Annotated in this window: 37 protein-coding genes (1 of these 37 only partly in view); 7 read left to right on the forward strand and 30 right to left on the reverse strand. The window is 28.2% G+C overall.

Going from position 1 to position 44542, the window contains the following annotated elements; translation table 11 throughout:
• On the reverse strand, positions 1-271 hold the beginning of the coding sequence (locus tag RSF37_RS01390; protein WP_332562585.1) for a hypothetical protein. It extends 308 nt beyond the left edge of the window; the window shows 271 of its 579 coding nt (coding positions 1-271); the start codon lies at positions 269-271; its stop codon lies off the left edge, out of view.
• A gap of 458 nt (positions 272-729) precedes the next feature.
• On the opposite strand from RSF37_RS01390, the gene RSF37_RS01395 reads away from it, so the two are divergent.
• A complete protein-coding gene (locus RSF37_RS01395) occupies positions 730-1920 on the forward strand; it encodes a cyclopropane-fatty-acyl-phospholipid synthase family protein (protein ID WP_332562586.1) in 1191 nt (396 codons plus the stop codon).
• 71 nt (positions 1921-1991) lie between these two features.
• On the opposite strand, the gene truA is transcribed toward RSF37_RS01395, so the two are convergent.
• Complete coding sequence (truA, locus tag RSF37_RS01400) at positions 1992-2744, reverse strand: tRNA pseudouridine(38-40) synthase TruA (RefSeq protein WP_332562587.1); 753 nt, start codon at positions 2742-2744, stop codon at positions 1992-1994.
• Positions 2745-2901: 157 nt separating this feature from the next.
• Between truA and RSF37_RS01405 the strand changes: the two genes are divergently transcribed.
• Both RSF37_RS01405 and RSF37_RS01410 read left to right on the forward strand, forming a co-directional pair.
• Positions 2902-3147, forward strand: a complete 246-nt coding sequence (locus RSF37_RS01405; protein WP_332562588.1) for a hypothetical protein — start codon at positions 2902-2904, stop codon at positions 3145-3147.
• Between the two features lie 122 nt (positions 3148-3269).
• Positions 3270-3884 (forward strand): hypothetical protein, encoded by a 615-nt coding sequence (locus RSF37_RS01410; protein ID WP_332562589.1) that lies wholly within the window; start codon positions 3270-3272, stop codon positions 3882-3884.
• Between the two features lie 64 nt (positions 3885-3948).
• Here the strand turns inward: RSF37_RS01410 and bioD are convergent, their stop codons facing one another.
• Together bioD and RSF37_RS01420 are read right to left on the reverse strand one after the other, a co-directional pair.
• Entirely contained in the window at positions 3949-4653 is a 705-nt protein-coding gene (bioD, locus tag RSF37_RS01415) for a dethiobiotin synthase (protein WP_332562590.1), read from the reverse strand.
• A gap of 199 nt (positions 4654-4852) precedes the next feature.
• Entirely contained in the window at positions 4853-5353 is a 501-nt protein-coding gene (locus RSF37_RS01420) for a hypothetical protein (protein WP_332562591.1), read from the reverse strand.
• A gap of 210 nt (positions 5354-5563) precedes the next feature.
• Between RSF37_RS01420 and RSF37_RS01425 the strand changes: the two genes are divergently transcribed.
• A complete protein-coding gene (locus RSF37_RS01425; protein WP_332562592.1) occupies positions 5564-5839 on the forward strand; it encodes a hypothetical protein in 276 nt (91 codons plus the stop codon).
• A gap of 45 nt (positions 5840-5884) precedes the next feature.
• On the opposite strand, the gene RSF37_RS01430 is transcribed toward RSF37_RS01425, so the two are convergent.
• The 4 genes from RSF37_RS01430 to RSF37_RS01445 form a co-directional block, all read right to left on the reverse strand.
• On the reverse strand, positions 5885-6700 hold the full coding sequence (locus RSF37_RS01430; RefSeq protein ID WP_332562593.1) for a hypothetical protein: 816 nt from the start codon (positions 6698-6700) through the stop codon (positions 5885-5887).
• A 97-nt stretch (positions 6701-6797) separates the two neighbouring features.
• Positions 6798-8879 (reverse strand): YgiQ family radical SAM protein, encoded by a 2082-nt coding sequence (locus tag RSF37_RS01435; RefSeq protein ID WP_332562594.1) that lies wholly within the window; start codon positions 8877-8879, stop codon positions 6798-6800.
• Between the two features lie 225 nt (positions 8880-9104).
• Positions 9105-10769 carry an acyl-CoA dehydratase activase gene (locus RSF37_RS01440; protein WP_332562595.1) on the reverse strand — a complete coding sequence of 555 codons (1665 nt, stop codon included), beginning with the start codon at positions 10767-10769 and terminating at the stop codon, positions 9105-9107.
• A gap of 15 nt (positions 10770-10784) precedes the next feature.
• A complete protein-coding gene (locus RSF37_RS01445; RefSeq protein WP_332562596.1) occupies positions 10785-12044 on the reverse strand; it encodes a 2-hydroxyacyl-CoA dehydratase subunit D in 1260 nt (419 codons plus the stop codon).
• Positions 12045-12259: 215 nt separating this feature from the next.
• Between RSF37_RS01445 and RSF37_RS01450 the strand changes: the two genes are divergently transcribed.
• From RSF37_RS01450 to RSF37_RS01460, 3 genes are all read left to right on the forward strand, one after another.
• Positions 12260-13894 (forward strand): NAD-dependent malic enzyme, encoded by a 1635-nt coding sequence (locus RSF37_RS01450; RefSeq protein ID WP_332562597.1) that lies wholly within the window; start codon positions 12260-12262, stop codon positions 13892-13894.
• Positions 13895-13999: 105 nt separating this feature from the next.
• Complete coding sequence (locus tag RSF37_RS01455) at positions 14000-14875, forward strand: LysR family transcriptional regulator (RefSeq protein WP_332562598.1); 876 nt, start codon at positions 14000-14002, stop codon at positions 14873-14875.
• 369 nt (positions 14876-15244) lie between these two features.
• A complete protein-coding gene (locus RSF37_RS01460) occupies positions 15245-15925 on the forward strand; it encodes a YczE/YyaS/YitT family protein (RefSeq protein WP_332562599.1) in 681 nt (226 codons plus the stop codon).
• A gap of 41 nt (positions 15926-15966) precedes the next feature.
• Here RSF37_RS01460 and RSF37_RS01465 read toward each other — a convergent pair whose 3' ends face one another.
• The 22 genes from RSF37_RS01465 to RSF37_RS01570 form a co-directional block, all read right to left on the reverse strand.
• Positions 15967-16578, reverse strand: a complete 612-nt coding sequence (locus RSF37_RS01465; protein WP_332562600.1) for a DUF445 domain-containing protein — start codon at positions 16576-16578, stop codon at positions 15967-15969.
• Positions 16579-16654: 76 nt separating this feature from the next.
• Positions 16655-17521, reverse strand: coding sequence for a radical SAM protein (locus RSF37_RS01470; protein ID WP_332562601.1), 867 nt, complete (start codon positions 17519-17521; stop codon positions 16655-16657).
• A 28-nt stretch (positions 17522-17549) separates the two neighbouring features.
• Positions 17550-18182, reverse strand: a complete 633-nt coding sequence (locus RSF37_RS01475) for a TIGR01906 family membrane protein (protein WP_332562602.1) — start codon at positions 18180-18182, stop codon at positions 17550-17552.
• Between the two features lie 146 nt (positions 18183-18328).
• A complete protein-coding gene (locus RSF37_RS01480; protein ID WP_442878696.1) occupies positions 18329-20971 on the reverse strand; it encodes a calcium-translocating P-type ATPase, PMCA-type in 2643 nt (880 codons plus the stop codon).
• Between the two features lie 85 nt (positions 20972-21056).
• Positions 21057-21674, reverse strand: a complete 618-nt coding sequence (locus RSF37_RS01485) for a TerD family protein (protein ID WP_332562604.1) — start codon at positions 21672-21674, stop codon at positions 21057-21059.
• 19 nt (positions 21675-21693) lie between these two features.
• Positions 21694-22341 carry a TerD family protein gene (locus RSF37_RS01490; protein ID WP_332562605.1) on the reverse strand — a complete coding sequence of 216 codons (648 nt, stop codon included), beginning with the start codon at positions 22339-22341 and terminating at the stop codon, positions 21694-21696.
• Between the two features lie 26 nt (positions 22342-22367).
• Complete coding sequence (locus tag RSF37_RS01495) at positions 22368-22994, reverse strand: TerD family protein (protein WP_332562606.1); 627 nt, start codon at positions 22992-22994, stop codon at positions 22368-22370.
• Between the two features lie 239 nt (positions 22995-23233).
• Positions 23234-24382, reverse strand: coding sequence for a toxic anion resistance protein (locus tag RSF37_RS01500; RefSeq protein ID WP_332562607.1), 1149 nt, complete (start codon positions 24380-24382; stop codon positions 23234-23236).
• Between the two features lie 23 nt (positions 24383-24405).
• Positions 24406-25947 (reverse strand): YceG family protein, encoded by a 1542-nt coding sequence (locus RSF37_RS01505; protein WP_332562608.1) that lies wholly within the window; start codon positions 25945-25947, stop codon positions 24406-24408.
• 75 nt (positions 25948-26022) lie between these two features.
• Complete coding sequence (locus RSF37_RS01510; protein ID WP_332562609.1) at positions 26023-26769, reverse strand: HAD family hydrolase; 747 nt, start codon at positions 26767-26769, stop codon at positions 26023-26025.
• 2 nt (positions 26770-26771) lie between these two features.
• Entirely contained in the window at positions 26772-27827 is a 1056-nt protein-coding gene (locus RSF37_RS01515) for a cysteine protease StiP domain-containing protein (protein WP_332562610.1), read from the reverse strand.
• 14 nt (positions 27828-27841) lie between these two features.
• Positions 27842-29074 carry a phosphoribosyltransferase domain-containing protein gene (locus RSF37_RS01520; protein ID WP_332562611.1) on the reverse strand — a complete coding sequence of 411 codons (1233 nt, stop codon included), beginning with the start codon at positions 29072-29074 and terminating at the stop codon, positions 27842-27844.
• Positions 29075-29087: 13 nt separating this feature from the next.
• Positions 29088-30164, reverse strand: coding sequence for an HpcH/HpaI aldolase/citrate lyase family protein (locus RSF37_RS01525; RefSeq protein WP_332562612.1), 1077 nt, complete (start codon positions 30162-30164; stop codon positions 29088-29090).
• Positions 30165-30255: 91 nt separating this feature from the next.
• On the reverse strand, positions 30256-30810 hold the full coding sequence (locus RSF37_RS01530) for a hypothetical protein (RefSeq protein WP_332562613.1): 555 nt from the start codon (positions 30808-30810) through the stop codon (positions 30256-30258).
• Between the two features lie 202 nt (positions 30811-31012).
• Positions 31013-32884, reverse strand: a complete 1872-nt coding sequence (tdc, locus tag RSF37_RS01535; protein ID WP_332562614.1) for a tyrosine decarboxylase — start codon at positions 32882-32884, stop codon at positions 31013-31015.
• A gap of 33 nt (positions 32885-32917) precedes the next feature.
• Positions 32918-34780 carry a pyridoxal phosphate-dependent decarboxylase family protein gene (locus RSF37_RS01540; RefSeq protein ID WP_332562615.1) on the reverse strand — a complete coding sequence of 621 codons (1863 nt, stop codon included), beginning with the start codon at positions 34778-34780 and terminating at the stop codon, positions 32918-32920.
• A 12-nt stretch (positions 34781-34792) separates the two neighbouring features.
• Positions 34793-36250 carry a tyrosine-tyramine antiporter gene (gene tyrP / locus RSF37_RS01545; protein WP_332562616.1) on the reverse strand — a complete coding sequence of 486 codons (1458 nt, stop codon included), beginning with the start codon at positions 36248-36250 and terminating at the stop codon, positions 34793-34795.
• Between the two features lie 405 nt (positions 36251-36655).
• On the reverse strand, positions 36656-39898 hold the full coding sequence (gene pulA, locus RSF37_RS01550) for a type I pullulanase (RefSeq protein ID WP_332562617.1): 3243 nt from the start codon (positions 39896-39898) through the stop codon (positions 36656-36658).
• A gap of 130 nt (positions 39899-40028) precedes the next feature.
• A complete protein-coding gene (locus RSF37_RS01555) occupies positions 40029-40487 on the reverse strand; it encodes a 4Fe-4S cluster-binding domain-containing protein (protein ID WP_332562618.1) in 459 nt (152 codons plus the stop codon).
• Positions 40484-42244 (reverse strand): ribonucleoside triphosphate reductase, encoded by a 1761-nt coding sequence (locus RSF37_RS01560; protein ID WP_442878697.1) that lies wholly within the window; start codon positions 42242-42244, stop codon positions 40484-40486. Before RSF37_RS01560 ends, RSF37_RS01555 begins: the two co-directional genes overlap by 4 nt.
• Before the next feature lie 122 nt (positions 42245-42366).
• Positions 42367-42990: an alpha/beta hydrolase gene (locus tag RSF37_RS01565; protein ID WP_332562619.1), complete on the reverse strand. Its 624-nt coding sequence runs from the start codon at positions 42988-42990 to the stop codon at positions 42367-42369.
• A gap of 517 nt (positions 42991-43507) precedes the next feature.
• The coding region (locus RSF37_RS01570; protein ID WP_332562620.1) for a DUF726 domain-containing protein at positions 43508-44542 on the reverse strand (1035 nt) is incomplete at its 5' end.

Raw genomic sequence — 44542 nt, forward strand, 5'->3', positions numbered from 1 at the left:
TTGCGTTGTCTCCATCAATTTTTGTATCAACTACTTTTGCATCAACAGATTTACATGCATTTTTAACGGCATTCACTTCTTCTTCTGTTGTTTTATTACTTGCTTTTTCCTCGCTATTACTTTCTTCAACAGCAGTTTTAATTTCTTCTATATTATATTCTTTTAATGACTTGTAGAAACTATTTACTACTTCTTCTGGTTTTTCAGCTCCACATGCTACTAAAGTAACAAGCGTAAGTGATGCCATAATTACTGATAATATCTTTTTCATTTAATTTCCCCCTAAAATTTAGTATACCTACATATATTAATACATTTACCAAAGTTTATGAGTAAATAAACTGTTTTATTAACTAATTATTTGTTTTATTCATTATTTTTTCATAAAAAAATCTTTTACATTTATTTTATTTTACTATATATGTAATTTAAGTAAATATATTTATTTAAAATTTTTCCTAATATTAATATAAAATTATTATATGTATTTTTTAAAAATACATATTTTACAATACTCTTTTAAATGTACTCAGGTACTTGTATCACCTCCGTTAAAATATTATTCAAATTTAGTAAACTAGAGTAATACTAAGATATCGTAAGCTTTTATCAACTTAAACTAATTAGATACAATTATATAAAGCCACTAGCATAATTATGCGAATTAAGAGAAAAACAGTTACCGTATATAATTCTAATAGTATTGCATAAACAAATGAGGTGTAAATTATGGAAATGAATAAAAGTATAGTGAAAGCTTTTGCTAATCACTTATCAGACGAAACATTTAACTTAAAATTATGGGACGGAGAAATTATAAAAATTGGAGACGGAGACCCTAGATTCACTCTTATAATTAATAAGTTCCCAAATAAAAAAGACTTATTGTCTGATGCAAGCGTAGCTTTAGGTGAAGCTTACATGGATGGAGATATAGACTTTGAAGGAGATCCACAAGAAATATTTGAAAGCATGATGAGAAATAAAGATAGTTTCTTAAATGACAGTATTCTTTTAAAACTTGCTGGAAAAATTAAAGCTCCTTCACTTTTAAAATCAAAGAAAGATATTGCTCATCACTATGACATAGGAAATGATTTTTATAGCCTATGGCTTGATAAAACAATGAGTTATTCATGTGGATATTTTAAAGATGAAAATGATACGCTTTATGATGCTCAGATGAATAAAATCACACACATACTAAAAAAATTAAACTTAAAAGAAGGTCAAACACTTCTTGATATCGGATGTGGATGGGGCTATTTAATAATCGAAGCTGCTAAGCTTTATAAAGTAAAAGCTATGGGAATCACACTAAGTGAAGAACAATTTGCTAAAGCTAATGAAAGAATTAAAGAAGAAGGTTTAGAAGATTTAGTTACAGTTAAATTAATGGATTACAGAGATCTACAAAAATCAGGTTTAAAATTTGATAGAGTTGTAAGTGTTGGTATGATTGAACATGTTGGTCATGCAAATATCCCTCTATTCTACAAAAATGTAGATGCTGTTCTTGAAGAAGGTGGCTTATTCTTACTTCATAACATTACAAATTTAGTTGAAACTGAAGGTAATAAGTGGATTACAACTTACATCTTCCCAGGTGGATACTTACCAACTTTAAGAGAAGAAATCAATATTGCAAGCGAACTTAACTTCCACGTTTTAGATGTTGAAAGTTTAAGACTTCATTACATGAAAACATTACAAGAATGGGTTAAAAACTTTGAAGAACATTTAGCTGAAGAAAGAGAAATGTTCGATGAAAGATTTTTAAGAATGTGGCATATATATTTATGTTCATGTGCTGCCGCTTTCCATTATTGGACAATCGATATTCATCAAACTTTATATTCAAAAGGAATAAACAATACTTTACCTTTAACTAGAGAGTATTTATATAGAGATGATAAATAATATTTTATAAAAATTAGGACTTGTAAGTTTAATCTTACAAGTCCTTTTTTTAGTATTTTAATTATTTGTTTTTAATATTTAAGTTCTTTTAAGCATAGTCCATTAGCTGGTGCTCTATGACCTGCAAGACTTCTATCTTTAGATTCTAGTATTCCATTTATTTGACTTACTTTAATTTTTGAAAGTCCAACATCAATTAAAGTTCCAACTATTATTCTAACCATATTAAGCATGAAACTATTTCCGTTTACAGCTATTTTGATTATATTAGATTCTTCTTTAATATCTATTGCATTTATAGTTCTTATTGTTGATTTTTTCTTTTTCCCTTTAAGGCTAGTGAAACTTTCAAAATCATGTGTACCAACAAGTAACTTTGCAGCTTTTCTCATATTCTCAACATCAAGTTTTCTTTCTACATGATATGCATATCTTTTTTCGAATACATCTTTATAACTATTGTTATCTATTGTATAAACATATGTTTTAGATAAAACATTATATCTTGCATGGAATCTTTCATTTACATCTTTTACTTCTTTAACAACTATATCTTCTGGTAGATATTCATTTAAATAGTCTAAAATTTGTTCCTTAGTTAAAGTACTTTCTGTTTGGAAGTTTGCTACATAATTATCAGCATGAACTCCGCTATCAGTTCTTCCGCATCCAATTACTTGTAATTCTTCTACTGAAGTCATTTTACTTAATACATTTTCAAGTTTTTCTTGGATAGTTGAAACTGTGCTTCCTTTTTGGTTTTGTTTTTGGAACCCTTTATATCTAGTTCCATCGAATTGTAGTGTAAGTTTTATATTTCTCATTTGCTTTACATACTCCTTATAAAATACTAATACTTATTATAGCATATAATATTTTTTATTATCATAATTCTTAACATTATTAAATTATAGTAAACCATTTTTCATATTTAATCAAATCACTTAAATTAATGATAAAATATAAATAGAGGTGATTTATATGAAAAATATAAAAGATTATTGCGATATAGACAAACATGACGATAAATTTCACAGAATTACTTTAAGTTCTGAGAAAGAAAAACTCCTTGGTGAAAAGAAAGCTTCAGAAATCAAAAATTATTTTCACAATTTAAAAAATAAACGTGAAGAAAAAAATACTGATAGTATTAGAGTATTTGTTCCAAAAGATGTTTATAAACTTAAAGCACTAATTGATGATTTAAATACAATATTAAATAGTTAATTTTTTTAAATGATATATCAAAAAATAATAAGTTTTTTGATATATCATTTTTAGTATATCATTTTTTACTTTCCTCTGTTATACTTATTAGTGCGTCATAAAGAACGAAAGAGGTGTTTATTTTGAAAAATAACAATAATATAGAAAATATATATGAAGTAAAAGATAACGTTGTACTTATTACAGTATTCAAAAAAAATGGTGAAAAGCTTACAGCTAAAATAGATACAACAGATTTAGCTAAAGTTAAAGAAGCAGGTAACTTCTCTGCTGTATGGAATAAAGATTTAAATAACTATACTGCTAAAGTAAAAAAAGACAAAGCTGTATTATCTTTAGAAAGCATAGTACTTGATATAAGTCCTAAAGCTCCAATTAGACATATTAATGGAGATACTTTAGATAACAGAAAGTGTAACTTAGAACTTGTTTTAAGAGACAGCAAAAATAGTTACGAAGAATTAGGTAACGATACTGTTGCTATAATTTTAAACAATAAGTTTGGTATCGAAGAAGCTAGAGCTTTAATATCATCAGAAGATTTAAAAAATGTAATTACAGATGATTATACATGGGTAGTATATAAGCATGCTGTTATTTCACATACACCAAATGGAAGAATCCGTTTAGATAGTATTATTATGAATGAAGAGAACTTAGATAAGATTCATCATATTAATTTAAATCCTTTAGATAATAGAAGAGAAAACCTAGAAATTAAAGAAATCCAAGCATAATAAAAAACACGCTATAAAACATACATATTGTATATTTTATAGCGCATTTTTTTACATTAGATTTTTAACTAAAGCTCGTACCACAAAACTTAACTAATTCTCTAATATTCTCATCTGGCATGTAGCTATTATTCATAGATGGAATAGTACATATATTTTTGATTCCAGTTAAGAGTTCTATAACATCTTTATTATTTTTATGCATTATATCATTTTTATCATACTCATTTAATATAATACCTCTAACTTCTATTCCTGAACTTCTAAGGTAATTTACAGTTAAAATTGTATGATTTATTGTTCCAAGACCAGATCTTGCAACTAATATTGTACATAAGCCTAAATCCTTTATAATATCCTCTAGAAGAATTATTTCATCTCCTTCGATTTTAATAGGACAAACAGCACCGCCACTTCCCTCTACAATTAAAAACTCGTACTTTTCCTTCATCTTTGAATAGTCACCTATAATCTTTTGAAGATTTATGTTTACTGACTCAACACGTGCTGCTAAGTGCGGTGAATATTGACTCTTAAGTGCATAAGACCCCATATTTTCATAATCCTCCTCAAGATTAGCAACATCCTTTACTTTCATTGCGTCATTTGGTATAACATTTCCGCATTTTCCACTTATACCACCGTTAAATACGCCCTTAAAGTATCCTGCATCAATTCCATCATCTCTAAGAGTTTTAACAATTAAAGAAGATACAAATGTTTTACCAACAGATGCGTCTGTTCCTGTTACAAAAATTCCACTTGCCATTTCTTCACCTTCTGTACTACTATTTTTCTTTCCTTTTTGAAATTATAAAAAATATTTCATTTACAAAGGAACTACTTATCCTTCAAAGTTATATTCCTACTACATTTCCTTCACTAAATAATATATACTAATTTCTATAATTTCTTTTATAGTCTATCATTTTTTTATAACTTTTCCAAACACTTTTTATTCTTTAATACTAACTAGTCATTTCATTGTAAAGCTTTGCAAGCTCAACTATAGCCCTGTCTGCCCCATATACATTAACACATGACGGATGAATTTTTTTTGCAATTTCCCTGTACCACTTTAATGCTTTTTCATTATCTACATAATATGATCGTTTTATATTAAGTTTTCTATCTCTTTCAATTCCATTAAGCTTTAATAAATAAAAAATATATTCATGTGCTTCGCTTTTAAAAAACTCTTCTTTATTTTTATTATTCTCTTCTTCTAAACAATCCGGACACGTACAAGTAACCCCTTTAAATTCTCTATTTATACCACAAACTATCCTTCTTATAAACTCAATTTTATTATAAAGTTCATGCCAACTGCTACTATTTATATTTATAAAATCTCTTATATCATTTTTAAATGTAATTTCTTTTATATCATCTTCAATAATTCTTTTAACTTCTATAAATTTACCTAATGCTTTTAATTCCTCTACAGAACCTACCTTTAACCACTCCATAATCAATCTCCTTCCTTTTAAATATTTATATTGCTTTATTTTATGTATTATTAATGTTTTATTGAATAAAATTTATAATCTTTAAATATATTTTTTTGTAAACAAATATAATTTAATATATTGAAATAAATATTATAAGTGCTATAATTAAATAAAGAAAACATTTACATAAGGCTAAATTTTAGTACTTTATTTAAGGAGTGATCAAATATGCAAAATTTCCATTCATTAGCTGACGATATTAATTTATTTCTTTTATCTAATAAAGGAGAATCTTTCACTTCAGAAGAAATTGATTCATTAATCAATTCAGTTCCTTACAATAATTTAAAGACAGCTTTAGCTTCTTGCAATAAAAGTGAGTTTACAGATCCAGTTCATCATATTGATACTGTTTGTTCTTACTTATCAAAAAAACGTTTATTAAAACAAATAAAGAAACACTCAGATTACGATAATAGAGATTTAAATGCTTTTACAATATAAATAAATAAAAGCCTAAAAATATTAAAAAATATTTTTAGGCTTTTTTTATAAGTTTAAAGTTAATAATTTTGAAATTATATAAGATATTACAGAAAAAAGTAATCCAATTGATAAGAAACTTATAAGTATAACATTTAACTTTATAATAGCAACGAGTACTATGCTATAGTCTACACCAACCATTATAAGTATTATGCTTAATATTAAACTTACAGCATATATGAACACTATTCCATCAAATGAATTTATTAAATCTGCTCTACTAAGTGACATATGCATGCTTATTGAAAATGCTATTATTATAAATATATAAAATTTTATATCGACAAAATTTCCAAAAGCAAAGAGTTCTTCTAAAATAAGCCATAATGAACTTGAAAGAGTTTCTATAAAATTCTCTATACTAAAACTATTTGACATATTTAAATAATTATTAAAATCAGTATGTTTTATAATTTCACTAAAACTACTTGGTAGAAGTAATCTAAAACTTAATATAAGTGTTAATGTTCCAATTAAAACTGGTGCTACTCCAATAAAGAAGTTCCCTATCCTTTGATATATACTTCTCTCTTCATAAGAGTGCCTTACATGTCCAAGTTCTCCAGACGCTCCAATTCTAGTAGAAAACCACTTTACATCAATTACATTGTGTCTAAATACCTTACACATTATAAAATGCCCAAATTCATGCACAGTTGTTCCAATAAAGCCTGTTATTAATATTCCTTTATCCTTAAATCTTCTATATATTAAAGTATTGCACGCACTCTCTATCCATCCTATTAAAAGTCCAAATACAACAATAGAAAGAATTGTTCCTAATGTAAATACCATACTTAGTATAAATATTTCTGTCATCTAAAATCCCTCCAAATTATAAAAGACTATATTTAATTAAAGACCATTAAAAGAAAATATAATCTATTCTTTTAATGGTCTTTTAATTATATTAAATTTATTTCTTTTTTAGTCTTAATCTTGCAGGACCTCTACTTTTTTTACCTTTGTATCTTGGGCCATCTGCTTGTTTTCTAGGGGCTCTGCTTCTTGGATCATCATCTGAGAATTTCTCTCTATTTCCAGCTTTACCTCTTCCTTTATTTTGGTTGCCTCTTTCTTTCTTCTTATCAGCTTCCTTAGTATCTTTAGTCTTCTTTTTCCCTTTATAAGGACTATTACCCTTATAACCTGTAGTAGTCTTATTATTAGATCTATGAAGACTTGCTAAGTATCTAGTCTCTTGTGTTTGAATTAAGCATTTAGGACCATTTCCTATTAAGTCCTCTCTTCCAGCTAACATTAAAGCTTCATGAACTAACTTGTAATTATGAGGCTTCTTAAATTGAAGAAGCGCTCTTTGCATAGCTTTTTCTTCTTTTGTTCTTGGTACATAGATTTCTTCCATTGTTATTGGATCAAACCCTGTATAAAACATTGTTGTTGAAAGTGTGCCTGGTGTTGGATAAAAGTCTTGCACTTGCTCTGGTTGATACTTAGTATCTCTCAAGTACTCAGCAAGCTCTACAGCCTCTTTTAATCCGCTTCCTGGATGACTTGACATTAAATATGGTATTAAGTACTGTTCTTTACCAAGTTGCTTATTTATTTTAAAGAACTTCTCTCTAAATTTATCATAAGTCTGTCCTGATGGTTTACCCATATATTTTAATGCGTTTGCTGATACATGTTCAGGTGCAACTTTAAGCTGACCACTTACGTGATGCTCTACAAGTTCTCTAAAGAATGTATCATCTTTGTCTGCCATAATATAATCATATCTAAGTCCTGAACGTACAAATGCTTTCTTTACTTTAGGAATCTTTCTTATACTTCTAAGTAAATGTAAATACTCTGTATGGTCTACATCCATGTTCTTACATGGCTTTGGAGTTAAACATTGCTTATGTTTACATGCTCCAATAGTAAGCTGAGTTTTACAGGCTGGTTTTCTAAAGTTTGCAGTTGGACCACCAACATCATGTATATATCCTTTAAAGTCTTTAAGTTCTGTAATTTCTCTAGCTTCTTCTAATATTGATTCTTCACTTCTACTTTGAACTGCTCTACCTTGGTGGAAAGTAATAGCACAGAAGTTACAGTTTCCAAAACATCCTCTTGAACTTACAATAGAGAATTTAACTTCCTCAATAGCAGGGATTCCTCCATCCTTTTCATATATAGGATGATAACTTTTAGTATATGGAAGTCCATATACTTCATCAAGTTCTTCTCTTGTAAGTGGCATTTCTGGTTTATTTATAACAACATATTTGTCGCTATGCTTTTGAAGTAACATTCTTCCACGAACTGGGTCTTGTTCTTCATCTTGTATTTTAAACGCTTTAGCATATTTAACTTTATTTTCAGTTACTTCTGCCTTTGATGGCATTACAATGTAGTCTCCATATACTTCATCTAATGAATCAATAATATAGCAAGTACCATTTATATGTCTTATATACTTAGCTTCGAATCCTTCATTTAAAGAATTTGCAACTTCAACTATTTGCTTTTCACTCATTCCGTATACTAGAAGATCTGCTCCTGAATCTACAAGAATTGAATTTCTTACATTATTACCCCAGTAATCGTAATGTGCAAATCTTCTAAGACTCGCTTCAATTCCTCCGATTACTATGTTTACATTTTTATAAGCTTCTCTTATCTTGTTACAGTAAACAATAGTTGCTCTATCAGGTCTTAGCCCCATCTTTCCACCTGGTGAGTAAAGATCTTTATCTCTTAATCTTTTACTTACAGTATAATGGTTAACCATTGAATCCATATTACCAGCATTAACTAAGAATCCAAGTCTTGGTCTTCCAAGTTTCTTAAAATCCTCAATGTTGTGCCAATCTGGTTGTGCTATGATACCAACTTTATATCCTGCATTTTCTAATACTCTAGAAATTATTGCTGTTCCAAAACTGTGATGATCTATATATGCATCTCCTGTAACTAATACAAAGTCACACTGTTCCCATCCTCTATCTATCATATCTTGTTTACTTATTGGTAAAAACTCGTTATTTATCACAATATCACCTTCTCTGTCTATTTTAAAACGTAAATTCTAAAAAAAATTTATTTTTCTTAAATCACATCTTCCTATTTTATAATATTTTAAATTAAATTAAAACATATATTTTTTAATAATAACATAAAACTATGCTACTTGACCAATTATACTACTAATTGTTTCCTTTTAGACAAAATAATAACCACACCCTTTAAAAAGTGTAGTTATTTTTATAATTTAAAATTAGTTTTGTTCCAATATCATCTCAAGACCAATAATTGCAGCACCAAGCGCACCGCATATTTGAGGTTCATTTGCAATGAATAATTTACTGCTTAATCTATCTTCTATAGCTTTAATTACGCCTTTATTTTTAGCGACTCCTCCTGTCATCATATATCTTTCTTCTCTTCCTACTCTATCTACAAGCCCAACTGTTTTAGTTGCAATTGATTTATTAACTCCATGAATTATATCTCTTCGTTCTTTATTGTCAGCAATTAAAGATACAACTTCTGATTCTGCAAATACAGAACATACACTTGTTATTGTTAAATCTTCATTATAAGACAATCCTTCTTCTGACATTTCTTCAAGAGAAATTTCTAGAGTTTTTGCAATCATCTCTAAAAACCGTCCAGTACCAGCTGCACATTTATCGTTCATAACAAAACTTTTAACATTTCCTTTTTCATCTAATGATATAGCCTTACTATCTTGTCCACCAATATCAATAATCGTTCTAACTTCATTATTTAAAAAGTGTGCACCCTTTCCGTGGCATGTAATTTCTGTAACATTCTCATCAACAAAGTCAATATTATACCTTCCATATCCTGTACCTACAATTAATGATATATCCTCTTTTTCTAATCCAGATTCACATAATGCCAGTTCATAAGCCTTATTTGCAGAATCCATACTCTTTGCACCAGTTTTTACTATAATACTACTCAATACTTTTTTATTTTTATCTACTATTATAATATTAGTAGAAGTTGAACCACTATCTATTCCCATTACATATATTTTATCTTTATTTATAACCTTATTCATTTTAATATTTCCTCCAGTTAACTGCTCATTAAAAGCTTCAATACGTGTCTTTATTTGACCATTACTTTGATTTGTAAGGTCTGTTTCAACCTTAATAATTGGAATCTCTCCCTTTTGGAGATTTAAATACTCAAAAGAATAATAATCACAAAATTTTAAAGTGTGGTATACTATACCTTTTAAATTCGGGTCTAATGTTAAATCTCTTCTATTATTTATATCAGCCATTCTCATGCAAGGGGTATATCCTAATACCTCATTTGAGTACCAATTCATAGCATCATCTAAGTCATTAAAGTTTTTAATTTCATTAATATAATGTTCTTTTGAACAAGTTTCATTTACTAATTTGTAATCTAAATTATCTTCAATCTTCCTAAAAAAATCTTTTGAAACTTTAGCACCTAACACTTGAATATATGGCGTATCTTTTCGTTCTTCTTTCTCTACATATTTATACAGCCCTTCATTAAACTTATTTAAATCAAACTTCTTACCACTAACCTTTTCGTATTCATTAATAAACTTAATAAGTTCCTTCTTATACATCTCTTTAGAACAACAACTATTTTTCCTTGGTAAATCCATCATATATACAAACTTTATTGAAGGTATTTTTTCTAATGTATCTTTAAGTCTCCTTATTGAATCACAACAATTTATTAATAATACTTTATCTATTTTTTTATCTATGAAAACATCTAAAAGCGCCTTACTATAAGAACACATATTCGGATGAATCAATGTTTCTGATTTATCAAATCTATCAATTTCACTATCTATTATAAATCCCTCTTCTCCAAATCCATCAAAGATGGCAAAAGGACTATATTTACACATACAAGCTATCATATTAAATTTTCTCCTTTAGTTATTAATTATTTCAAAGAAAGCATCCAATCTAGTTTTATTTTGTCCTTCTTGACTATTTCTTCTATCAACTGCATCTCCATCTATACTTAGAAGCGGTATATTGTTTTCATCAAGAATGTCTTTAAGTATTAAAGAGCCCCCACTAGACTGTTTGCAACCAAAGTGACAGAAATTAATTACTCCATCTGCATTAAGATCTTTTGCAAGTTTTAATATATTATTTCCTCGTCTTTCATAGGGTCCGTTAAATGAATTAAGTATTATTTTCTTTGCTATAGATGCATAAGGTTTTTTCTCGTCTAGCTTATGCATATAATCTCCATTCATATCAGACATTAAAAGTTGATAATCCTCATTTAAATCTAAATACTTTTTTATAGATTCACTATAAAAGGGTAATAGATGTACCCATAAAAGTCTCTTTTTTGCTTCTTTCTGTGGATATGCCTTTATATCATCTAAAAGCATCTTATAAAACTTAAGGGTATCTTCTCTTCCCATCCCAGGATGTGTTGTAAACACTTTAAACATTTCTGATGTTAGCGTATTTGGGAAATATTTAGTTTTTAAAATTTCTAAATATTTTGTATAGTAATCAATTGATTTATTTTCATTTAAGATAATACGTGAAAGCTTATCTTCATCTAATTTCTTTTTAGTATTATCCTCAATGAAAGTAACCATTTCATGTAATTGTTCCTCTACATACTCTTCTGCATCTCTAGAATACTCATAAGGAACATCTATAATAAATTTATCAATTTCATATATTTCTGAAACACATCTAAATGTATTTACATTACCATCACAAGCAGTCGAAGTAGTAATAGCAAATTTAGGTTTTTTTATTACATTACTAAGAGCACCACCAATGAAAGTTTTATGATAAGAACATAAACTGTCTGAAATACCATAAGATTCAGCTATATTTATGAATGCATCCTCACATTTTGTCCCTGAAATATAGGATGAGTATGCCTCAATTAATTGTGGGTGAATATCAAATGCGTGTAAAAATTCTGTTGGTGTAAACACATTTACAAAGGCTGTATTTTCAGGATCTCTCATAGGTTCTAAAGTAAATTTCATACAAAGTTTTGCTAAATATCTTAGGGATTTTGGAAGGTCTTTATCCCCCATGAATTTTAAATTTAAATACTCTGCATTGTATCCAAGTTTCAAAAGTTTTGAGACCTTCTCTGGTTTATCCATATTTTTTTTAAGTATGTCACTATAAATTTTTATAAAGTCCATATTATCTCCTTAAAGGTATTTTTTCTTTAAGTATATATTTAATTTGTTTACTCAATTTTGCGGTTTTATGTATATTAAATTAACAAAATAGCAAGTTCATTTAAATTTTCCAAGTTATAAATATTATTTATAACTACATAAATAAACAATATTTTATTTATTATTTTAAAGATATATAATAGAAGTATATTAATGGTATAAAGGAGTGTTATTTTATGAAAGAATTAAAAGGACAAGATATATTAAGAAATCCTTTCTTTAATAAAGGAACAGGATTTACAGAAGATGAGAGAAAAAACTTAGGACTTATAGGTCTTTTACCTAGTGAAGTTAGAACAATAGAAGAACAAGAAATTTTAGTTTATGAAAAAGTTACTACAATAGAAAATAACTTAGATAAACATTTGTATCTTATGGATTTATATAATAGAAATAGAAGTTTATTCTATTACACAATATCTAGACATGTTAAAGAACTTCTTCCTATTATATATACACCAACTATAGGGGACGCTGTTATAAACTATTCAAATACATTTAACAGCCCAAGTGATGCAGTATTTTTATCTGTGAACCATAAAGAACTTATTGAAGAGGCTTTAAAAAATGCATCAAAAGATTTAGATGAAATAAAATTAATTGTTGTAACAGATGGTGAAGGTGTTCTTGGAATTGGTGACTGGGGTGTTAATGGTGTTAGTATATCAATAGGTAAACTTGCAGTTTATACAGTTGCCGCTGGAGTAAACCCAAGAAATGTTCTACCCGTTGTAATTGATGCTGGTACAAATAATGAAAAGCTTTTAAATAATCCCTTCTACTTAGGCGAAAAACATCTTAGAATTCGTGGAGATAAGTATGATGAATTTATAGATGAATTTGTTAAAACCTCTATAAAACTTTTCCCTGAAGTTTTATTACACTGGGAAGATTTTGGACGTTCAAATGCAAGTAGAATTTTAGAAAAATATAGAGAACAGGTATGTACTTTTAATGATGATATTCAAGGTACAGGCGTTATGATGGTTTCAGCAATGAATTCTATATGTAAAATTACTAATAAGCAAGTTAAAGATCATAAAATTTTAGTATTTGGTGGTGGTACTGCTGGCATTGGAATATGCGATCAAATATTATTTGAAATGGTAAATGACGGTTTAAGCCATGAAGAAGCTTTAAATAATTTTTATGTATTTGATAGATTCGGATTGATTACTACAGATCTTAGTGATCTCACTGAAGGCCAAAAGAAGTATGCTAAAAACAGATCTGACTTTGGAGATAATCCATCTCTTAATAATCTAGAAAATGTAATTGAATTAATTAAACCTACAGTGTTAATTGGAACATCTGGTGTATTTGGTGCATTTACAGAAGAAGCCGTTAACCTTATGGCAAAATATAATGAACGTCCTGCTATTATGCCAATATCAAACCCAACAAGTCACAGTGAGGCTACAGCAGTTGATCTTATAAATTGGACTAGTGGTAAAGCTTTAGTTGTTACTGGAAGCCCTTCAGCGCCTGTTATATATGATGGAGTTACTTATAATATAGGACAAGCTAATAATGCTTTATTATATCCAGGTCTTGGTCTTGGTTTAATAACTTCAAAACCAACTACAGTGACAGACTCTATTTTATCAAAAGCAGCCCATGCAATTATAGAGATTCAAGATTTAAGTACAGTTGGCGCATCAATTCTTCCACCTGTATCTATGCTTAAAGAAACTTCTAAGTTAGTTGCTGAAGCAGTTGTATCAGAAACTATAGTTGAAGGATTAAATAGAGTTGCTATAACAGATGCTAAAGAAGCTGTTATAAAAGAAATATTTGAAGCATATTATTAGAATAACTAAAATGGTAGAAAGATTATGTCTTTTTACCATTTTTTATTGTATTGATTTATTTACTATGTAAAATAGTGTATTCTACTATTAAAGGAGTTGATTTATATGAATTTAAGAGATTTAGAATATTTTCATTATTTATGTGAAACAAAAAATTTTACTCAAACTGCAAAAAAACTATTTGTATCGCAGCCATCCATAACAATGTCTTTACATAGGCTTGAGACAGAATTAAATACTAAACTTATAATCAGAGATAATTCAAAGAAACAACTAACTTTAACGGAGTCAGGACAAGTGTTAAATAAGCGCGTCCAAAATATTCTTTATCAAATTCATGAAGCGAAAATTGAAATTTCAAAAATTAATAGTAAAAAAATAAAGCTTGGAATTCCACCAATTATTGGAGCTTACTTCTTTCCTATATTCATTAATTCTCTTGTGGAAAATGGCTTTGTTAATAATATAGATTTCGTTGAGACAGGCTCTCTTAAAATGAATGAACTCTTATTGTGTGGAAAAGTTGATATAGCATTAATTGGATCTCTATCCCCTATAAACAATGAAAATATACAGTCTACTACACTAAAAAAAGATGAGTTTATGCTTTGTGTTAGTGAAAACCACAAGCTAGCAAATAAAACTGAGATTGACTTTAAAGAACTTTCTGATGAACAGTTTATAGTTCTAGGAAACTCTTACATTCATAATAATGTTTTAGAATCTCTTTTTATAAAAAATAACATTGTACCTAAAAACATTTATAAAACTGATGAAATTCAAACTGCTAAATCATTAATTGCATCAAATTTAGGTGTTGGTGTAATGACTAATATGGCTGTTAAAAATATGACAGGAATAAAAATATTACCTTTAAAAGAGAAGTTATTTTTTTACATATCAATAGCATATAAAAAAGATCATTACATAAGTGATACTGAAATGGAAATAATTGATTTGATTTTATCTAAAAAACTATAGTTATGTTTATATTTTCTTAATAAGATTGACATTTCATTCATTAAATAACCGTTAATTTTACCATTTAGCGCGCTAAATTGGTAATATATATTAATATTATTGTATAATTTCCATGTATTTTTTGAATCAAAGTCGATTTTTGTCCTATTTTTTTTATTTATTTAATAACATTCATTTAATTTATTTGATAATTTATCATATGAAAACATTGTGATTTCATTATATTTTATGTAAACATTTATGTAAACATGCACAATCGAAATTTTTAATATTTTATTTCTTTGTTTCAATATGATATTCTTATTTTCGACGATACAGAACGGCGTGTTTATGTGTTGTTTTTTATTTTTTATTTTTGGAGGTTAACTAATGAACAAAGTTAAATGTAAACAATTAACTATAAAACTAATATTCTTCTTCCTTGGTGTTTGGATAATACAAGCTGGTGTAGCTTTATTTATCGGTGCTAATATAGGATCAGATCCTTTTACAGTATTCACTTTAGGATTATCTAAACTATTTGGAATAACTCCAGGACAAGGAAATATGCTCATCACATTTACATTCCTAGTTATTATATTTATTTTTTCAAGAAAATCAATTAATATAGGTACAGTACTTGCAATGATTTCCGCTGGACCATTTATAGATTTAATGCTTAACGTATTTAAAGTAATTCCTTTTGCTGAATTTAACTACTTAGTTAAAGCATTAGTTTTAATTTTAAGTTGTGTAATTATTGCTATAGGATTCTCAATGCTTAAGGCTACAGATTTAGGAGTTGCTCCTAATGACCTTATACCACTTATAATATCAGACTTCTCAAAGAAAGAATATCGTTGGATTCGTATGACAATGGATATAACTTTATTTGTAGTTGGATTCTTACTTGGTGGTATTGATAGAACAGCTGGAATTGGTGCCTTTGGTGGTACAGTAATTGCTGCATTATTAACTGGTCCATTAATACAATTCTTTATGCCAATATTAGAAAAGTTCGTTCATAAAATAATATATGTTGGTGAAGATTGTAATTCAATCGCTGAATAATATTATAAATTATAAAAAGACGCACAATTGTGCGTCTTTTTTTATATAGTGTTTATAATTAACATTACAATTCCTTGAATTAATCCTATTGCTCCACCTAAAAAGAATCCTAATATTTCAATGTGCTTTAATTCTTTTTTAGCTACACTTATAATTATTCTTTCAAGTTCTAATAAATCTAATTCATTAACTTTCTCTTCAACTATCTTTTCTATACTTACTCGTTCTTTAACTTTATCTACAAGCTTTAATTCTATATCTTCTAAAGCTCCATCCATTTCGTTATTTATAATGTTATCAATTGGTCCTTGTACCATCATTCTAAAAGGCCCTGGGACAAAATCCATCTTCTCACTAACTATGCCTCTTATTTTATCTTTAACATAGTTTAAAAGTTCTTCTTTGTCACTATCACTAAATCCATCTTTTATGAGATCATCTATTGATAAAAGTTCCTTTGAAACAACTTCACCAATATTTTTTGCAATCTCTTCTTTTCTTTTTGGAATAAGACCCATTATTTCTATATTTAATATAGGTATTCTAATTGGGTTTATTGGTCTAAACATAAGCTTTATTGCTAATATATTTGTTATCCATCCTATTATACCGCCAATTAAAGCCAGTACAACTATTAAAATTATGCTTTTCATTTGTATTATTCCTCCATTAATATATGCATTTAACACAATATATAGCTTACATTATTTTAATAGATTAGTCTACAGTTTAAAGCCTTCTTGAATCCTCTTTACTTATGAACCCAGTACTAATACACCAGTCTATGTCTTTTATAAGTCTATCTCTATCTTCCATAAGTTCACCTTTTAAACTTACATAATTTGAGGCATGATTACTTCTAAATATAATTTTACTAGTTGTTTCTATATTCTGAATCATAAGCTTTATTTCTTCTAATATTTCAATACCATTTAATGTTTCAAACTTACCACTTTTAATATTATTATACATTTCTGTACCAGGTTCAATCATAAGACTTAGTACGCTTGCATAATCTGGTGATATATCACTTATAGCTTTTCCAGTTTCTACTGCATGTATGTAAGATTTCTTCTTCCCTCCAACCCCCGCTATTACAGTTGCTGATAATAAAATTCCACTTGCTCTTATTTTCTTAGAAGCCTTTATAATTTCATCTCTTGTAGCCCCTTTATTTATATCCTCTAAAATCTCAGCACTTCCACTTTCAAGTCCCATATACACCATCTTTAATTTAAGACTTTTAAGTTCTTTAAGTTCCTCTTCAGTTTTTTCAATAATAGACTTAGGTGATGCATACATTGTAATACGCTCACATTCTTTAAACACTTCATTTATATAAATCATTATTTCTCGAAGAGTATCCATTTTAATTATTAACGCATCCCCATCTGCTAGAAATATTCTATCAACGCTTCCATATTCATTTCTAAACTCATCAATTTCTCTCTTTATTACTTCTAAAGGCTTTATTTTAAACTTTTTAGATTTATACATACTACAAAATGTGCATTTATTATGAGAGCAACCTAATGTAACTTGGATAATCAAACTATTCCCTTCACTTGGTGGTCTATATAATGGCATGTCATACATCTTCTTACACTTCCTTGTTTTAAATTTATTATTTTATTTTTTTATATATAGTTCTTAATATTAAAGTTATTATTATTGTAAATAGTATAACTACAACTGCACATAACATAAAATAACTTTCCGGAAGAACATTAATTATAGGATCTTTTTTTGGATCAAAAATCCAATAATCATTGTTAAAGAATATACCATGGAATTTATTAAATATGTAATTAAAGTCCACATAAAATGCTATTAGTAATGAAGTAAAAGCAATTAAAGTAAAGTTAAATGTATATTTAAAACTTTCTATTGGAAACTTTATTACTTTTCTTTTATTAAGAAGAAAAATAATAATCCCAATTACAATAAGCATTATAAATATAATTTCAAGTGAAACTATTATTTCTTTTACTTCATAAAAATGTATTTCACCTTCCCCACTCATCTTAAAGTTTTCAAGGTTTAATTTTTCTATAAACGGATTCCTTATGTAATTAATTACTCTAGTATAATCTTCTATAACTTTCTCCCTTGGAATTGTTACTTTATCCATTATTTTAAGCATTGGAATACTTAACTTATAAATAATTGTCGAATTTAATACAAGTATAACCGATCCTATAATTGCTGTTAAAAATAGATATATTATTGCAATTGAATTTTTTAATGTCCTTTTCATTCTTTCCCCTTAACCCTTCATTATTTTCTATTTATTTTATCATATTATTGTAATTTATTGTATAATTACTCTTAACTTCTATGGATATATAATAAAATAATAATAAAATTAAAGCTGCATCAAAAATATTTAATGCAGCTAATTTCTTATTCCATTACAACTTCTTCTGCTTCTTCTTTTTCTCTCTTAAATGCTTTTGCTAAAACTTTTCTAGCCATATCAAAAGGTATAATAGTTAACGCTAAAGCGATTATTAAAACCCAGTTTCTTAAACTAATCGGAGTGCATTTAAAGAAATCTCCACCTATATAAGTTAAAGCTACTTGAACTACAACTATTATTCCCATAACTTTTGTGAAACCTTTGTTTTCAGATAAATTCTCTAGTATATTTATTCCTTCATTTCTTACATTGAATCCATTTGCTACAGCAATAAGGACAAACAATGAAAAGAATCCTGTCATAAATGCTTCTTGACTATTAAATTGATTTAAGAAAAATGGTGTCTTTAAGAATATAAAACTAAGTATAGTAATCCAAACACCTGCTGATAATACTTGATTCATCATTACTTTTGAAACTATACTTTGATTTCTAGACTTTGGCTTTTCTTTCATATATTCTTGAAGTGCTGGTTCTGCACCAAGTGCTAAAGCTCCAAGCCCATCCATCACAAGGTTAATCCATAGTATATGAGTAATACTTAACGGTTCTTCAATACCTAAAAATGGTGCTATCGCACAAATAGCAACTGCTGAAACATTAATAGTTAATTGGAACTTTATAAATTTTAATATATTGTTGTAAATTGTTCTGCCATATAATATTGCATTTTCAATTGATTTAAAGTTATCATCTAATATAACTACATCCCCAACTTCTTTTGCAACATCTGTTCCTGATCCCATAGCAAATCCAACATCAGCTCTTTTAAGTGCAGGTGCATCATTTACACCATCACCAGTCATACCACAAACTAAATTCATTTCTTGAGATATTCTAACCATTCTTGATTTATCAGTCGGAAGTGCTCTTGCAATCACTCTTAAATTCGGAAGAATTTCTTTAATTTCATCATCAGTCATATTATTAAGCTCTTCTGATGTTATTGCTATATCCCTACTATTTGTTATAAGTCCACTATCTTTTGCAATGGCAACTGCAGTTTCTTTTCTATCTCCAGTTATCATAACAACTTGAACTCCAGCATTTTGTACTTCTTTTATAGCAAGTTTTGCTTCTGGTCTTACATCATCTCTTATTCCAACAAATCCAATCATTATTAAGTCTTCTGGAAGTTCATCAATAACTAATTCACTTTCACTATATGCAAAGGCAAGAACTCTCATAGCCTTATCAGCTAACTGATCAATTTTGTTATTTATTTTTTCCTTATCTAAAGTAACAATATCTCCATTTTCATTTACATACTTTGTAGCTTTTTTAAGTAGCCTTTCTGGCGCACCTTTGTATACTGTAACATCACTTAAATGTGCTGCTGAATACTTATTTTTAGAATTAAATTGTTGTGTGTTTTCTATAGCTATGTGACCATACTTGTTCATTTCTTCTTCTGTTAAAAACTGAAGAAGTGCTTTATCTGTTGCATTTCCACCAATAATTTGATTATTAGCATCAAACATAGCCGTTGTATTTTTACCTATACACATACCTACTAATTCTTTAATTTTTTTACTTTCATTGTAACTACTCTTTACATTTCCATCAAAAAATTCAACTACTTCTAGTTTACCTTTTGTAATCGTACCTGTTTTATCACTAAATAATATATTAAGTGAGCCCGCTGTTTCTATTCCAACAGGTTTTCTTACTAATACATTATTTTGAAGCATCTTTGCTGTATTTCTCATTAATACAATAGCAATCATAAGAGGCAACCCCTCAGGAACTGCCATTACAATTATTACAACAGCTAGCATCACAGTTTCAAGTAAGTCTTTAAATACAAATACAAACCCTGTATCTAAATACGCTTGAACACCACCTATTAATATAACTTTATTTAATATTAAAGCAAAAGCAATAACTACTGCACCAATGTATCCAAACTTTGATATTTTATCAGCTAAATCTGTTAATTTTACTTTAAGTGGACTTTCAACATCATCATCCGCCATATCTTCTGCCATTTGACCCATGACAGTCTTCATTCCAACTTTTTTAACTTCCATTATTCCATAACCATTAAATACAACAGTTCCTCTAAATAATGAATGTTTATCTACAAATATATCACCTGTAATTGCAATTTCATCTTTATAACTAAAATCATTTCCAGTTGCAATCTTTTCACATTCTTCAGCTTCTCCATTTAAAGCTGAATTATCCACTCTTAAATCTCCACTAATTAAAACACCATCTGCTGGTATTTTATCTCCAAACTCTAAAATAACTAAATCAGATACAACAACATCATCAACTAAAATTTCAATTGCTTTTCCATCCCTATAAACTTTACACGTATCTTTTTCTGCATTATTTTTAAGTTTTCTATATTCATTATCTGAAGCCATCTCTGTTTTAGCAGAAATAAATGTTACTAGAAATACTGATATTACAATACCAACTAATTCTCCCCATTCTGCATATCCCATAACTGCCATAACTGCAAGTATACAAGCTATTGCAAGTAATAATTTTATCATAGGATCTCCAAATGCCTCTTTAAACTTTTGCAAAAATGTTTCTGGTTCTGCTTCTGTTATAAAGTTACTACCATATTCCCTTCGACTTTTTTCTATTTCCTCTTTACTTAAACCCTTATACAAATTACTTGCTCCCATCCCTATTATTTTTTATTATATAAAATACTATGCTAAATTTAGCATAGTATTTATAACAAAACTTATTTAACTATTGATATAATGCTAAAACCCCATTTAAATCTGCTATTTTACCTTCTCCAATAGCTTTAAATTGCCACTCAGCACCTTCTCTGTATAGCTCTGCAAATATTATTGCTGTAGCTGTTGAACCATTTTCTTTTAAATTAAATCTACATAGTTCTTTTTCTCCATTATTAGTATCTAATAATCTTACATATGAATTATCTACCATTCCAAAAGTTTGTCTCTTTTCCATTGCCTTATCTATTGTTACTACGAATACTATTTTTTGAATTTCATTACTTATTTGACCTAAGTTCATTTCGATTCTTTCATCATCTCCATCACCGGCACCCGTTCTATTATCCCCACCTAATGAAATACCTTGTCCCATTTTATTATTAAAGAATATTACATTTGATACAGTATTAAATTTATTATTTCTATCTAACATAAATGCAGCTATGTCTAAATCAAAATCTGTTCCACCTCTTGATATATCCCATCCTGCTCCTAAAGTAACATTTAAAAGACCTGGATTTCTCTTTGTTAAGTCAAGAATTGAATTCTTTTCTAAGTTTAAAATATTTGCTGAAGTACCACTATTATTTTGTAATGGCATTCCCCCACCTAAGTTTATTCCCATAATTTATCCCTCACTATTCTTATTTATATTCTTTCTCTAAGTCACCAATTGTAGTTTTTAATAATTCTCCAACTGCTTTAAAGTTCCAGTTAGACCCTTCTCTAAATAGTTCAGCGAAAATAATACCTGTATTATCTCCTCCATTTTCCATAAGATTAAATCTACATATCTCTCTTTCTCTATTGTCAGCATCTAATAATCTTACATATGAATTTCTAACCATCCCGAAAGTTTGTCTTCTCATTTTAGCTCCGTATATAACAACAGTGAAAACAACTTTAGTACATTCAGTTGGAATATTTGGTAATGAAACTATTATTCTTTCATCATCACCTTCACCTTCACCAGTTAAATTATCTCCTGTTAAGTAAATACCTTGAGATTTCTTTGAACCAAAGTATACTAAGCCTTTCTTCCCAATAAGTTTACCATCACTATTTAATAAAAGCGCTGCTAAATCTAAGTCAATGTCAGCACCCCTTGTACTAACATCCCATCCTGCACCAACAATCATATTATTAAGTGATGGATTAGTTTTTGTAAGATCTAATATATCATTTTTTTGTAAATTCAAAATACCAGCTTGAGGTGCTCTACTTTGAGGTACAGCAGCCTCATTACTTGTACTATTTGTTTCATTAACAATCTTTTTTAAAAAACCAAACATTTATATTCCCCTTTCATATGTCAAAACTACATATATAAACCAAGTATTCCATTTAAATCAGCTATTTTTCCCTCTCCAAGAGCTTTAAAGTTCCATTCAGAACCTGTTCTATAAAGTTCAGCAAATACTACTGAAGTTGCAGTTGAACTATTTTCTTTTAAGTTGAACCTGCAAATCTCTCTTTCGCCGTCTTTTGCATCTAATAACCTTACAAAAGAATTTTCTACCATTCCAAAAGTCTGTCTCTTTTGCATAGCTTCGAATATACTTACAACAAAAACAATTTTTTGAACAGAATTACTAATCATTGATAAATCAATTTGTATTCTTTCATCATCACCATCACCTGCTCCTGTTCTATTGTCTCCTTCAAGAAGTATTCCTTGCCCTTGCATATTATTAAAGAAAATCACACTTTGTCCTACGTCTGTAATTTTAGAATTTGAATCTAAAAGAAATGCAGATATATCAAGATCAAAACTGTTTCCTGAAGCTGCAACATCCCAACCTGCTCCTAAAATAACTTTTTCTAGTCCTGGCTCTTTCTTTGTCAAATTTAAAATATCATTTTTCTTTAAATTTAAAGCTCCAGTTTGTGTGTTATTTTTATTATTATTCCCTAATCCAAAGTTTCCCCCTAAACTAATTCCCATATATATACCTCCATTTTTATATAAAATACCCTTTTTAATATTATTTTCCTTTAATAGTTTTATTTTACCATATGGCATATTTGTGTCAATATTTTGAACTTTTTTTATGATTATCATTTAATTGCGACTTATTTTTTACTATTCGTTAAAAATATTCATATATTATTCATATATATTTTAAAATATTAATACTTTCAATTTATCTCTTAAATAAATACAATTAAAAGTACTACTTCTCTTTATAAATTTATATTTCTTTTCATATCTTTCTTTATTGACTCAAGTCTTACTACATTTTGACCTCTTTGTTGCTTATTGGCCTCTTGAATTGCCTTAGTCTCTTCAATGCCTTTCATTATTGTTGCATAAGATTTTTCTAAAGTTTCTATGCTAATTGAACTTGATGATGCCATTCTTGCAATATTAGCTGATTGTGTTGCTGTGTTTGCAGCATTCCTTTGAATAAGTTCATTTGTCTTATCATCTAATTGCTTAATTGATTTTGCTTGTATCTCTTGACGCTTTAATATTACAGCTTGAGCTAAACATTGTTTAAATATTGGAAGTGTTACTATAAATGATGAATTAATTTTTCTCATTAAATTAAAGTTTGACATTTGAATATTTTGAATCATTGGGACAGCTTGTATCGCTACATTTTCTGCTATTCTTAAATCATATATTCTTTGTTCTAGCATTTCTTTAGCCATTTCTAACTTTTGAATCATCATCTGTTTTTCTTCAGGGTTTATTTGATTAGCATTTTGGTATTGAATAATGTAAGCTTCAATCTCTTCAACTGCCATTTCTCCTGCTACAATATATTTCTCTAATAGCTGATAGAACTGAACATTTCCATCTGCTAATTTCTTTAATTTATTATTAGACTCTCTTATTTCAGCTTCATATCTTCTTAATAGAACATATACCTTTTCAACTTCAATTCCCATTGTGTCATACTTTTGGAATAGCTTTGCAACTGATGTCTGCGCTGCTTTAAATATTTTGCTAAACATTGTTGGCTCTTTAACATCCTCTAATTCCTTAACATCAAACTTATCCATTATTTTAGTTAGATGTACTAACATTTCACTTACTTCTTCTGATTTAACTTCTTTCATTGAACTTAAAAGTTCATCTGAAACTTTAGATATATTAGAACTTGCTTGTTGACCAAATTGTATTATTGAATTTGGGTTTGCAATTTCAACTTCACTTGTTAAAGCTTGCACTTCAGGTAATTGTCTTAATCTTACTTTATAAGCTTCTGGCTCTTCCCCTATTTGATCTGGCATTTCTTGTTGGTACCCCATCATACCTTGGTTGTTCATCATACCTTGATTACTTGTCATTCCTTGTCCATTCATCATATCAAAATTATTATTCATTATTATCTTCTCCTTAAAACCCTTTATTTGAATATTCTCTTTAAAATACTAGAACCCCTAAATTCTAATTTTCTATATTTCGATTCATAATTCATTTGCTCTAATCTAGTTATAATTATCCTATCTTCTTTTATAATTTTTCTAATATTACAAAGTCCTGATGGATTAAATATAACAATATCTATACCTATAAGATGTAAATATCCAAGCAGCATAACAATAGATTCATTAATTGACTCTTCCCCATTTAAGTATATTACTACTTTAGGCACACTTGATGTAAAATCAAAATTATCAATTATTCTAACAATATTTTCATTCATTGATATTATTAAAACTAATAATTTTAATGTTCTATCTTTATCAAAATTTATATTAAACAAATCTTTTTCAAGTATTGCCTCATTAAACTTATTTAGTATTAAATTTTGAACTTCATCACTATATTTAGAAAATTTATATATTGGTAACTTCTTTATTTCTTCGATATCAAATGTTCCATCACTTAACTGACAAAACATAAGCTGATACATATCGTCTGTTACCCTTGCATCTTGTGATATTAATCCACTATTAAAAAACAATGTACTTTGAGAATTTACACATTTATTTACAAGTTCTTGATACTTATTATTATCTAAATATTCCCCATCAACTTTGTAAAAGAAACATGGCACTTTCACTGTAGTATTTGAAGTTTTAAATCCAGGTCTTAATTTTGCAGGTTCATTTAAATATATTTCTAAATCCTCTACAATACCGCTTAATAGAACAGATTTAGTATATCCCCCTCTAAATTGCCATGGTACATACATCCCTGTATTTGAAAACAATTCCTCTCTTACATCTCTTTGAATAGATTTTGTAAGTGTTTCGTTAACTTCAACTACTCGTCCTACTTTTGATCTTTCTTTAAAACTTTGTATTTCTAAAATGCTCATGCCTTTAATTAATATACTTAATGAATCTTTATCTACTTCCTCAAAATACTCTTCTTTTAATGGATTTATATAAATAACATCAAAGCTCATTAAATGTAACATAGTTAAAAAATAAATTTCATGCCTTGAAATATTACCATAGTAAATACATTTAGGGTTTAAATCACCTTCAAAATCAATATCTTTTAAATAAGAGTAGCTCCATACAATTAGCTTTGTAATAAAATTATTCCTTACGCTATCACTAAAAAAGTTTTCATTAGAAACAGATAGCTTAACTATATACTCAAGTGCCTTTAAAAAAACACTATTTGCTTCTGCATTATTAAGTATTGTAATGTCCTCTCTTGATATATTAAATACATCCATATTATTTAATTCATTATAGATGTACTCTATAAGTTCCATTTCACCATTTAAAGAAATCTCATTATCAAAAACTAATGTTTTATCATTAAATTCTTCTGCCTTTGTCTCAATTGTTTTTAATAAATTATTATAGTTTTCAGCATTCTCTACCCCTATAAACCTATAAAAGTACGGTTTAAATTCAATATTATTGCCTCTTCTATCATATTTATTCCTAAACATAGAGTGAATTATATTATTAAAATCTCTATTCATTTAAATCACTCCTTCTTTATTACCCTTTTATTTTATCCTAAAATATTCTATAATATCAATATATTTCTAATAATATTACATATATCCCTTTACTTTTTCTAATATTTCTTCTGTAGAATATATTCCCTCTTTTTCTGTAACTTCTGCCTCTTTATGCTTAAAGGAAGCATGCTTTGGCAATATACATATACCTTTAGTTGTAAACTCTAAATCCACTTCACTATCCCCTGATGTAATCACATTTTTTAAATTGAATTTTCTAATAATATAATTAACAGCATGTATTTTATTTATATTTTCATTTATTATAAATATTTTACTATGGACATTAATAATTCTATTTGGACTATTGATATATTTTTTTATCCTATTGCAATTTATTTTTGCATCTTCTACTGAATTACACTTAATCGCAATGTAAAACCCCTCAATGTTTCTAATATCACACTCATTAAGTTCTAATCCTTTTAAAAACACAATTCTATTATTTATTTCTTTTTCCTTAATGAACTTTCTCATATTCAAATCCCAAGCTTCATCTAAAATCCCATCTATATATATTTGAGCACCATTTGTGCATATAATTATTTTAGGATTATATTCTTTTATAAACTGTACTCTTAATGTTTGATCTATGTTTCTCATGGTACATGGTATAAAATTAAAGTTTTTTAAACTTAATATATTTAGTAATAACTTATAGCTGTCTTCTGTCATGTATGTTATTTCTCTATCTTTTAAAAATTCAACACATTTAAATCCTTTATTTTTAGAATGTATTATAGTTCTATCTAAGTCAGTAATAAAATTAACACTTTTCATTATTACGCCTCTATTATTGCAATACATTTATAATGACTTTTATCATACTTAATTACCTTTACATCTTTCTCTTTAGCAAGTTGCATAATGTGCTTTATATTCTCATCATCTAAGTCTTTAACTAAAAGGTGACTTACTTTCCTTCTAAGTAAAGCCCTAGAAGATTCTCCAATGCTAAGCTTTATTTTATTTATATCTTTAACTTTAAATTCCACTTGTACTTCTCTAGCTATTTCATCTGCTATATTTTCTTTCTCATAAATTTCACATTCAGCAATATCTTTTCTGAAATTTTCTTCAATAACTTTTATAAAATGTTCTGAATAATCATATTCTAAAAGATATGATAAATATTTTGCCCCATGAAAATCATCCTTACCTATGTATTTTTCATTAAGAATTGTCCTACTTACAAGTCCACTTACAGTTGAATTTAATACGCAATTTGGAATGATAACATCTTCTCTTGTACCACATATAGTACATAATCTTGCAGGGTCTGCGATAACTGCAAGCTCGCTTGATACATCTAAATTAAACTTATTATTGAATTCTCTTATTGATTTTAATAATTCTTTTGTTATAGATCCTTTACCAGTCCATCCATCAATAAACTGTATGTTTAAATCTCCACTTTTATCTGCAATATACTTTAAAGCATTAAAATCTATTCCTTTTCCTCTAATTATCGAAATGCTATAATGAACAACATCTACATTGTACTTATACTTAATATATTTCTTTATTAATATTCCAAAAGGAGTTCCAGCTCTAGCTAAAGAAACTAGTGCTACCTTATCACCTTTAGTATTAATAATACATTTTGAAACTTTACTTATATAATTAGCAATGATATGTTTTGTTTTTTCTAATTGATTAAAAAAGATTTTTGTAATCTCATTGCTTGGTATATTTTCCTTTGATATAAATTCTGAATAAGAGATTCCACTTCTTATAAGTTCTTCTTTTTCATCTACAGTTATCTCTGTAATCTCTTCTGACAAGTCTTTAAGAAGCATAATAACTCCATCTTTATAACTACTATTTATTAATTTCATATATTTTCTCCAAATTAAATTTTAAAAATAAGTATGTTTTCTGTTAGTTTAATATTAAGATCATTTTCAGTAATTAATATTACTTTGTCATACTTACTTTCTATTTCTTCTTTATTGTACATGTAGTACTTAACCCCTTCATCGTAAAATATATTATTACTCTTAATTGGGTACCCCTCTTCCTTATCACAAAAAATTGGACTTCTAGTAGTTGTTTTAAAGTAAGTATCATTTTTCAAATAAGATGATATTTTAGCTGGAATATATATATTTTCACCATGTCCCATAACAAGTATCTTCCAATCTGAATTTATATATTTTTCAATTTCTCTCGCTATACTACTGCACATAAAGTCTAACTTAACAATACTATCTCTACTGGTTCCAAATCTACCACTATCTTTGTAATAGCTCTTTTTAACATTTTCCGTTGAAACTACACTAATTCTGTCTAATCCATTAAGGTTAATAACTTCTGTTTTATTTGTTATCTCATTTTCATTATTATTAGTAAACACTCTATTATCACTAACTTTAATATTTCCACTAATTAAAGACACAACATTAGCTTTGATTTCTGTTTCACTTTCCATATCCTCAAAAAGCTTTTTATGTTCATAGCTTCGCCAATCTAATATACTTAAAACTGTATACTTCTTAACATTCGTAACCTTAGTTAATTCCTTAATTATGTTTATCATTGATTTTCCTGTTGTTATTTCATCATCAACTAATATAATTCTATCTTTATTTATTATATTTTTCTTTTCTAGTGGAAAACATTTATGAACAGTTGCATGTGAGTGTTCTTCTAAAAAATTTACTAAAGGTTCAATTGAATTTATATCCTCTCTAGTTGTAGTTAAATAAAATGAATTTTCTATTGATGATGCAACTGCCATTCCAAGCCCTGTAGCTGTCTCTGCAAATCCAAGTATTAAAATATCTTCTCCTTTATTTTCAAAGGTATAGCTATCTATTATTGACTTTGTGTGTTCATTTATTTTTTCAGGATTCTTTAAATACTCTAAAAGCATATTTATATCGTTAGAATTATTGTTTTCATACATAGCAGATGCTAATAATATACCAATCCCCTTACATATATCCCCTCTAACTTCAATATGTTTACCGAGTACTTTACTTATGAATAAAAAATTTCTCAAGCTATTATTAACTCTTTTTCCAACAGTTATTAGGCTATCTAATTCAATATTATAAATATTCTTCTCTATGTTTATTTTCATATTTATTACTCCCTTATAATAAGTCAAAATTATTTATTCTCTCATTTAAAACTCCAAAGGCTCTAGCCCTTAAAATCACCTTTTTCGCCCAATTTAAATGAGGCATAACTTCATTCATTTTGTTATCATATACACCTTTAAATACCCCACCTTTGCTAGCATTTTCAATAATATTTTCTGCATCTATATAGTCTTCATAGCTTACTACTTGCATCGTATTTACAAAGTTAACTTGGCTTGGATGTATTACTGTCTTTCCTGTAAAACCATTTTCAATATCAAAATTTATTTCATTAAGCAAACCTTTTACTTCCTTTGAGTTACTATCATTTGAAAAATACTCAAATACAGGTGCTGAAACTGCATATTTAATATCACATCTTGAAAATAAGTTTATAATATCAATAAGGCAGTCTGAAACTACCTTAATATCATATATTGATGTTGTAACTTTACGCCTTAATCCAAACTTTGATGAAAAATCTGTTCCACCCACTCTAATATTTAAAATATAATCTTTATAATTATCTATTATTTCTTTTATTCTTAGTAATTCTTCTACTCTAGTCTCTTTATAAATAACTTTTTCACTCTCAATTATTGGCATCCCATATACTATAGTATTATTAACTTCATTCAATTTTTTCAAATGATAAAAGTATTCTTCTCCATTTGATGAATCAAATTTTGGAAATATAAACCCTGTTAATATACTAAACCCCTCTTTATTTAACCTCTTTGAAAACTCTTTAAACTGTTTTATATTTCTTACCCTTAAAAATATTAATGGTATATGACCTTCGTTTAGCCTGTCCTCTTGAATCGCGATATTTAATTCAGTTAAAATGTTTATCACATTATTTTCCCCAAATAAAACCTCACTTCCTTTTGTAGCATCTTCAAAACAAAAAGTTATACATCCAGTATTTTTAAACTCTTTATTTAATAACTTGTTAAGTACATCTTTTGTAGCACTCATATACATGTTAGCTCCAAGGCAATGCATTAAAAATTCTTTATTGCTAAACTTATTAAAATCCTCTGGCTTCTTATAAAATAAGTTTTCATAAACCTCTTTAAAATATCTCAAAACTTTTGCCTTCTTTCATTTTCCTATCTAAAATAAAAAAGTGTAAATAGAAGCCGGCACACAAATTCTAATATGAGCCGACCTATACTTTTTATTCTCTATCTAATATTTCTTTTATTTTCTCATTCTTCTCATCAACTGAAATTATTTTAAATTCATACTGTTTTTCTACAGTTCTTATTTCATCAAAGTATTTAAGTCTATTCTCATGCATTCTAATTTTATCGTAATATTCTTCTTTATTTATTATGTCCATTCCAAGAGCTCTATCTAACTTTTCTTTTTCTTTCTCGAACTGATCACTAGCTCTCTTCTTTTCTTGAAGTATTATTTTGTCGCCAAGTTCCTTTGTTGCTTCAATAACTTCATTTTTCAATAATTCTTTCTTTAATATCTTAGGATTTAACATAGTAAAAATATCATTAAGTTCTAAATTATCAATATGACCATTTACTTCAATATAAGATACTACTCTTTTTCCTATCTCTTCATAAGTTGACTTTATTTCTGTATCTAATACTTTTATTTCTTTTTCTATCTTATTTATTTTGTCCTGTTCTATAGCTGTTACCGTAATAGTATTTGCTAAATCTGAAACATTCTTACCAATTGACTCAGTCATAACCTTTAAATTCTTTAATATCATACCCTCACCACCATATTTTTGTTAATAATTTTTTAAGATTATTAACATTATATGAATATAATATTATATTCATTTGCTTTTGTCGATACATTATTCCATAATTGTATAATTTTAGTTCAGATATAAGTTTCATTTACGAGTATTTCTTATTTACTCTATAAAAAAATGGACAAAAGATATTAATCTTTTGTCCATTTATATTCTATTTAAGTAAATCTGAATTTTCTAATAATACTTTATTCAGTTTTTCTAATATTGCATCATCAAACTTTTTAGCATATATATCAAATACATCCTTTTGTCCTAAGAATGGTGATAATACACATGCTCTTATTAATGTAACGCTATCTACTTTGTTCCATTCTTCTTCTGTAATACCACATCTTTCAACAAAATCTAATGGACTATCACTGTAATCAGAAACTGCAAATTCAGTGTGTGATGTTATGAAATCATTAGCATATATATTTCCATCAACAAATGATGCTTCATCATATATTTTATGATTTAATTTATTCATTTTAACTAAATCTTTATTTCCTTTTACGTTAAATACAAAATCTACCATGTTGAAATCTGGTTTAACAAGTGGTTCCACAGTGACTATTGTATCTCCTACTTTATATTCTTTCTTTTCTACTATTTTCAAGTATAAATTATAAGCCCCTTCAATGCTTTCCCCAATAAGTTCCCCATAACCTGTTATATTAAGAGGTATTGTTTTATGAGCAGCCCATACTGATGCTGCTGTAGCACCTGCTTTTGAACCTTCTAATATAAATGCTCCTAAAAGTGCTGGGAACTGCATGTCCTTTTCAAAAACATATGAAGCAAAGTATGATATAGTATCTTTCATTCTACTATCTTTTATTACAAGTCCACCTGCTGAATATGGTACATATCCCATCTTATGTGGATCAATTGTAATACTATCAGCTTCACTCATAGCTTTAAATGCATTGTATACATCGTCTGTAGGCCAATCGAGCTCTGCATTTCTAAATACTTTATGCTTCATATATTTAGCATGTAATTGATCCTTTGGAATGAAATCATAATTTTCGTCTAAGAATATTGACCTTGTATATCCACCATATGCAGCATCCACATGGAAGTAAAAATTGATACCTTTCTTTGAAAACTCATTTTTAAGCTCAACTATTTTATCTATATAGTCTACTGCACCCTCTTCTGTTGTTCCTGCAACTGCAACAACACCTAGTATTGGGATATTTTTTGATGTTAAATCCTCGATTGTTTTTCTAAGTTCATCTATATCCATTCTATAATTATTTTTAATCTTTATACTAACTAGGTTGTCTGTTCCAATACCCATTATATCTGTTGCTTTAACCCATGAATAATGCTTAGTTTCTGGAACTAACCATTTACCTAGTTTAGGTAAATCAGTTGATATAGCTCTTACTGAATTGTTCTTTAGTAAATCTATTTTGTCAGGATTTTTTTCAAATAGGTCTAGAATTTCATTAACAGACATATTTAATAGTTCCCATTCTGATTTTCCTTCTACTAATTCTGGCATTACTTTTTTCATTGCAAGTGGTAATGATTTAATATTTCTTGCATACCATAATCCTTCGTAATTTGCAGTAGATCCATCTGCACTTATATGACCCCATCCTTTGTTTACGTCATATCCCATTAGTCTACAGAAATCTTCACCAACCTCTTTTTCCATCTTTGATGTTGCAGGTGATGCCTCATATGCAACATTGTTTGGATTATAAAGCATTCCTGCAAAGTACCCAAGTAAAGCTGGCATTAATGTTTCTGAGTTCATATGACCTAAGTATCTTGGTGAGTGCCATGGAATTAATCCAGATCTTAATTTAATTGATAGTTCTTTCATAACACTTTCCATTCTGTCAGTAGTTATATTAAATCCTGTAGTTTGTTTTTCTTTAATAGTAATTATATCTTCATCTTCTGGATGATAATTTTTTCTCCATTCTTCATGATCTTCAAATAATTCTAAAAGATTCTTTCTAAAAGTATCTGCATTTTCAGATTTTGGTCCTAAAAATAGTGCATTAGTGTTAATATCAGTATTCATAATAAATTTCTCCTTCCACTTTGTTTTTTATACTTAAAATTCTCCACTTTCTAATATCTCGCTCAATTTATTAATTATTGATTTATCTATTTGTTCTGAGTAGTAATTAAATACATCTATATCATTTAAATAAGGAGTAACAACACATGATCTAATTAATGTTAACTTATGAACCTTGTCCCATTGCACTTTACTTATTCCACATCTTTCTATTAATTCAACTGGACTGTTTTTGTAATCAGCATAACTAAATTGTGTATGTGAAACTATAAAGTCATTCATAAATGGTTCAGTGAAATAAGATGATTTCTTATAAAATGCAAATGTTAATTCATTCATCTTATCTAAATCTTTATTACCCTTTAAATTAAATACATAATCCACCATATTAAAATCTGGATTTGTTAGTATATGAACTTCAACGGTCTTATTACCTATTTTATATTCTTTCTTACTTAGTATCTTATTATATAAGTTAAATGCTCCTTCAACACTAGCTCCAATTAATCGACCATATCCAGTAATATTAAGTGGCATAGTTTTATGTGCTACCCAAACAGATGAAGCAGCGGCTCCGGCTTTTGAACCTTCCATAATAAATGCACCTAGTAAATCTGGAATCTTTGTATCCTTTTGGAATGCATAACTAGCAAAATAAGATATTGTATTTCTCATCCTTCTATCTTTAATAACTATTCCTCCAGCTTTGTATGGAACATATCCCATTTTATGCGGATCTACTGTTATACTATCTGCTTCACTCATTGCTTTAAAAGAGTTATATACATCATTAGATGGCCAGCTCACATTTGCATTTGAAAATACTTTATGATCTAAATATTTTTCTTTTAATTTATCCATTTCGATAAACTTATTATTTTCATCTAAGAATATCGCTCTTCCATATCCACCATATGCAGCATCAATATGATAATAAAAGTTAATTCCTTTCTCTGCATAACTTTTCTTAAGTGCTACAACCTTGTCTACGTTATCTACTGCACCTTCTTCAGTAGTACCAACTACAGACACTACCCCTAGTATTGGAATACTTTTTGATATTAGTTCATCAATTTTTCCTTTAAGTAAATCTATATTCATTCTAAATTTATCATCAACAGGTATTGCAACTAAATTTTCTAATCCTATACCTAAAATGTCAGCAGCCTTAAGCCATGAATAATGCTTTGTTTCTGGTACTAATAATTTACCTAATTTACTTATTTCGCTTGCATCAGCTCTTGCAGAATGCTCTTTTATTTCATCTAGCTTTTCTGGAACTTTATCTAATAAGCTCATTATTGATTCTACTGGCATATTTAGAAGTTCCCACTCACTTTTACCCTCTACTAAATTTGGTACAACTTCTTTAATAGCTAGTGGCATGGACTTGATATTTCTCATATACCAAAGTGATTCATAATTTGCTGTAGATCCATCTGCTGTAATATGACCCCAACCAGTTATAGGATTTATTCCCATAAGAGTACAGAAATCATTACCAACTTCTTCTTCTAATGCACTTGTCGCTGGTGCTCCTTCATAAGCTACATTATTGCCGTTATATAGCATTCCTGCAAAATATCCAAGTACAGCAGGCATTAGTATTTCTGAATTCATATGTCCTATATATCTTGGTGAATGCCATGGCATCATGTTTTTTCTTAGTTTTGCTGAAAGTTCATCTAAAGCTTCTTCCATTTTATTTCTAGAGTTTATATAAAAATCTTCACTCATATGATCTTTAGTTATAATATCATTATCCTCTGGATGGAAATCCTTCCTCCATTGGGCATGATCGTTGAACATCTTCAGTAGATTATAACTAAAAACATCAGCATTCTCTGATTTGGCTCCTAAAAACATTGATTTTAAATCCATATCATTTTCATTCATTTTATACATCTCCTAATTATTTTTTTCTTTATTATTTATATCCTTATCTCCATGTATAACATTTTCACTTGAAACTATATTCTTCTTCCAAGATGGTTTTCTAAACTTGAATATTATAATAGGAGTTACAAAGCATATTATTGTTCCTATCGCTTCGAATAAAATATACACTAGATGATCACCTTTTGGTACATCATCAGATGGTATAAAGCTTATAATAATGGTTAATGATACACCAATCAAAGCTAGTGTTGAAGTTACCCACATACCAATTTTCCCACCAGGTATAGTAAATGTCCTTACTACATTTGGTTGTTTGTATTTTAATATTATTTCTGCTGCTATTATAAATAAATATACTACGCAATATAATATTGTTGTTAGTATAAGTACCATAAAGTATCCAGTATTAATTTCAGGAACTACTAAAAATAATAATGCTAAAATTGAAATACCAACGGCTTGAAGAATAACAAATGTAACTGGTATATTATCTTTATTTCTTTTTTGGAACACTTTAGGTAAGTTTCCTTCTTCAGCTACCCTTATCATAGCTTTTGATGGTCCAAGTACCCATGCACTCATCTGTGCAATCATTCCTAAACATATCATTAACCCTAAAATACTGCCTAACCAATGCACTCCTAATTTACTGAAGTACAAATCGAAAGGCTGAAGAATATTAGCTAATTGAATTTGACTATTTGGTATAGCATTAGCTTCAGTTAATCCTGCTAAAAGATTAAAAATAATCATTGCACCAATTGAAGCAAATACCGCAATTGGATAATTTTTCTTCGGATTTTTAATATCATTCGCATGAACTGATGCTATCTCAAGTCCTGCAAAAATAAAACATATTCCTGAGAAGAATGATAATTTACTTAATTGTGTCATATTAGGAATTGCAGTATCCCAATTTATAGGTCCTAAATTTACATTACCATGTTTTATTGCAAAGAAAATCCCTAAACCTACTAATAACACAAATGGTATATAAATACCAAGCACAGATCCAAATGTATTAACCCATTTTCCAAGTTGTCCTTTAAAGTTTAATAATGTTACAGCCCAGAATATTATGATTGTCATAATAGCAACATATGCACCATTATTTGCAAGTTCCGGCTTTCCAATTGTAAAAGCTAAAACACTAGCAAATGCTGAACCTACCATTTGCATTCCTACAAGCATTTGTATCCATAATAACCATGATGTTACAAAACCCCATTTTTCTCCCATGGCTGTCTTAACCCAAACTTGTGGTCCACCTTCTTCTGGCCAACCAGTAGCAAGTTCTGCAGCAATTAAAGAAATTGGTATTGCAAATAGTACTCCTGCTCCTACCATGAAGAATATTCCTTCCCACCCAGCACTAGCAACTGTTGGAACATTTCTAATACTTCCATAGAAAGCTATACTCAGCGCTATTAGTTGGAACAAGGTCATCTTTTTACTTTTTTGACCCATAACTTTTCACTTCTTTCTATTGAATTTATAAAGGATTTTATTTATAATTACTACTAATTAACAAGTTTAATATTTAACCACTAGTAATTATTCCTCCTATATTTCCGTTATAACTCTTTTGAACTTAATGTCAAAATGAAAACAATAACAAATAAATAACTATATATTGAAATAAGTTATATTCCTATCATAAATGCAACCCTATTTATGATAATCCCTATATTTAATTACCCAATATTTAAAATAAGTGAAAATATTGGTAATAGTAATATCACTCCTAAAGTGGAATATAATTGAAAATAATTAATGAATTTATAAAACTAAAGGTTAATTTTCTATTTTACTTTTAATTGCTTTTTCATGTTAAAATAAATTAAAGGAGGCAAAATTAATTGCCTCCTTTAATTACTTCCTTTTCTTATAAATAACTGTACCTATAATAACTAATACAACCCCAATAAATGCTATAAGAGTATAATTCATACCAGTATTTGGCATACTTGTATTATCATCCTTTATATCATTGCTATTACTAGGCTTTTCTACATTACTACTATCCTCTTCTGTACCACCACTTGGTTTTTCTGGCTTCTCATTAGTATCTTCTTTACCATAACTATTTTTGTCTACTAATACATAAGAAGAATTACCAGGAACTTTTACCTTATTTCCATTAATTGAAGCTAAACTTTTAGTTCCAGCTTTTTTTTCATTTACAACGACTTCCCATCCTTCACTTGGCAATGTTATATTAGCTTCTTCTTTATTAGCATTAAATATTACAGCCATCTTGTTCCAGCTATCAGAAACCTTAGCCCCATCTAAAGTATATGCAACTATATTATCTTTATCAAAATTCTTTCCCTTTTCCATAAATGATAAATTTTCTTGTATATCTTTAGTGCTATTCATTCTAAATGCCTTGTGAGACTTTCTAAGACTAATTAACCCTTTATAATAATTAAATACATCATTATATTTTTCTTTTCTAGTCCAATCGATTTTATTTATACTGTCAGGTGAGTTATAACTATTATGATCAAAGCTACCATCTTCTTTTACTTTAGTTCTTAACAATTCTTCTCCCCCTTGGAAAAATGGTATTCCTTGAGAAGTTAAAACTATGGCTGCTGCCATTTTATTCATTGATTTTAATTCTTCCTCTGAAGCATTTTTATTAGTTGTCTGAAGTTTATCATAAAGAGTTAAATTATCATGAGCTGAAACATAATTTATTGTTTGATAAGGTTCATTTGCCCATGGAGTAGTACCATATCCTTCATAGGGACTTGGAAGGCTTCCATATTTAATATTATCATTTTTTGTTGAACCAACAACACCAAACTTAATAAGTTCTTCAAGTCCTTTATATCCATTTACGAAGCCTGGCTTATCAGCATCAAATACATGTCCTTTAACACCATCTCTCATATCATCACTAAAGGCCGCTATTTGAGATTCACCATACTTAACAGTATTATTTTTAACTGCTCTATCCTTTTCAGGAAGTGGTGAATCTCCACCAGTCCATCCTTCTCCATACATTAAAATTGTCTTATCAATTTTATCTAATTCTTTTCGAGCTAATTTCATAGTATCTATATCATGAAGACCCATTAAATCAAACCTAAATCCATCTATATGATATTCCTTTGCCCAATATACTACAGAGTCAACAATCATTTTTCTAACCATAGACCTTTCAGATGCTATTTCATTTCCACAACCAGAACCATTTGAAAAGCCTCCATTAGCATTTTGTCTATAATAATATTCAGGTACTGCTAAATTATACTGTGAATCAGTAGTTGCTCCTGTGTGATTGTATACAACATCCATTACAACTCTTATTCCTGCCTTATGAAGTTCCATAATCATTTTCTTAAATTCATTAATTCTAACTTCTGCACTATATGGATCTTTTGAATAAGAACCTTCTGGTGCATTGTAATTTTGAGGATCATATCCCCAGTTATACTGTGGCTTATTTAAATTAGTCTCATCAATTGACCTATGATCAAAAGTTGGAAGAAGATGAACATGAGTTACCCCAAGTTCTTTTAAATGATCTATCCCAGTCTTTATATCTCCATTTCCAGGTAAAGTAGTTCCCTTTTGCCAAAACCCATCATACTTTCCTCTTATCTCAAGCTTTGTATTAGATGAATTATCAATTGTAAAATCTCTTATGTGTATTTCATATATTACTGCATCAGTTGGATCTTTAAGTTCAGGTTTACTATCATTTTCCCATCCTTCTGGATTTGTACTATTTAGGTTTACAATCATTCCCCGTCTTCCATTTACACCTACAGCTTTTGCATATGGGTCTGTTACATTATTTTCTTTCCCATTGTTTGTAACTAAATAATCATAATACTCTCCATTTAAGTCACCCTTTATAGTCGCCGTCCAAATTCCTTTTTCGCCTTTAGTCATATTAATTACTTCTTTTGCATCTTTATCCTTTAAGTAATCACCACTATTATATAAAGCTAGTTTAACTTCTGATGCCATAGGTGCCCATAATACAAACTCTGTTTTTTCTTTCTTATACAAAGCTCCAAGTTCACCATTATAATGGTATAACTTTTCAAATTCTTTTGATGCAAATACTTTCCCAAGTGTAACTTTAATAGGCTTATATCCTTCTATTTCTAAAATATATTCTTTATTTAAATCTAATTTACTTTTAGTAGTTATCTTTCCACCATTCATATTATCTGGAATCGTTACCGAAATATTTAAAGGTCGTCCATTCTCTTTTAAAGTAACCTTTCCATTCATATCTTTAGAAGGTAATTTAACATTTGTTATAAAATTAATCTCGTTTATGGAATCTATTTTGGCAGATGTTATTTTTGAATCCTTTATTGCATCTTCCTCCCTATAAACAATATTTTCATTAGATTGTACTAAGTATGCATTTATTTCCCCTTTATTATTAGCATAAGCCAAATTTATAAATCTATCATTGTGTCCATCTTTATCTGACCAATCAGGTTTTCTAACTATAATTCCTATTCCTCTTGGATCTGCATTTTTAACTTCTTCATAAGTTATTTTCGCAAGTTTTCCATAATTAGTATCTGTAGTCAACTTATATCCCTCTCCACCTTTTACACCATCTAACCATGACCAAATATCCCAGTCATTATATTTCCCATCAAATCTGTAATAATTTAAATTTAATGTGACTTTATCAAAATCTCTATTTAAGTTTTGAGTTTTATAGTCTCTGTTTTCTTCCTTATGTTTAATAACAATTTCTTTATCACCTTTACTTAGATCTATAAATTTATCTTCTCCAAAGTAGTTTTGACTCCATTCATTGCCACTTACACTTTTACGCAATATAAATCCTAATTTCCCAGAGTCACTGTCTAATTTAATTACTGCAAATTTTCCCTCTTCATCTTCTCCAATAAAATTAGTTTCTTTAGCATTGGAATCTTTTCCATTTTTATCTCTTTCCCACGTCCAAAGATTCCATCCTTCATAATCTTTATCATTCCGCTCATATCGTATTTTAATATACCTTTCACTAGAATTTTTTTTTGCCGCATTTGCCTGAACTGGAATTTGTATTAAAGTAATTATAAATACAATACCCAGTAGAGATGCAAGTACCTTTTGAAATTTTCGCATAAAATACCCCTCCATCTTTGTAAACATTATCAAGGTATATTTTACCATTATTTTTAACCAATAACAATATTCATTTAATTAAAATCAAAAAAGGCTTATACGATGTATAATAACACCGTATAAGCCTTAACTATATTTTTAATATCTTTTGATTAGACGTTGCAAGCTTAACATCATATTGAACATTATCAGATACTTTTAAGCTTTCATCATATTTTCCAAATTTATAATATAAATTCTTATTTAGATTATATATATCAGAAAACTTTTCTTTAAATTCTTCTTCAGTAAGTCCTGAATAAATAATTATTTTAAGATTCTTATTTAAAGCTGCATGAATAATTGCTCTTAGTTCATCTGGTTGTAATGACCATTCAAGACCTGCTAATATAATTCCTTCATTAAAAGGATTAGCTGTTACTTCTTCTATAATGTCATCAGAGTCCATTTTAATAGTAGGTAATTCTTTAATATGTTGATTAAAACAACCTTTGCAATTAAATCTGCAATCTACAGCAGAAATTAAAGCTCCAATAAAGGGGGCATCCTCAACTCTTTCATGCACTATTCCTTTAGTTCTAATAATCATAGTTTTAATTGCTTTCTATCTCTAAACTCTGATTTTTTACCTTCATTGAAGAACTCAACCTTTCTTAAGTATCCAGTAATTCTTTGATATAAATCAAGTTTTTCTCCGCATATAGGACACTCGCTAACTTTTTCTTTAACATATCCGTGCTTATTACAGTATCTATTTAATGGAGATATACTTACATAAGGAGTTCTATACTTTTCACATACAGTCTTCACAATATGCTTTGCCTTCTCTCCACTTATTGCTGCATCACAATATATGTGTACAACTGTTCCACCTGTAAATAATACTTGAAGTTTATTTTGATGATCAAATAATTGATTTAAACTTTCAACTTCCTTTGGTGGTATATGACATGAATTTGTATAATATGGATAATCTCTAGTTCCTCTAGTAATAATATCTTCAAATTGTTCCACATCATTTTTTGCTAATCTATAGCAAGTTGACTCAGCAGGTGTTGCTTCAAAGTTATATAAACTACCAGTTTCTTCTTGAAACTTAAGAAGTTCATCTCTGATAAAATTACATACTTCAATTGAGAATTCTATTCCTTCTTCTGTTAAAATATTTTTACCATTAAAATTTTCACACATTTCATTTAGCCCAACAACTCCAATTGTACTAAAGTGATTGCTAAGAGTTCCAACATATGTTGAAAATGCTGGCAACATACCATTGTTAATTATATTTTCATTAAGCCATTTTCTCTTCTTTTCTAAACTATCTTTTGCAATAACTAAAATATCATGAAGATCTTTTAAAAATCCTTCTTTATTATTTTTATTCTTATATGCAACTCTAGGTAAATTGATAGTTACAACTCCAATACTTCCTGTACTGTCTCCACTACCAAATAGTCCACCATTTCTTTTTCTTAGTTCTCTAAGATCTAAGTTCAATCTACAGCACATTGATCTTACATCACTTTGGTCCATATCTGAATTAACAAAGTTTGCAAAGTAAGGATATCCAAACTTACCTGTCATTTCAAATAATAATTCATTATTTGGATTATCCCAATCAAAATTACTATTTACATTGTAAGTTGGAATTGGATATGAGAATGGTCTACCATTATAGTCTCCTTCATTCATAAGTTCATTAAAAGCTTTATTTAACATATTCATTTCTTTTTGGCAATCTTTATATTTAAAGTTAGCTATATCATCACCAATTAAAGCATCATCTTCTTTTAAATCATTTGGTGGATATAAATCAAAAGTTATGTTAGTAAATGCAGGCTCCGCACCTGATCTACTATTACTATTAATACTGAATATAAAGTTTTGTAAGTTTTGCTTTACTTCTTCATAACTTAAATTATCATTTTTTATATATGGTGCTAATAATGTATCGAAAGAATTAAATGCAACTGCTCCCATTATTTCATTTTGATATATTGTAACTAAATTAGCTATTTGATTTAAAATCGCATCAAAGTGCTTAGCTGGACTGCTTGTTGGAATGTTTGGAATTCCTGTTACACCCATAATTATTATGTTTCTTAATGAATATCCACAGCAGTATAATGTTAAACCGCCAAGATCGTGAATATGCATATCCCCATCTTTGTAAGCATTTATTATCTTTTTATCTTTATAAACTTGGTGTAACCAATAATCCTTTGAAACTTCAGCTATTATGTGCTTATTTAAACTACCAAAGCTATATGGTGAGTTTGAATTTTCATTAACTCTCCAATCTATTTTATTTATATAATCATCTATTATTTCTTTGCTATATATCAAAATCCCACGTCCTTTTTTAAATTTTCCATGTTTTTTTCTTCTGTTATATTAATAAGTGGCTATAAAAATAGGCTACCCATATTTTTAGGCAACCTATCTTTATATTTATAAGTAAATTTTTTTTACTTTAAATTGTTTTTTAGGAATGTTTCTACGTATTCTATAATTTTTAATTGAATATCAAGACTCTTTATTGGTTCTTTTTCAATGTTTAGAGCATGATTTGCACCTTTAAAGTTGATTAACTCTGTTCCATCAACAGCTTCAACCTTCTCTACATTTTCTTTTGATAGTAATGGATCACTACTACCTGTTATTACTAGAGAATTTCTTTCAATTCCCATATTAACTGTTTTATTTATTGGACTGATATACACGTTTGTTATTTTATGTCCTTCAATATTTTTATTTAATACGTTTTGAACGCAAGTTCCTACACTTTTACCTATTATAACTACATTTTTGTATCCATCTTTTAATGCACCATTAACTATTTCTAGTGTTTCTTTTGCAACTATATCAAATTCTTTTTCTACATTAAAGTCTTTTCTTGCAACTTGGAATCCATATTCTACTTTTAATAGATCAAATCCAAATTTTAATGCTAATTCACTTGTATATTCTAATGTTACCCTATCAAGAGTGTATGCTATACCTGGTAGTACTATTGCTAATGTATCACTACCTTGTTTTATTAATGTTGGCTTTAGTAAAACACCCCAGTATGAATTAATGTTATTATTCATAGTTCCATCTTCTTTCTTTTGTTTTTTTATTGCTTCTCATGAATTCTATTATACATAACTTCTTTGTCTTATTATAATACTAATCTGTTATATAGTTAATAGGTAATACTTATTCAATCCAATAATATACTAATTATTCATAATTGATAATCTTACTATTTTTTTAACTTAAAACACTATTTTACTAGTTTATACCCCACATTATCTTATACTATTTAAAGGTAATTTTTGCTGAATTATATAAATTAAAAACATATAATGAATTTATTTAAGAACAATACTCTATCATGAATTTATGCATTACAATTATGAGTTCTTTTGCAGTTCTATAATTTACATCAGTTTTTTTATATGTTTTTTCTATTTATAATCTTTTTTTCTTTTGATTTCTCAGATACTGCTTTACTATAGCCTGATAATCATGCTAAACCCAAAATAACGAGTGCAGCTATATCACTTTTTTTCATTATACTTACTTCAATATTTAATTGTATTTATGAATCTAAAAGTATTAGCATTATATATTAACCATTTTCTCATAACCAAAATTAATTGTAATATTCTTATCCCTATCATATTCCAATTCTTTTTTCATAATTAATGTTTCATATGAATGTTTAAAATCCAAAAAATCCGATTTAATTTCTTCTATAATTTCTCTTTTATCCAAATTATTATCATTCAATAATTCCATATAGTTAATCATCTTTATTATTGACATTAATATATTCTCATTATTCATTTTGCTAGCTACTTGTGCACTTATATATCCACCTACTCCACCAACTAATGAACCACCAGCTATTAAGACAACTGTTCCTCCTGCCATTCCTAATCCACCAACAGCAATTGCTCCACCGCCTAATGCACTTAATCCAGCTGTATATGCTGCAGCACCGCTTAGACCCATCATTCCGCCAATACTTGTAGCGACAAGTGGTGCTGCAAGTCCAGCTGTTATTGCGACAACTCCAGCACCAACTATAGTACATTTTAATAATCTACTCCAGTATCCGGTTGCTTCCTTTATTAATTTTTCTGTATTTTTAATTATTCTAAAGCTATATTCTTTTTTTACATTTAAATATACTCCTATTTTTGCTGCTACATTGTATAGATCATTTTCTTTTAAAGTTGTTGTGCATGTGAAATTATTTAACTCATAATATATAGGTGCTAGAATAATTTCCTGTAATATTATAATCATTTTTTCATCATTACATTTACTTTTATACATACTTCTAATATCCTTATAAGATTTTTCCTTATATATTTTATTTCCTTCACTATATATATCATTTTTCCAGTTTGACAACCATTCATTCTTTTCTTTAATTATTGTTTCTAACTTATATAGTTTTTTTTCATTCTTGCTATTTAACATTGTCGAAATGATCCCACTTTCAGCTTTTCTTGAGTTCAACTTTACATTTAACATATCTATTGTATTTAAGTCTTCATTTATATCTAATAACACTCTTTGCTCTATAAGTTTTAAGATCAATATGTGTCCAATTATATCTATTGCAAATTTATCTTTTAGTACTCTTAC

The sequence above is a fragment of the Clostridium sp. genome, from assembly GCF_036643715.1.
In the GTDB taxonomy this organism is placed as follows: Bacteria; Bacillota; Clostridia; order Clostridiales; family Clostridiaceae; genus Clostridium.

Bases quoted from the DNA above. Each gene is read 5' to 3' on its own strand.
- RSF37_RS01530 (WP_332562613.1), bottom strand. From the start codon at position 30,810: ATGATATTAAAGAATTTAAAGGTTATGACTGAGTCAATTGGTAAGAAT.
- RSF37_RS01430 (WP_332562593.1), bottom strand. From the start codon at position 6,700: ATGACAGAAATATTTATACTAAGTATGGTATTTACATTAGGAACAATT.
- RSF37_RS01520 (WP_332562611.1), bottom strand. From the start codon at position 29,074: ATGAAAATAAACATAGAGAAGAATATTTATAATATTGAATTAGATAGC.
- pulA (WP_332562617.1), bottom strand. From the start codon at position 39,898: ATGCGAAAATTTCAAAAGGTACTTGCATCTCTACTGGGTATTGTATTT.
- RSF37_RS01515 (WP_332562610.1), bottom strand. From the start codon at position 27,827: ATGAAATTAATAAATAGTAGTTATAAAGATGGAGTTATTATGCTTCTT.
- RSF37_RS01420 (WP_332562591.1), bottom strand. From the start codon at position 5,353: ATGGAGTGGTTAAAGGTAGGTTCTGTAGAGGAATTAAAAGCATTAGGT.
- tyrP (WP_332562616.1), bottom strand. From the start codon at position 36,250: ATGGGTCAAAAAAGTAAAAAGATGACCTTGTTCCAACTAATAGCGCTG.
- RSF37_RS01475 (WP_332562602.1), bottom strand. From the start codon at position 18,182: ATGAAAAGGACATTAAAAAATTCAATTGCAATAATATATCTATTTTTA.
- RSF37_RS01425 (WP_332562592.1), top strand. From the start codon at position 5,564: ATGCAAAATTTCCATTCATTAGCTGACGATATTAATTTATTTCTTTTA.
- RSF37_RS01510 (WP_332562609.1), bottom strand. From the start codon at position 26,769: ATGAAAAGTGTTAATTTTATTACTGACTTAGATAGAACTATAATACAT.
- RSF37_RS01450 (WP_332562597.1), top strand. From the start codon at position 12,260: ATGAAAGAATTAAAAGGACAAGATATATTAAGAAATCCTTTCTTTAAT.
- truA (WP_332562587.1), bottom strand. From the start codon at position 2,744: ATGAGAAATATAAAACTTACACTACAATTCGATGGAACTAGATATAAA.
- RSF37_RS01405 (WP_332562588.1), top strand. From the start codon at position 2,902: ATGAAAAATATAAAAGATTATTGCGATATAGACAAACATGACGATAAA.
- RSF37_RS01485 (WP_332562604.1), bottom strand. From the start codon at position 21,674: ATGGGAATAAACTTAGGTGGGGGAATGCCATTACAAAATAATAGTGGT.
- RSF37_RS01440 (WP_332562595.1), bottom strand. From the start codon at position 10,769: ATGATAGCTTGTATGTGTAAATATAGTCCTTTTGCCATCTTTGATGGA.
- RSF37_RS01505 (WP_332562608.1), bottom strand. From the start codon at position 25,947: ATGAATAGAGATTTTAATAATATAATTCACTCTATGTTTAGGAATAAA.
- tdc (WP_332562614.1), bottom strand. From the start codon at position 32,884: ATGAATACTGATATTAACACTAATGCACTATTTTTAGGACCAAAATCT.
- RSF37_RS01495 (WP_332562606.1), bottom strand. From the start codon at position 22,994: ATGGGAATTAGTTTAGGGGGAAACTTTGGATTAGGGAATAATAATAAA.
- RSF37_RS01555 (WP_332562618.1), bottom strand. From the start codon at position 40,487: ATGATTATTAGAACTAAAGGAATAGTGCATGAAAGAGTTGAGGATGCC.
- RSF37_RS01465 (WP_332562600.1), bottom strand. From the start codon at position 16,578: ATGAAAAGCATAATTTTAATAGTTGTACTGGCTTTAATTGGCGGTATA.
- RSF37_RS01565 (WP_332562619.1), bottom strand. From the start codon at position 42,990: ATGAATAATAACATTAATTCATACTGGGGTGTTTTACTAAAGCCAACA.
- RSF37_RS01455 (WP_332562598.1), top strand. From the start codon at position 14,000: ATGAATTTAAGAGATTTAGAATATTTTCATTATTTATGTGAAACAAAA.
- RSF37_RS01540 (WP_332562615.1), bottom strand. From the start codon at position 34,780: ATGAATGAAAATGATATGGATTTAAAATCAATGTTTTTAGGAGCCAAA.
- RSF37_RS01490 (WP_332562605.1), bottom strand. From the start codon at position 22,341: ATGTTTGGTTTTTTAAAAAAGATTGTTAATGAAACAAATAGTACAAGT.
- RSF37_RS01460 (WP_332562599.1), top strand. From the start codon at position 15,245: ATGAACAAAGTTAAATGTAAACAATTAACTATAAAACTAATATTCTTC.
- RSF37_RS01445 (WP_332562596.1), bottom strand. From the start codon at position 12,044: ATGGACTTTATAAAAATTTATAGTGACATACTTAAAAAAAATATGGAT.
- bioD (WP_332562590.1), bottom strand. From the start codon at position 4,653: ATGGCAAGTGGAATTTTTGTAACAGGAACAGACGCATCTGTTGGTAAA.
- RSF37_RS01395 (WP_332562586.1), top strand. From the start codon at position 730: ATGGAAATGAATAAAAGTATAGTGAAAGCTTTTGCTAATCACTTATCA.
- RSF37_RS01470 (WP_332562601.1), bottom strand. From the start codon at position 17,521: ATGTATGACATGCCATTATATAGACCACCAAGTGAAGGGAATAGTTTG.
- RSF37_RS01500 (WP_332562607.1), bottom strand. From the start codon at position 24,382: ATGAATAATAATTTTGATATGATGAATGGACAAGGAATGACAAGTAAT.